The 57,353-nt window shown below is 61.4% G+C and carries 53 protein-coding genes and 1 pseudogene (2 of these 54 running past the window's edge); 25 read left to right on the top strand and 29 right to left on the bottom strand.

All coding sequences use genetic code 11. From position 1 onward, the window contains the following. Positions 1–735, bottom strand: partial view of a polysaccharide deacetylase gene (locus NIBR502773_RS20955; RefSeq protein WP_003234086.1) — the 5' portion only. It extends 144 nt beyond the left edge of the window; 735 of the gene's 879 nt are visible here — the first part of the coding sequence; it begins with the start codon at positions 733–735; its stop codon lies beyond the left edge, outside the window. 11 nt (positions 736–746) lie between these two features. Then, on the bottom strand, positions 747–2,078 hold the full coding sequence (locus NIBR502773_RS20950; RefSeq protein WP_141156847.1) for an amidase: 1,332 nt from the start codon (positions 2,076–2,078) through the stop codon (positions 747–749). 335 nt (positions 2,079–2,413) lie between these two features. Between NIBR502773_RS20950 and NIBR502773_RS20945 the strand changes: the two genes are divergently transcribed. From NIBR502773_RS20945 to NIBR502773_RS31355, 9 genes are all read left to right on the top strand, one after another. After that, entirely contained in the window at positions 2,414–3,403 is a 990-nt protein-coding gene (locus NIBR502773_RS20945) for a GntR family transcriptional regulator (protein ID WP_115487680.1), read from the top strand. 120 nt (positions 3,404–3,523) lie between these two features. Further along, a complete protein-coding gene (gene lon, locus NIBR502773_RS20940; RefSeq protein WP_027604652.1) occupies positions 3,524–5,944 on the top strand; it encodes an endopeptidase La in 2,421 nt (806 codons plus the stop codon). A 179-nt stretch (positions 5,945–6,123) separates the two neighbouring features. After that, a complete protein-coding gene (locus NIBR502773_RS20935) occupies positions 6,124–7,272 on the top strand; it encodes an integrase core domain-containing protein (RefSeq protein WP_141156846.1) in 1,149 nt (382 codons plus the stop codon). 143 nt (positions 7,273–7,415) lie between these two features. Further along, on the top strand, positions 7,416–7,805 hold the full coding sequence (locus tag NIBR502773_RS20930; protein WP_092487281.1) for a protease inhibitor I42 family protein: 390 nt from the start codon (positions 7,416–7,418) through the stop codon (positions 7,803–7,805). Between the two features lies 1 nt (position 7,806). After that, the gene (locus NIBR502773_RS20925; RefSeq protein WP_141156845.1) at positions 7,807–8,463 is read left to right on the top strand and encodes a lysoplasmalogenase; all 657 of its coding nucleotides are present in this window, start codon (positions 7,807–7,809) and stop codon (positions 8,461–8,463) included. Positions 8,464–8,498: 35 nt separating this feature from the next. Further along, positions 8,499–9,242, top strand: coding sequence for a carboxy-S-adenosyl-L-methionine synthase CmoA (gene cmoA / locus NIBR502773_RS20920; protein ID WP_065926593.1), 744 nt, complete (start codon positions 8,499–8,501; stop codon positions 9,240–9,242). Beyond that, on the top strand, positions 9,239–10,195 hold the full coding sequence (gene cmoB / locus NIBR502773_RS20915) for a tRNA 5-methoxyuridine(34)/uridine 5-oxyacetic acid(34) synthase CmoB (RefSeq protein ID WP_141156844.1): 957 nt from the start codon (positions 9,239–9,241) through the stop codon (positions 10,193–10,195). Before cmoA ends, cmoB begins: the two co-directional genes overlap by 4 nt. 165 nt (positions 10,196–10,360) lie before the next feature. After that, the gene (locus NIBR502773_RS20910) at positions 10,361–11,656 is read left to right on the top strand and encodes an AAA family ATPase (protein ID WP_141156843.1); all 1,296 of its coding nucleotides are present in this window, start codon (positions 10,361–10,363) and stop codon (positions 11,654–11,656) included. Then, positions 11,653–12,300, top strand: a complete 648-nt coding sequence (locus NIBR502773_RS31355; protein ID WP_141156842.1) for a retron system putative HNH endonuclease — start codon at positions 11,653–11,655, stop codon at positions 12,298–12,300. The genes NIBR502773_RS20910 and NIBR502773_RS31355 overlap by 4 nt, the downstream gene beginning before the upstream one ends. Positions 12,301–12,427: 127 nt before the next feature. Here the strand turns inward: NIBR502773_RS31355 and tadA are convergent, their stop codons facing one another. The 10 genes from tadA to lptF form a co-directional block, all read right to left on the bottom strand. Then, positions 12,428–12,916, bottom strand: a complete 489-nt coding sequence (tadA, locus tag NIBR502773_RS20900; protein ID WP_141156841.1) for a tRNA adenosine(34) deaminase TadA — start codon at positions 12,914–12,916, stop codon at positions 12,428–12,430. Continuing rightward, positions 12,916–14,298 carry a multicopper oxidase family protein gene (locus tag NIBR502773_RS20895; protein WP_141156840.1) on the bottom strand — a complete coding sequence of 461 codons (1,383 nt, stop codon included), beginning with the start codon at positions 14,296–14,298 and terminating at the stop codon, positions 12,916–12,918. Before NIBR502773_RS20895 ends, tadA begins: the two co-directional genes overlap by 1 nt. 184 nt (positions 14,299–14,482) lie before the next feature. Next, on the bottom strand, positions 14,483–15,226 hold the full coding sequence (gene pdxJ, locus NIBR502773_RS20890; protein WP_065906925.1) for a pyridoxine 5'-phosphate synthase: 744 nt from the start codon (positions 15,224–15,226) through the stop codon (positions 14,483–14,485). Positions 15,227–15,277: 51 nt separating this feature from the next. Beyond that, entirely contained in the window at positions 15,278–15,967 is a 690-nt protein-coding gene (gene recO, locus NIBR502773_RS20885) for a DNA repair protein RecO (protein ID WP_141156839.1), read from the bottom strand. 142 nt (positions 15,968–16,109) lie between these two features. Then, complete coding sequence (gene era, locus NIBR502773_RS20880) at positions 16,110–17,012, bottom strand: GTPase Era (protein ID WP_027604661.1); 903 nt, start codon at positions 17,010–17,012, stop codon at positions 16,110–16,112. After that, entirely contained in the window at positions 17,005–17,694 is a 690-nt protein-coding gene (rnc, locus tag NIBR502773_RS20875; RefSeq protein WP_027604662.1) for a ribonuclease III, read from the bottom strand. The genes era and rnc overlap by 8 nt, the downstream gene beginning before the upstream one ends. A 146-nt stretch (positions 17,695–17,840) precedes the next feature. Beyond that, positions 17,841–18,695 (bottom strand): signal peptidase I, encoded by an 855-nt coding sequence (gene lepB / locus NIBR502773_RS20870; RefSeq protein WP_027604663.1) that lies wholly within the window; start codon positions 18,693–18,695, stop codon positions 17,841–17,843. A 5-nt stretch (positions 18,696–18,700) separates the two neighbouring features. Further along, positions 18,701–20,500: a translation elongation factor 4 gene (lepA, locus tag NIBR502773_RS20865; protein ID WP_027604664.1), complete on the bottom strand. Its 1,800-nt coding sequence runs from the start codon at positions 20,498–20,500 to the stop codon at positions 18,701–18,703. Between the two features lie 152 nt (positions 20,501–20,652). After that, a complete protein-coding gene (lptG, locus tag NIBR502773_RS20860) occupies positions 20,653–21,732 on the bottom strand; it encodes an LPS export ABC transporter permease LptG (RefSeq protein ID WP_065938634.1) in 1,080 nt (359 codons plus the stop codon). Continuing rightward, on the bottom strand, positions 21,725–22,843 hold the full coding sequence (gene lptF, locus NIBR502773_RS20855) for an LPS export ABC transporter permease LptF (RefSeq protein ID WP_027604666.1): 1,119 nt from the start codon (positions 22,841–22,843) through the stop codon (positions 21,725–21,727). Before lptF ends, lptG begins: the two co-directional genes overlap by 8 nt. Positions 22,844–23,128: 285 nt before the next feature. Here lptF and NIBR502773_RS20850 point away from each other — a divergent pair, with 285 nt between their 5' ends. From NIBR502773_RS20850 to rlmF, 5 genes are all read left to right on the top strand, one after another. Next, positions 23,129–24,619, top strand: coding sequence for a leucyl aminopeptidase (locus tag NIBR502773_RS20850; protein ID WP_065924182.1), 1,491 nt, complete (start codon positions 23,129–23,131; stop codon positions 24,617–24,619). Positions 24,620–24,786: 167 nt separating this feature from the next. After that, positions 24,787–25,215, top strand: coding sequence for a DNA polymerase III subunit chi (locus NIBR502773_RS20845; protein WP_141156838.1), 429 nt, complete (start codon positions 24,787–24,789; stop codon positions 25,213–25,215). A gap of 7 nt (positions 25,216–25,222) precedes the next feature. Continuing rightward, complete coding sequence (locus NIBR502773_RS20840; protein WP_115487676.1) at positions 25,223–25,615, top strand: DNA polymerase III subunit chi; 393 nt, start codon at positions 25,223–25,225, stop codon at positions 25,613–25,615. Between the two features lie 149 nt (positions 25,616–25,764). After that, positions 25,765–28,611 carry a valine--tRNA ligase gene (locus tag NIBR502773_RS20835; RefSeq protein WP_108573909.1) on the top strand — a complete coding sequence of 949 codons (2,847 nt, stop codon included), beginning with the start codon at positions 25,765–25,767 and terminating at the stop codon, positions 28,609–28,611. Between the two features lie 239 nt (positions 28,612–28,850). Continuing rightward, entirely contained in the window at positions 28,851–29,867 is a 1,017-nt protein-coding gene (gene rlmF / locus NIBR502773_RS20830; protein WP_141156837.1) for a 23S rRNA (adenine(1618)-N(6))-methyltransferase RlmF, read from the top strand. A 68-nt stretch (positions 29,868–29,935) separates the two neighbouring features. Here rlmF and NIBR502773_RS20825 read toward each other — a convergent pair whose 3' ends face one another. After that, the gene (locus NIBR502773_RS20825; RefSeq protein ID WP_003188840.1) at positions 29,936–30,217 is read right to left on the bottom strand and encodes an HU family DNA-binding protein; all 282 of its coding nucleotides are present in this window, start codon (positions 30,215–30,217) and stop codon (positions 29,936–29,938) included. Positions 30,218–30,613: 396 nt separating this feature from the next. Between NIBR502773_RS20825 and yejK the strand changes: the two genes are divergently transcribed. Next, on the top strand, positions 30,614–31,618 hold the full coding sequence (gene yejK, locus NIBR502773_RS20820) for a nucleoid-associated protein YejK (RefSeq protein WP_012722392.1): 1,005 nt from the start codon (positions 30,614–30,616) through the stop codon (positions 31,616–31,618). Further along, positions 31,618–31,968: a glutaredoxin family protein gene (locus tag NIBR502773_RS20815; protein ID WP_141156836.1), complete on the top strand. Its 351-nt coding sequence runs from the start codon at positions 31,618–31,620 to the stop codon at positions 31,966–31,968. Before yejK ends, NIBR502773_RS20815 begins: the two co-directional genes overlap by 1 nt. Here the strand turns inward: NIBR502773_RS20815 and NIBR502773_RS20810 are convergent, their stop codons facing one another. The 5 genes and pseudogenes from NIBR502773_RS20810 to NIBR502773_RS20790 form a co-directional block, all read right to left on the bottom strand. Then, complete coding sequence (locus NIBR502773_RS20810; RefSeq protein WP_141156835.1) at positions 31,969–32,946, bottom strand: FecR family protein; 978 nt, start codon at positions 32,944–32,946, stop codon at positions 31,969–31,971. Continuing rightward, complete coding sequence (locus NIBR502773_RS20805) at positions 32,943–33,521, bottom strand: RNA polymerase sigma factor (RefSeq protein ID WP_027604674.1); 579 nt, start codon at positions 33,519–33,521, stop codon at positions 32,943–32,945. The genes NIBR502773_RS20810 and NIBR502773_RS20805 overlap by 4 nt, the downstream gene beginning before the upstream one ends. A gap of 9 nt (positions 33,522–33,530) precedes the next feature. Further along, positions 33,531–33,857, bottom strand: a complete 327-nt coding sequence (locus NIBR502773_RS20800) for a DUF3325 domain-containing protein (RefSeq protein ID WP_115487671.1) — start codon at positions 33,855–33,857, stop codon at positions 33,531–33,533. After that, positions 33,858–35,407: pseudogene (locus NIBR502773_RS20795) on the bottom strand (PepSY-associated TM helix domain-containing protein). A 20-nt stretch (positions 35,408–35,427) separates the two neighbouring features. Then, complete coding sequence (locus NIBR502773_RS20790; RefSeq protein WP_115487669.1) at positions 35,428–35,730, bottom strand: DUF3649 domain-containing protein; 303 nt, start codon at positions 35,728–35,730, stop codon at positions 35,428–35,430. Between the two features lie 170 nt (positions 35,731–35,900). Between NIBR502773_RS20790 and NIBR502773_RS20785 the strand changes: the two genes are divergently transcribed. From NIBR502773_RS20785 to fecA, 3 genes are all read left to right on the top strand, one after another. Beyond that, positions 35,901–36,389, top strand: a complete 489-nt coding sequence (locus tag NIBR502773_RS20785) for a sigma-70 family RNA polymerase sigma factor (protein ID WP_141156834.1) — start codon at positions 35,901–35,903, stop codon at positions 36,387–36,389. Next, positions 36,386–37,327 (top strand): FecR domain-containing protein, encoded by a 942-nt coding sequence (locus NIBR502773_RS20780; RefSeq protein WP_141156833.1) that lies wholly within the window; start codon positions 36,386–36,388, stop codon positions 37,325–37,327. Before NIBR502773_RS20785 ends, NIBR502773_RS20780 begins: the two co-directional genes overlap by 4 nt. Positions 37,328–37,417: 90 nt before the next feature. Continuing rightward, positions 37,418–39,757, top strand: a complete 2,340-nt coding sequence (gene fecA, locus NIBR502773_RS20775; RefSeq protein ID WP_141156832.1) for a TonB-dependent Fe(3+) dicitrate receptor FecA — start codon at positions 37,418–37,420, stop codon at positions 39,755–39,757. Here the strand turns inward: fecA and NIBR502773_RS20770 are convergent. Beyond that, complete coding sequence (locus tag NIBR502773_RS20770) at positions 39,754–40,626, bottom strand: LysR family transcriptional regulator (RefSeq protein ID WP_141156831.1); 873 nt, start codon at positions 40,624–40,626, stop codon at positions 39,754–39,756. The two genes, fecA and NIBR502773_RS20770, sit on opposite strands and share 4 nt — an antisense overlap. A gap of 105 nt (positions 40,627–40,731) precedes the next feature. Here NIBR502773_RS20770 and NIBR502773_RS20765 point away from each other — a divergent pair, with 105 nt between their 5' ends. After that, entirely contained in the window at positions 40,732–42,243 is a 1,512-nt protein-coding gene (locus NIBR502773_RS20765; protein WP_141156830.1) for an MFS transporter, read from the top strand. Positions 42,244–42,294: 51 nt separating this feature from the next. On the opposite strand, the gene NIBR502773_RS20760 is transcribed toward NIBR502773_RS20765, so the two are convergent. Beyond that, positions 42,295–42,705, bottom strand: coding sequence for an HPF/RaiA family ribosome-associated protein (locus NIBR502773_RS20760; RefSeq protein WP_027604683.1), 411 nt, complete (start codon positions 42,703–42,705; stop codon positions 42,295–42,297). A gap of 213 nt (positions 42,706–42,918) precedes the next feature. Then, the gene (locus NIBR502773_RS20755) at positions 42,919–43,866 is read right to left on the bottom strand and encodes a LysR substrate-binding domain-containing protein (protein ID WP_141156829.1); all 948 of its coding nucleotides are present in this window, start codon (positions 43,864–43,866) and stop codon (positions 42,919–42,921) included. A gap of 137 nt (positions 43,867–44,003) precedes the next feature. On the opposite strand from NIBR502773_RS20755, the gene NIBR502773_RS20750 reads away from it, so the two are divergent. Continuing rightward, positions 44,004–45,380 (top strand): L-serine ammonia-lyase, encoded by a 1,377-nt coding sequence (locus NIBR502773_RS20750; RefSeq protein ID WP_141156828.1) that lies wholly within the window; start codon positions 44,004–44,006, stop codon positions 45,378–45,380. A 337-nt stretch (positions 45,381–45,717) separates the two neighbouring features. Continuing rightward, a complete protein-coding gene (locus tag NIBR502773_RS20745; RefSeq protein ID WP_065938619.1) occupies positions 45,718–46,035 on the top strand; it encodes a DUF3509 domain-containing protein in 318 nt (105 codons plus the stop codon). Here the strand turns inward: NIBR502773_RS20745 and NIBR502773_RS20740 are convergent. Beyond that, a complete protein-coding gene (locus NIBR502773_RS20740; protein WP_027604688.1) occupies positions 46,032–46,520 on the bottom strand; it encodes a phosphate-starvation-inducible protein PsiE in 489 nt (162 codons plus the stop codon). The two genes, NIBR502773_RS20745 and NIBR502773_RS20740, sit on opposite strands and share 4 nt — an antisense overlap. 248 nt (positions 46,521–46,768) lie before the next feature. Between NIBR502773_RS20740 and NIBR502773_RS20735 the strand changes: the two genes are divergently transcribed. Further along, positions 46,769–47,029, top strand: coding sequence for a YebG family protein (locus NIBR502773_RS20735; protein WP_012722374.1), 261 nt, complete (start codon positions 46,769–46,771; stop codon positions 47,027–47,029). Between the two features lie 55 nt (positions 47,030–47,084). On the opposite strand, the gene NIBR502773_RS20730 is transcribed toward NIBR502773_RS20735, so the two are convergent. Then, positions 47,085–48,104 (bottom strand): Glu/Leu/Phe/Val dehydrogenase dimerization domain-containing protein, encoded by a 1,020-nt coding sequence (locus NIBR502773_RS20730; RefSeq protein WP_027604689.1) that lies wholly within the window; start codon positions 48,102–48,104, stop codon positions 47,085–47,087. Between the two features lie 185 nt (positions 48,105–48,289). Here NIBR502773_RS20730 and NIBR502773_RS20725 point away from each other — a divergent pair, with 185 nt between their 5' ends. After that, entirely contained in the window at positions 48,290–49,093 is an 804-nt protein-coding gene (locus tag NIBR502773_RS20725; protein ID WP_141156827.1) for a SirB1 family protein, read from the top strand. 189 nt (positions 49,094–49,282) lie between these two features. Here the strand turns inward: NIBR502773_RS20725 and NIBR502773_RS20720 are convergent, their stop codons facing one another. Genes NIBR502773_RS20720 through hmgA form a run of 4 tightly spaced genes read right to left on the bottom strand, consistent with a single transcriptional unit; the run spans position 49,283 to position 53,927 of the window. Beyond that, a complete protein-coding gene (locus tag NIBR502773_RS20720) occupies positions 49,283–50,653 on the bottom strand; it encodes an aromatic acid/H+ symport family MFS transporter (protein WP_141156826.1) in 1,371 nt (456 codons plus the stop codon). Positions 50,654–50,702: 49 nt separating this feature from the next. Beyond that, complete coding sequence (maiA, locus tag NIBR502773_RS20715; RefSeq protein WP_027604692.1) at positions 50,703–51,341, bottom strand: maleylacetoacetate isomerase; 639 nt, start codon at positions 51,339–51,341, stop codon at positions 50,703–50,705. Positions 51,342–51,353: 12 nt separating this feature from the next. Next, positions 51,354–52,640 carry a fumarylacetoacetase gene (fahA, locus tag NIBR502773_RS20710; RefSeq protein WP_141156825.1) on the bottom strand — a complete coding sequence of 429 codons (1,287 nt, stop codon included), beginning with the start codon at positions 52,638–52,640 and terminating at the stop codon, positions 51,354–51,356. A 3-nt stretch (positions 52,641–52,643) separates the two neighbouring features. After that, positions 52,644–53,927: a homogentisate 1,2-dioxygenase gene (gene hmgA, locus NIBR502773_RS20705; RefSeq protein ID WP_141156824.1), complete on the bottom strand. Its 1,284-nt coding sequence runs from the start codon at positions 53,925–53,927 to the stop codon at positions 52,644–52,646. A gap of 120 nt (positions 53,928–54,047) precedes the next feature. Here hmgA and NIBR502773_RS20700 point away from each other — a divergent pair, with 120 nt between their 5' ends. Next, complete coding sequence (locus tag NIBR502773_RS20700) at positions 54,048–54,827, top strand: IclR family transcriptional regulator (protein ID WP_141156823.1); 780 nt, start codon at positions 54,048–54,050, stop codon at positions 54,825–54,827. Position 54,828: 1 nt separating this feature from the next. Here the strand turns inward: NIBR502773_RS20700 and dacB are convergent, their stop codons facing one another. Both dacB and NIBR502773_RS20690 read right to left on the bottom strand, forming a co-directional pair. Continuing rightward, the gene (gene dacB, locus NIBR502773_RS20695) at positions 54,829–56,274 is read right to left on the bottom strand and encodes a D-alanyl-D-alanine carboxypeptidase/D-alanyl-D-alanine-endopeptidase (RefSeq protein WP_141156822.1); all 1,446 of its coding nucleotides are present in this window, start codon (positions 56,272–56,274) and stop codon (positions 54,829–54,831) included. Between the two features lie 296 nt (positions 56,275–56,570). Beyond that, positions 56,571–57,353, bottom strand: partial view of a TonB-dependent receptor gene (locus NIBR502773_RS20690; protein WP_141156821.1) — the 3' end only. Its footprint extends 1,635 nt past the window's final position; 783 of the gene's 2,418 nt are visible here — the last part of the coding sequence; its start codon lies off the right edge, out of view; its stop codon occupies positions 56,571–56,573.

The raw sequence follows: 57,353 nt of genomic DNA, 5'->3' as shown, positions 1-57,353 counted from the left end.
GGTCATGGTGAACACCGCGTGTTCGTGCTCGCGGTAGACCCAGTCGAACTGGTCGCGCCACATTTCTTCGAGGTGGCGCGGGTTGACGAAGCCGTGGCTGTTGGGGGCTTTCTTGATGAACATCATCGGCGGCAGGTCGTCGAGGTACCAGTTGGCCGGGATCTCCACCAGGTCGGTTTCTTCGCCGCGCACCAGGGGTTTCATCCAGGTGTCGGGGTGCTGGCTGTAGTCGATCTTGGTCCAGCTGTCGCCCTTGCGTACGTAGTAGGGGTGGAAGTCGTTGTGCATCAGGCTGTGGTCGTACTTGATGCCTTTTTTCAGCAACAGCTCGTTGGTGACCTTGCTGAATTCCCACCACGGCGCGACGTAGCCGGTGGGGCGTTTGCCGGTGACTTGGGTGATCAACTCGATGGATTTATCGAGGACGATTTCTTCCTGCTCGGCGGTCATCGCAATCGGGTTTTCGTGGCTGTAGCCATGCACGCCGATTTCGTGGCCGGCGTCGGCCACGGCCTTCATCTGCTCGGGGAAGGTTTCCATCGAGTGGCCGGGGATAAACCAGGTGGTGCGCAGGCCGTAGCGTTCGAACAGTTTGAGCAGGCGCGGCGCACCGATTTCACCGGCGAACAGGCCGCGGGAGATGTCGTCGGGCGAGTCTTCGCCGCCGTAGGAACCGAGCCAGCCGGCGACGGCGTCGACGTCGACGCCAAATGCACAGAGGATGTCTTTAGCCATGGTGTTTCTCCTTAAAGGTTGAGGACGGATTCGACGGACAAGGCCGCGCGCAACAGCCGCGCGTCTTCTCCGCTCGGGGCGCTGAGCAGCAGCCCGGTGGGCAGGCCCTGGGCATCGCGACCGCTGGGTAAGCTGATGCCCGGCATGTCGAGAAAACTGCCGGGCATGGTCAGGCGCAGAGTGGCGAGGTTGGTTTTGACGAACAGTTCGTCATCGGCCTCAAGCGGTGCCAACGCCGGGGCGACATGGGCAACGGTGGGGGTGATCAGGATCGCGCCGTCAAGCGCATCGAGCAGTTGCTGTTGCAGGCGGCGGCGTGCGTCGGTCAGGTGGATCAGTTGGCTGGCCGGCAATCCGCGCGCGGCTTCAAGGCGGCGGCGCACGCGGGGGTCGAGGTGTTCGGCGTCAGCACTGTCGAGCAGGGCCTGGTGCAGGGCGAAGGCTTCGAACGCGCCAAGCCAGCCTTGGTGCTTGATCAAGTCCAGGGTGGCCTGGAACGGGGTGCTTTCACGCTCTTCAATCAGCGCACCTTCGGCCTTCAGTCGCTCAACGGCACGCAGCAGGTTGTTGCGCACCGCAGGCTCCACGTCGGCCAGCACGCCTTGTTCCAACACAAAACGCTGCCCTTTCAGGCGGCGGGCACTGTGCTGCCGGGCACGGCCATGGAGCAGGTCGTCGATGGCCAAGGCATCGCGCACGCTGCGGGTCAACGGGCCAAGGCTGTCGAGGGAACGGGCCAGGGGAAACACACCGTCGCGGCTGTAGCGTCGGCTGCTGCTGCGGTACCCCACCAGGCCGTTGAGCGCTGCCGGAATGCGGATGGAGCCTGCGGTGTCGGTGCCCATGGCGATCGGCACGATACCGGCCGCGACCGCCACCGCCGACCCGGACGACGAGCCCCCGGGAATGCGTGCCTGGTCGGTGCCATGGGGATTGTGCGGCGTGCCGAAATGCGGATTCAGGCCCAACCCGGAATAGGCGAGTTCGCTGAGATTGGTCTTGCCGACGCTGACCATCCCGGCACGGCACAACAGGCCCACGCTGGGAGCATCGAGCAACGCGGCGGGCGCAGTGCGGCGGTAGGCGGCACCGGCGGTGGTGATGCTGCCGGCTACGTCGAACAGGTCTTTCCAGGCCAGGGGCACGCCATCGAACACGCTCAAGGGCTGGCCGGCACGCCACCGGGCGGCGGACGCTTCGGCTTCACGGCGGGCGCGTTCGGCGGTCAGGGCAATAAATACGCTGGTCGCGCGGCTCGCTTGATCGAGTGCCTGTTCAAGGGCTTGCACCGGGTCGCTGCGACCGCTGGCGAAATCCTCGGCCAGTGAAGTGGCGTCTGACATCACGGAAACCTCATAAAACGTACATATTAATAAAATGTACATTTTACAAAGGCAGCTTTCGTGCCAGTCTCTGCGTAGCGCTTGTGGCGCGATTACGCATTCTTACCCAGAGCTACGGGATAGATGGTGTTGATCGATGGAAAAAAATGTGCGCCCCACTTGCGAAGCGCTCCCAATGAAATAATGTATCTTTTATTAATAAGTACATTTTGGTGCAGAAAAGTAACATTCCTACATTCAAGGCCCCAAAAAAGTGCCACCGACGTGGCGCAGGGTGACAGGCGCAACTTATGAGAGAATCCCCGGCCATCGTCCTACATGCCTTTGAGAAATCGATGAAAGCAGTGTCCGCCTCGGCCTCCCGTTACGCGATGATTCACCAGGTGTTGCGCGACGCGATCGTCAATGGCACCGCCCGCCATGGCCTGGTATTGCTCGAAGCGCCCCTGGCCGAGCTGTTCGGCACCAGCCGCGTTCCGGTGCGCAAAGCGCTGGACCTGCTGCACGCTGAAGGCCTGATCTGCCGCTTCAACGGCCGGGGTTACCTGATCAACCCCGAAGGCCTGACCATGGAGCCGCTGCGCCTGCCCCTGAGCCATGCGCATCTGGGCCTCAATGGCGAGGCCGAACTGGTGGACACCCGGCCGCTGGGCGAGCGCATCGTCGAGGAAATCGGCGCGGCGCTGTCCACCTGCATCGCCTTTGGCCATTACCGCCTGGATGAGCAAGCCGCCGCCGACCACTACGGCGTCAGCCGCGCGGTGGTGCGTGAAGCGCTGATGCGCCTGCGCGACCGCGGCCTGGTGGAAAAAGAGCCCTATTCCCAATGGTTGGCGGGGCCCTTGACCGCGCGGGAAGTCACCGAAGATTACGAACTGCGCGCCTGCCTCGAACCCGAAGCCCTGCGCCAGAGTGCCCCGAACCTCGACCGCGACATGCTGGAAGCCATGCTGCAGCGCGTGCTGGATGCCCAGGACAGCCCCCAGTGCAGCCTGGAAGCCATCGAGCAGATCGAAGAGGACCTGCACCAGCGCTGCCTGGCCGGCCTGCAGAACCGCAAGATTGCCGCGCTGATTCGCCAGGGCCAGAGCCCGATGATCATCAGCCGGATTTTTTACCGATTGCTGGGGATCGGCGCCGATCCGGCGATGCTCGCCGAACATCGCTTGATTCTGGAGCTGCTGCTGCATGGCGCATTCGATGCGGCGGCGTTGAACCTGCGCGAGCATCTGCAACGAGCGCGGCAACGGATGTTGCAGCGCTTGAAAGTCCTGTCGGTGCTGCCAGAACAGCCACTCCCCGCTTACCTCCACAAAATCAGCTGACCCATATTGACCAATGTCGCCGCAGTAATTTCCTGCAATATGTTGCTATCTCACCCCCACCATTGAAACCACTGCTACCCCGCCCCATCTAAGCTGCATACTTCCTGATGCAGGTGCCCCATGAGCGACCAGCAAGAATTCCCTGATTACGACCTCAACGATTACGCCGACCCCGAAAACGCTGAAACCCCTTCGTCCAATACCGGCCTGGCCCTGCCTGGGCAAAACCTGCCGGACAAGGTCTACATCATCCCGATCCACAATCGGCCGTTCTTCCCGGCGCAAGTGCTGCCGGTGATCGTCAACGAAGAGCCATGGGCTGAGACCCTGGAGCTGGTGAGCAAATCCGACCATCACTCCCTGGCCTTGTTCTTCATGGACACGCCACCCGAAGACCCGCGCCATTTCGACACCTCGAGCCTGCCGCTGTACGGCACCCTGGTGAAGGTACACCACGCCAGCCGCGAGAACGGCAAGCTGCAATTCGTCGCCCAGGGCCTGACCCGCGTGCGCATCAAGACCTGGCTCAAGCACCACCGCCCACCGTACCTGGTGGAAGTGGAATACCCGCACCAGCCGAGCGAGCCGACCGACGAGGTCAAGGCCTACGGCATGGCGCTGATCAATGCGATCAAGGAACTGCTGCCGCTCAACCCGCTGTACAGCGAAGAGCTGAAGAACTACCTCAACCGCTTCAGCCCCAACGACCCGTCGCCCCTCACCGACTTCGCCGCCGCGCTGACCTCGGCCACCGGTAACGAGCTGCAGGAAGTGCTGGACTGCGTGCCGATGCTCAAGCGTATGGAAAAAGTCCTGCCGATGCTGCGCAAGGAGGTGGAAGTCGCACGCCTGCAAAAAGAACTCTCCGCCGAGGTGAACCGCAAGATCGGCGAACACCAGCGCGAGTTCTTCCTCAAGGAACAGCTCAAGGTCATCCAGCAGGAACTGGGGCTGACCAAGGACGATCGCAGCGCCGACGTCGAACAGTTCGAGCAACGCCTGGAAGGCAAGGTGCTGCCGGCCCAGGCGAAAAAACGTATAGATGAAGAACTGAACAAACTGTCGATCCTCGAAACCGGCTCGCCGGAATACGCCGTCACGCGCAATTACCTGGACTGGGCCACCTCGGTGCCCTGGGGCGTGTATGGCGAGGACAAACTCGACCTCAAGCACGCACGCAAGGTGCTGGACAAGCACCATGCCGGCCTGGATGACATCAAGAGCCGCATCCTCGAGTTCCTCGCGGTGGGCGCCTATAAAGGCGAGGTCGCTGGCTCCATCGTGCTGCTGGTGGGCCCGCCGGGCGTGGGCAAGACCAGCGTGGGCAAGTCCATCGCCGAGTCCCTCGGGCGGCCGTTCTATCGCTTCAGCGTCGGCGGCATGCGCGACGAGGCCGAGATCAAGGGCCATCGCCGCACCTACATCGGCGCCCTGCCGGGCAAGCTGGTGCAGGCGCTTAAAGATGTCGAAGTGATGAACCCGGTGATCATGCTCGACGAGATCGACAAGATGGGCCAGAGCTTCCAGGGCGACCCGGCTTCGGCACTCCTGGAAACCCTCGACCCGGAGCAGAACGTCGAATTCCTCGACCACTACCTGGACCTGCGCCTGGACCTGTCCAAGGTGCTGTTCGTGTGCACCGCCAACACCCTGGACTCGATCCCCGGCCCGCTGCTGGACCGTATGGAAGTGATTCGCCTGTCGGGCTATATCACCGAAGAAAAAGTCGCCATCGCCAAACGCCACCTGTGGCCAAAACAGCTGGAAAAAGCCGGCGTGTCGAAAAACAGCCTGAGCATCAGTGACGGCGCCCTGCGTGCACTGATCGACGGGTACGCCCGTGAAGCCGGGGTGCGCCAGTTGGAGAAACAACTGGGCAAACTGGTGCGCAAGGCGGTGGTCAAGCTGCTGGACGAGCCGAACTCGGTGATCAAGATCGGCAACAAAGACCTGGAAAGCTCCCTCGGCATGCCGGTGTTCCGCAACGAGCAGGTACTGTCGGGTACCGGCGTGATCACCGGTCTGGCCTGGACCAGCATGGGTGGCGCGACCCTGCCGATCGAGGCGACCCGTATCCACACCCTCAATCGCGGCTTCAAGCTCACCGGGCAGTTGGGTGAGGTGATGAAAGAGTCCGCCGAAATCGCCTACAGCTACATCAGCTCAAACCTGAAGTCGTTTGGCGGCGATCCGAAGTTCTTCGACGAGGCCTTCGTGCACTTGCACGTACCGGAAGGCGCCACGCCGAAGGACGGCCCGAGCGCCGGGGTGACCATGGCCAGCGCGCTGCTGTCCCTGGCGCGCAACCAAGCGCCGAAAAAAGGCGTGGCCATGACCGGTGAACTGACGTTGACGGGGCATGTGCTGCCGATTGGCGGGGTACGCGAGAAGGTGATTGCGGCGCGGCGCCAGAAGATCCACGAGCTGATTCTGCCGGAGCCGAACCGTGGCAGTTTTGAAGAGTTGCCGGAGTACCTGAAAGAAGGCATGACCGTGCACTTTGCCAAGCGCTTTGCGGATGTGGCGAAGGTGTTGTTCTGATAGAGCGCTAGCGCCTGAACTGGCCTCATCGGGGGCAAGCCCCCCTCCCACACTTGAATGTGTTCACACATCAACATGTGGGAGGGGGCTTGCCCCGGTACAAACCGGGGACATCGTTTACATTTCTAACCGGGGACATGGTTTACAGGCTAATACGCATGATCAGGAGGTAACTGATCATGCCCTGGAACCAAGAGTCCCCCATGAATCAAAGAATCAAGCTGGTAGCTGATTGGCTTTCTGGCAACTTCACTAAAAGCCAGTTGGCACGCCGCTTTGACGTTAGCCGACCTACCGTCGATAAGTGGATTGCCCGGCACGACGGCGATTTGAGGTCTTTATCCGAACTGTCCCGGCGACCTCACAACAGCCCAAATAAAACCGACGACGAGATTTTGGCCCGTGTAGTCGCGATGAAGGAGGCTCACGATAAATGGGGGCCGAAAAAGCTTCTCGAGCTATTACGGCTGGAAGATCCCTCCGTCACCTGGCCCTCTCCAAGTACGGCCGGTCAATGGCTTGACCGACTTGGGCTCGTCAAAAAGCGGCGCTTCAAACGCCGACACAGCATCTCCCACGCACAAATGCGAAAGGCCGACGAACCTAACAAGACGTGGTGTGCTGACTACAAAGGGCAGTTCAAGATGCTTAATGCTCAGATGTGCTTCCCTTTGACCGTCACAGACCATGCGTCGCGGCTGATTTTAGCGTGCAGGGCCCATCCCAAGATCATGACCCAGCCTGTAAAACAGGCCTTTGAGAGGCTTTTTCAGGAGTACGGCATGCCGGAAGTTATCCGTTCGGACAACGGGGTACCGTTCGCCTCTCCTGGCCTGGCAAGAATCTCCACACTGGCAGTTTGGTGGATTCGGCTGGGTATTTATCCCGAGCGAACCATGCCGGGAAGACCCGCCCAGAATGGTCGCCATGAACGAATGCACCGTAGCTTGAAACTTGAGTTGCCCTTGGGGAAAAACTTAGTCGAGCAGCAGCTTTTGCTGGAGCATTTCAGGCATGAGTTTAATTACGTACGCCCTCACGAAGCGCTCGGCATGAAAAGTCCGGGAGACTTGTATGTGCCGTCCACCCGAATTTATCCAGGATGCTTGCCCGATGTGGAATATCCGGCAGAAATGAAAGTTCGAAGCGTCAGGCAGGACGGATCGATCAAGTGGAACGGCAAGTTGGTATTTATCAGCGAGGCGCTGTCCGGGGAAAGGATAGGGCTCAAAGAAGCTGAAGATGATGCTTGGGATTTGTACCTGTGTGATTATCCCTTGGGGAGGCTTGGACGAGGTATGACCCGCGTCCAGGCCTCAAATGTGTAAACGATGTCCCCGGTTTCAGATGTAAACGATGTCTACGGTTCTACACCCCGATGGCGTGAGTGGCCGCAACCTGTATCCTGCTTGTAACACCCTGTCTTATCTTCGGTTATGCTCGGTCTTCGTCGCCAAACAACGGAGCCTCCATGACCGCTGCCCGCCTGCTTCTCCCCCTGAGCCTTTGCCTGCTCGCCGCCTGCGCCAGTGCGCCGAAGCAAAACGTCACCGTGGAAGAACAGGGCGCTTGCCCGCTGCAACTCAAGACCGGGCAAAACCTGATCCTCACCCTGCCAAGCAACCCCACCACCGGCTACCGCTGGGCCATCCAGGATTCCGCCGGTGGCGTACTGCGTGCGCTGAGCCCCGAGGTGTACAGCAGCTCGGAATCCGGTGTGATCGGCGGCGGTGGCCAGTCCACCTGGCGCTTCCAGGCATTCACGGCCGGCCAGGGTCGTTTGCGCCTGACATCCCAGCAACCCTGGGAACCGGAAGCCGAGCCCGCCGAGACCTTCGATTGCGCCATTACGGTGAACTGATATGCCATGGCTGATTCTTGCGTTGATGGGCGCAGGCACCTTTATCTACGGCCTGAGCACCCATGCCACGTTGCTGTGCCTGCTGGTCAAGCCGCTGCCGGTGCTGGCGCTGCTGGGCTGGCTGCATGATGCGCCGCCGACCGACTACCGACGCTGGATCAGCCTCGGGCTGATTTTCTCCCTGGTCGGCGATGTATTGCTGGCCTGGCCGGGCGACCTGTTTATCTTCGGCCTCGGCGCCTTCCTGTTTGCCCACCTGGCCTACCTCAAAGCCTATTGCAGCGACTGTCGCCGTCTGGCGCTGCTGCCGTTGGTATTGGCGCTGGGCGTGGGCGCGATCCTGCTGGGCATCCTGATCTCCCACGGCCTTGGCGAACTGCTGGTACCGGTGGTGATTTACGCACTGGTGATCAGCGCCATGCTCTGGCGCGCGCTGGCACGCGTGGGCAGCGATGTACCGAAACGCTCGGCGCTGCTGGCGGCGGCGGGCGCGGTGTCGTTTGTGTTTTCCGACACGCTGATCGGTATCAATCGGTTTGTGCTGTCGTTCGACGCCGCGCCGTATTTGTTGATCGTCACCTACTGGCTCGGACAGTGGGGCATCACCGCCTCGGCTTTCCATCAGACAACCCGCGCACACGAGGGCCAACTTGGCTAAAATGCCGGCCTTTCCCCTTCGTCGCCGGAACAACCGTGAGCAAAGAACCCGATCGCCTATTCGCCCAGCCCCTGCCCCAGGTGCCGGACTTCGCCTTTAACGAGGACGTGGTGCGGGTGTTCCCGGACATGATCAAGCGTTCGGTGCCCGGTTACCCGACGATTGTCGAAAACCTCGGTGTACTTGCGGCGCAGTTTGCCCAACCGCACAGCGTGCTCTACGACCTGGGCTCGTCCCTGGGCGCAGTGACCCAGGCCTTGCGCCGTCATGTGCGCACCGACGGTTGCCGCGTGATCGCGGTGGATAACTCGGCGGCCATGGTCGAGCGCTGCCGCGAATACCTCAATGGCCAGGACTCGATGTTCCAGGAGCTGCTGCCGGTCGAGGTGATCGACGGCGATATCCTCGCGTTGCAGTTCCAACCGGCCTCGGTGGTGGCGTTGAACTTCACCCTGCAATTCATCGCCCCGGATGAGCGCCTGGCGTTGCTCGGGCGTATCCGCCAGTCGTTATTGCCCGGCGGCGCACTGATCCTTTCGGAAAAGCTGCGCTTCAATGACCTGGAAGAGCATGCGCTGCTCACCGACCTGCATATCGCGTTCAAACGCGCCAACGGCTACAGCGAACTGGAAATCGCCCAGAAGCGCAGCGCCATCGAAAACGTCATGAAGCCCGACAGCCTCGAAGAACACCGCGAACGCCTGCTGGCGGCCGGGTTCTCGAAAGTCGTGCCGTGGTTCCAGTGTCTTAACTTTGCCTCGTTGATTGCCCTGCCATGATTGATCTGTCCCCCCTCGCCCGCCATCTGGTCGGTACCCCGCTGGCCGTATGGGCCCAAGGCCTGCAAGCGCAGCTCGATAGCAAGATGGAAAAGGGTCATGGCGACCTGGAGCGTTGGCAGAGTGCCCTGGACGCGCTGCCAAAGATCCAGCCCAGCGAAGTCGACTTGCTCAAAGGTTTGGTGCTGGACACCGATTGCGACGACACCACCCGCGCGCAGATGCACACCGCGCTGATGGGCTTGAGCCCGTGGCGCAAGGGCCCGCTCCACCTGTTCGGCGTGCATGTGGACACCGAATGGCGCTCGGACTGGAAATGGTCGCGTGTGGCCCCGCACCTGGACCTGAAGGGCAAGCGTATTCTCGATGTCGGTTGCGGCAACGGTTACTACATGTGGCGCATGCTCGGCGCCGGGGCCGACAGCGTGATTGGCGTCGACCCGAACTGGCTGTTCTTCTGCCAGTTCCAGGCCGTACAGCGTTACCTGTCCGAACCCAAGGCCTGGCACCTGCCGTTCCCGTTTGAAGACCTGCCGGCGAACCTGGAAGGCTTCGACACGGTGTTTTCCATGGGGGTGTTCTATCACCGCCGCTCGCCCATCGAACATCTGCTGGCGCTGAAGGACACCCTGGTCAAGGGTGGCGAACTGGTCCTGGAAACCCTGGTGGTGGAAGGCGACCAGCAACAGGTACTGGTGCCGGAAGACCGTTATGCGCAGATGCGTAACGTGTGGTTCCTGCCGTCGGTGCCGGCACTGATGCTGTGGCTGCGGCGTGCGGGGTTCAGTGATGTGAGGTGCGTGGATGTGAGCGTGACCACGGTGGAGGAACAGCGCGGAACGGAGTGGATGAAGTATCAATCCCTCAGCGACTTCCTCGATCCGCAGGATCACAGCAAGACGATTGAAGGGCTGCCGGCGCCGATGCGGGCGGTCATCATCGCCACGAAGTAAGTTTTCCGTCTTGTTATGACTACCTAGGCGATAGTTGTAAAAACGCTCAAAAATTCTTATGAAATTCTGATAGTTTCGTACAGGTCAGATGAGTCAACAGGGCGTAACAGAGATAGGAAAAACGCGAAATATCGCGATATCGTATACATACAGGGGACGTTCATCGTGAAAATAAAAGAGCTGACGCTGACAAATTATCGTCGTTTCAGTGATTTCAAAATAGACTTCCACCCCCAAATTACGGTGTTAGTAGCACGTAACGGGGCGGGTAAATCGAGCGTATTGGATGCTCTTGCAACAGCATTTGGCCTTTTTCTTTCGCGGCTTCCCGGCGTATCCGGCATAAGTCCTCGGGATGCCGACTTTCAGGTAAACCCCGACGGAAGCAAGCCCCCTTACATGCGAATCAAATGTGAAAGCACTGAGGGATTGTTGTGGGACCGGACCGAAAAACGAGACCAAAGTAAAAAAACAGCTCAGCAGATTCCACCGGCTGTCGGGCAAAAAAACCTAATGGATCATGCAGACCAATTTATTGATGCCACCAATGAGGGTCGAGACTTCGCGTTACCAGTATTTATCTATTACGGCACTGGCAGGGGTGTTTTCGGCGTACCGCAACGCAAGAAAGACTTCAAAAAGACATTCAACCGATTTGACGCTTTTGATGGCGCCCTGCAGAGCCACACCAACTTTAAACGCTTCATCGAATACTTCTACTATCTAGAAGACCGCGAAACTCAGGTACATAAATCTCAACGTTCATTTGAGTTCGAACAACCTGAACTAAGAGCGATTCGAATGGCAATTAAAAGGTTGATGCCAGGCTTCAGCAATCCTCGTAGCGTTTACCCCGCAGGCCTTATGGTGGACTGGTCAGTGGCCGGCGTAATAAAGCCACTGAGGATCGAGCAACTAAGCGATGGTTATCGCACCACGTTAGCAATGGTAATGGATATTGCAGCCCGCATGGCGGAAGCCAATCCTAATAGGCCCGACCCTCTAAATACCGAGGGTGTCATACTTATTGACGAAATAGATCTGCATCTACATCCTGGTTGGCAGCAGACCATTTTACCGGACCTGATTGAAACATTTCCAAATATTCAGTTTATTGCCACTACCCACAGCCCTCAGGTGGTAAGCACAGTCCCCGCCGAGTCCCTACGCGTCATTGACTGGATTGGCGATAAACCACAAGTTTTTCCCGTCGAGTTTTCCGAAGGCGCAGAGGCCCAACAGATGCTCAAAGATGTACTGGGCGTGCATCCAAGATCGCCCAGAGTGGAAATCGTAGGTGATTTGGAGGAGTATCAGCGTTTGGTTGCCAATGACCAATGGGATACGCCTGAGGGAAGGATACTGAAACAAAAGTTGGATGAGTGGGGAGCAGAATATGAACCTGAGCTTATACGACTGCAGATGGATATCCGACTAAAGGAAATGGACTTGAACAAATGAAAAAAACCCTAAAGGATAGCGTGACACCTCCACTACTAGAAGCTTATATAAATACGAAGCCCCAAAACGAATGGAATCAATTCACGAAAAACTCTGCGCGCCGTGACCAAATCCACAAAGCACTGAGATCAGATCAAGGCAGTGTATGCGCCTATTGCGAAATCGACTTAATACCAGCTAACAGTAAAGGGTCGGCGGACTTCAGGGTTGAACACTTCCACCCAAAATCCGACAAAACCACGACTCGCAATTGGGGACTAGAGTGGAACAACCTTTTAGCAGTTTGTCACGGAGGTTCCAGAAAAGATGTCGTAGATGCTAAAGCACGTCATACAAAGCCCTATACATGCGACGTCCCCAAAGCAAACAATATTTGGGATGACGTTATACTAAACCCCCTAAATCTCAAGTCTGGCCCATGTCTCTTCAAATTTGACCGTAGCACAGGGCTATTTCTGTTGATGTCAATAACTGCGCGCAATCCATTATTGATCCAGCCAGAGCACAGGCTACCATCGACAAGCTCAATCTCGATAGTCCTAGGCTTCAAAACATGCGCAGAGTCGCGCTCAACACAATTAATGAAAGCTTCACAAAATACGTTAACGCTGGTATCTCGGACGAACACACCAGGGCTACTCTAGCCAGGATATTCATGAGACGGGATAAAAGTAATAATTGGCAGCCATTCTTCTCGGCAATCCGCGGCTATCTTGGAGACGCTGCGGAAGACCAGCTCAAAGCAGACAGTTTCGAGGGTTGAAGTGTATTTTAATGCTGTCGGCGGGCCTTGAAGAATTCGCTCAGCACCGCGCCGCACTCCTCGGCCAGCACACCGCCTTCAAACAACACCCGATGATTCAAAAACCCCTGGGTAAAGAACTGCCCCTGGCTTTGCACAATCCCCGCCTTCGGCTCCAACGCGCCATACACCACCCGCGCGATGCGTGAATGCACGATCAGCCCGGCGCACATACTGCACGGTTCCAGGGTCACGTACAGCGTACTGCCCGGCAGGCGGTAGTTGCTGACAGCCTGCGCGGCGGCGCGGATGGCGACCATTTCGGCATGGGCACTGGGGTCATTGCCGCTGATCGGGCAGTTGAAGCCGCGACCGATGATGTCACCGTCCTGCACCAGCACCGCGCCCACCGGCACTTCGCCCAGCGCCGCGCCTTGGGCGGCAAGTGCCAGGGCTTCGCGCATGAAATCCTGGTCGCGGCTGCGGTCGATGATCGCCGTGGGGCGAAACTGGCGCATCACGCCACCTCGATGGCGGCCATCAGGCCGGTTTCCATATGGTCGATCACGTGGCAGTGGAACATCCACACCCCGGGGTTATCCGCCACCAAGGCCACGCGGGCGCGTTCGTTCTTGCCCAGCAGGTAAGTGTCGGTGAAATACGGGATCACCTTGTGGCGGTTCGAGGCGATCACCTTGAAGCTCATGCCGTGCAAGTGGATCGGGTGCTGGTACTGGGTCATGTTCTTCAATTCGAAAATGTAGCTCTTGCCTTTTTCCAGCTTGGCAATCGGGCGGTCGGCGCAGGTCTTGTCGGTGATGTCCCAGGCCTGGCCGTTGATCTGCCAGAGGCTCGGCGGCTTGCCATTATCGACATTCACCGACACTGAACCGACCCACTCGAAATTGAAGTTGAGTTTCTCCGCATTGGCCAGGTCCGGCTCGGCAATCGGGTTGGCGGGCAATGCCGGCGGCCATTCGGTCGGTGCATCGGTGTTGGCGACTGAGCGGAAAGTGCCCAGGCGCACCGGGCCGTTGCGGATCGACAGTTCTTCACCCGCCGGCGGCGCCTTGATCGCCAGGCAGATGCGCATGCCCGGACCCAGCCAGTATTCCTTGCCCAGCGGGCGTGGTTCGACGGGGTTGCCGTCCAGCGCGTAGATCTGCGCTTCGACGTCGGGGATGTTGATGCGATAGGTCAGGGTGTTGTCGAGGTTGAGCAGGCGCACACGGGTGATCTGCCCGGCAGGCAGGTCGATCACCGCCTGGGATACGCCATTGATGGTCGACAACCGCCCGGCCGTACCCCCGCGCGCGGCCTCACGGGGAATGCTGAAGGCGACAAAGGTGCCCTCTTCGTCCACATGCCAGCTCTTCAGGCTGAGGGTGCGTTCGTGTTTGAACCCGGTGGGTTCGCGTTCTTCAATGATCAGCGGGCCGACCAGGCCGCGGCCGAGTTCTTCGCTGCTGTTCACATGGGGGTGATACCAGTAGCTGCCGGCGTCGGGCACGCGGAATTTGTAGTCGAAGTATTCGCCGGGCAGCACCGGCAGTTGCGAGACGTAGGGCACGCCGTCCATTTCCAGCGGCAGGCGAATGCCGTGCCAGTGGATCGTGGTAGCGACCGGCAGGTGGTTGATAAAGCGCACCCGCAGCCACTCACCCTGGCGCACGCGCAACTCGGTGCCCGGTGCCGAAGGGCCGAAGGCCCAGGCCTGGGTCTTGTGCCCCGGCACCAGTTCTACGTCGAGCGGCGCGGCGATCAGTTCGTAATCATGCCCCGCTTCGGCTTCGGCGACTTTCCCCAGCCAGTAGCGGTAGGCGCCACCGGCACCGACGCCCACTACGGCCAGGCCTGCAAGACCACCCAGGATTTGTCGACGGGAAAAGGATCGGGACACAACAACCTCACGTATCTGCCGCAGGCACAGGGCCTGCAAAGGGCAGATACGATACACCTGCATTGGCTAAACAGTAAGGCTTCGCATTGCCGCAGTTGCTGATTTCATTGGGTCGCGGGGCGAGCACGCTTTTTGTGGTGAGCGGGCTTGCCACAGGAAGCACAGCAGAGCTTGCGCTGCGGTATCAGGCCTTGGCAGCAGCCAGAATCAGCGCCTTCATCTCGGCCACGGCACCTTTGAACCCGACAAACAGCGCGTGGGCCACCAGCGCGTGGCCGATGTTCAGCTCGTTGATGCCCTTGATCGCAGCCACCGCTTCGACGTTGTGATAGTGCAGGCCGTGGCCGGCATTGACGATCAGGCCTTCATTAAGGCCGCAGTTCACACCGTCAATGATGCGCTGCAGTTCATCCGCCACTTCGGTCGGTGTGGTGGCGTCGGCGTAACGGCCGGTGTGCAGTTCGATGGCCGGCGCGCCGACACGGCGGGACGCTTCGATCTGGCGCTCGTCGGCGTCGATGAACAGCGAGACTTCGCTGCCGATCTTCGACAGCCGCTCCACGGCGGCCTTGATCCGCGCTTCCTGGCCGGCGACGTCGAGGCCGCCTTCGGTGGTCAGTTCCTGGCGGGTTTCCGGGACCAGGCAGATGTGCGCCGGGCGAATACGCTCGGCGAAGGCCATCATTTCTTCGGTGACGCCCATCTCGAAGTTCATGCGGGTTTGCAGCACGTCCTTGAGCAGCAGCACATCGCGCTCCTGGATGTGGCGGCGGTCTTCGCGCAGGTGCACGGTGATGCCGTCGGCACCCGCTTCTTCGGCGTCCAGCGCAGCCTTGACCGGGTCAGGGTAACGGGTGCCCCGGGCCTGGCGCAGGGTAGCGACGTGGTCGATGTTGACGCCAAGAAGAATGCGATTGCTGGTGGTCACGGAAGCGCTCCTGAAAAGGGGAAGAAACGCTGCACAGCATACACGGGGATGTCAGGGCTTTCGAAACAACTCGCGACTGACCAGCGGCCGTCCGCCCAAGTGCACGGCCAGGGCCTGGCGCATCAAGCGCTTGGCGGCGGACAAGGCGCCGGGTGCGCTCCAGTCGGCCTCGCTCATGGCCAGCAGCTCGGTGCCCTGGAACAGGCCCGGTTGCAGCAGGTACACACGTTCCAGACCCGCATCCACCTGAAGGCGGTACATGCCGTCGGCGGCGATGGGGTCGCCGTGCAGGTCGTTGTGCAGTTCGAAGCCGTAGCCCAGGTCGTCAAGCAGGCGCCATTCGAAGGCGCGCAGCAGCGGCTCCAGGGGGCGACCTTCTGCCAGGGCCAGCAAGGTGGCGGCGTAGTGATCGAAGACCGCCGGATGCGGGTCTTCGGCGGGCAACAGGCGGATCAGCAGTTCATTAAGGTAGAGGCCGCTGAACAGTGCATCGCCATTGAGCCAGGCGGACGTGCCGACGCTTTCCAGGCGGCCGACGTTTTTCAGCTCGCCCTTGCCGCGAAACTCCACGTCCAACGCCACGAAGGGGCGCGCCAATGTCCCCGCCTTGCCCCGCGCGCTGCGCAACACCGCGCGCAGGCGGCCTTGGGGCGTGAGGAAATCCACCAGGGCGCTGGTCTCGCGGTAGGCGCGGCTGTGCAGCACATAGGCGAGTTGGCTGGTGGGTGGGGATTGGGACATGGGTTCTCTATCTTGAAAACAACACAAACCTAATGTGGGAGGGGGCTTGCCCCCGATGGCGGTGGTTCAGTCACTTATCTATTAACTGACCCACTGCTATCGGGGGCAAGCCCCCTCCCACATTTTTTGCCCTGCGGTGCCCTTACAGGTCGCCGTAGCCGAGGGAGCGCAACGCGCGCTCATCATCGGACCAGCCGCCTTTAACCTTCACCCACAGGTTGAGCATGATCTTGGAATCGAACAGCAATTCCATGTCCTTGCGCGCTTCGGTGCCGATGCGTTTGATGCGCTCGCCCTTGTCGCCGATGATGATTTTCTTCTGGCCGTCACGTTCGACGAGGATCAGTGCATGGATATGCAGGGTCTTGCCCTGCTGCTTGAACTCTTCGATTTCAACGGTGATCTGGTACGGCAGCTCGGCGCCCATCTGGCGCATGATTTTCTCACGCACCAGTTCGGCGGCGAGGAAACGGCTGCTGCGGTCGGTGATCTGGTCTTCCGGGAAGAAGTGCTCGTTCTCCGGCAGGTAACCGGCGATCACGCGCTCCAGGGCTTCGAGGTTGTGCCCGTGCTGGGCCGAGATCGGCATGATCTGGGCGTTCGGCAGTTGCTCCTGCAGCCAGCTCAGGTGCGGCATCAGCTCGGCTTTGTCTTCGATACGGTCGGTCTTGTTCAACGCGACGATCAAAGGGCCGGTGACGTACTGCACACGCTCGAGGACCATCTGGTCTTCGTCGGTCCACTTGGTGCGGTCGACCACGAAGATCACCACGTCCACGTCTTTCAACGCCGCCGAGGCCGTCTTGTTCATATAGCGGTTAAGGGCTTTCTCGCCGCCCTTGTGCATGCCCGGGGTGTCGACGTAGACCGCTTGCACGCTGCCTTCGGTCTTGATGCCCAGCATGTTGTGGCGGGTGGTCTGCGGCTTGCGCGAGGTGATCGCAAGCTTCTGGCCGAGGATATGGTTCAGCAGCGTGGACTTGCCCACGTTCGGGCGGCCGACGATGGCAACATAGCCACAGCGTGTTGCGGTTGAATCAGTCATGGCCATTCTCCACGCCCAGGGCAATCAGTGCTGCAGCGGCCGCTACCTGTTCGGCAATACGACGGCTCACACCCTGACCTCGGCTTTTTTCATTCAGTAAGGTGATTTCACATTCCACGAAGAACACGCGGCAATGGGGCTCACCCTGGATATCCACCACTTCGTAGCGTGGCAGGTCGCAACCGCGCGATTGCAGGAATTCCTGCAGGCGGGTCTTCGGATCCTTGTTGGTGTCGACCAGCGTGAGGCTTTCGATCTCGGAGGTCAGCCACGCGGTGACGCGCTCCTTGGCCGCTTCCATGCCGGCATCGAGGTAGATCGCGCCGATCAACGCCTCAAGCGCATCGGCCAGGATCGACTCACGGCGGAACCCGCCGCTCTTCAACTCGCCGGAACCCAGGCGCAGGTACTCACCCAGGCCAAAACCACGGGCCAGTACGGCCAGGGTCTCGCCCTTTACCAGGCGTGCGCGTAAACGCGACAGCTGACCTTCACGGGCTTGGGGGAAGCGCTCGAACAACGCTTCACCGGCGACGAAATTGAGGATGGCATCACCGAGGAATTCCAGGCGTTCGTTATTACGCCCTGCAAAGCTGCGGTGTGTGAGGGCAAGGACCATCAATTCCTGATCCTTGAAGGTGTAGCCGAGCTGGCGCTCGAGACGACTTAGAGAAACGGTCACGGTTTACCCATATCTGTGTGGTGGCACCGGCGGCCATCGACGATTGACGCAGTGTTCAAATTCAAATCCTGTTGGTATTGCACGGGGACGGAAAATGTCCAGGCCCCAGAAAAGCATTCGGCGCTGTGTGCACAGCGCCGCTTGTATTACTTGATCAGCCCGACCCGCGAGAAGTTCGGCAGGTGGCTGAGCTTGGGTTCCGGCCAGCTCATCCAGACCGCAAAGGCCTTGCCGACGATATTCTGGTCGGGAACCATGCCCAGCAGGTCCTTGGGAATGCTGGGGTCATCCCAGTAACGGCTGTCATTGGAGTTGTCGCGGTTGTCGCCCATCATGAAATAGTGCCCGGCCGGCACTTTCCACTCGCCATCAGGCATGGCGCGGTAGCGGCTCATTTCCTTGCGGATTTCGTGCTCTACCGCACCGAGTTTTTCCTGGTACAGCTCGGCACTGCCCAGGCTGTTCGGTTCGGAACCGATCAGCTTCTCGGCCACCGACTCGCCGTTGATGAACAGGCGCTTGTCGCTGGTGTAGCGAATCACGTCGCCCGGCAGGCCTACCACACGTTTGATGTAGTTGACGTTCGGGTCGCTCGGGTAGCGGAACACCATCACATCGCCGCGCTGTGGATCACCGACTTCGATGACCTTCTTGTCGATCACCGGCAGGCGAATCCCGTAGGAAAACTTGTTCACCAGGATGAAGTCGCCCACGTCCAGGGTAGGTTTCATCGACCCCGACGGGATCTGAAACGGCTCCACCAGGAACGAGCGCAGCACCAGCACGATGAACAACACCGGGAAGAACGACTTGCCGTATTCAACCAGCAAAGGCTCTTTGTTCAGCTTCTCGATCACCATGCCGTCGGGCTGGCTGACGCTGCCCTGATAGGACGCGATAGCCGCCCGTCGACGCGGGGCGAAGAACACCAGATCGAGCAACGCCAGGAGACCGCAAACGGCAACGGCGATGACCAGCAACAGCGGGAAATTTAGCGACATAGGACCTAACTATCCAACCTGAGCACCGCAAGGAAGGCTTCTTGTGGAATTTCCACGTTGCCCACTTGCTTCATGCGTTTTTTACCGGCCTTTTGCTTCTCAAGCAGCTTGCGCTTACGGCTGACGTCACCACCGTAGCATTTGGCCAGTACGTTCTTTCTGAGTGCCTTGACGGAGGTTCGCGCAATGATCTGCCCGCCAATGGCGGCCTGGATCGCGACGTCGAACATCTGGCGCGGAATCAGTTCTTTCATCTTCTCGGTCAACTGGCGACCTTTGTAGTGCGCGTTGTCCTTGTGCACGATCAGTGCCAGGGCATCGACCTTGTCGCCGTTGATCAGCACATCCAGTTTCACCAGATTAGCCGATTGGTAACGGTCGAAATGGTAATCCAGCGAAGCATAGCCGCGACTGGTGGATTTGAGACGGTCAAAGAAGTCCAGGACCACTTCGTTCATCGGCAAATCGTAGGTCACTTGCACCTGGGTACCGAGGAACAGCATGTCGTGCTGCACGCCACGCTTTTCGATACACAGGGTAATGACGTTGCCCAGGTGTTCCTGCGGCACAAGGATATTGGCCCGCACGATCGGTTCGCGCATGTCTTCGATGGAAGACAGGTCTGGGAGCTTGGACGGGTTGTCGACGTAAATCGTTTCACCGTTTTTGAGCAGCAGCTCGAAAATAACCGTCGGCGCGGTGGTAATCAGGTCCAGGTCGTACTCGCGCTCCAGGCGCTCCTGGATGATTTCCATGTGCAGCATGCCGAGGAAGCCGCAGCGGAAGCCGAAGCCCAGGGCGTCGGAGCTTTCCGGGGTGTACTGCAACGACGAGTCGTTGAGGGTCAGCTTTTGCAGGGCTTCGCGGAAGTCTTCGAAGTCGTCGGAGCTGACCGGGAACAGGCCGGCGTAGACCTGCGGCTGGATGCGCTTGAAGCCCGGCAGCACGTCGACGTCAGGGGTGGAGCTCAAGGTCAGGGTGTCACCCACCGGCGCACCGTGGATGTCCTTGATGCCGGCGATGATGAAGCCTACTTCACCGGCTTTCAGATCAGTGGTCGCGGTGTGCTTGGGGTTGAATACACCGACGCTGTCCACCAGGTGGATCTTGCCGGTGGACTTGACCAGGATCTTGTCGCCCTTCTTCACACGGCCGTGGCGCACGCGTACCAGGGACACAACCCCCAGGTAGTTGTCGAACCAGGAGTCGATGATCAACGCTTGCAGCGGATCTTCGTAGTTGCCGGTGGGGGCTGGAATGGTCTTGACCAGACGCTCGAGCACTTCGTCGACGCCCAGGCCGGTCTTGGCGCTGCACTCGACGGCGTCGGTGGCGTCAATGCCGATGATTTTTTCGATTTCTTCTTTTACGCGGTCCGGATCGGCCTGTGGCAGGTCGATCTTGTTCAGCACCGGCATGACTTCCAGGCCTTGCTCGATGGCGGTGTAGCAGTTGGCCACGGACTGGGCTTCAACGCCCTGGCCCGCGTCCACCACCAGCAGCGCACCTTCGCAGGCCGCCAGGGAGCGGCTGACTTCATAGGTGAAGTCCACGTGGCCCGGGGTGTCAATGAAGTTCAGCTGATACTTGATACCGTCTTTGGCGGTGTAGTACAGGGTAACGCTGTGGGCCTTGATGGTGATCCCGCGCTCGCGTTCGAGGTCCATGGAGTCCAGCACCTGGGCTTCCATTTCACGCTCGGCAAGGCCGCCGCACATCTGGATGAATCGATCGGCCAGCGTCGACTTACCATGGTCAATGTGGGCGATGATGGAGAAATTGCGGATATGACTCAAATCACTCACGGATCAACACTCAAAAAGGCTGCAGGCAGATTGCCCGCTGAAAAATAGCCGGGAATTGTACCTGATGCTCAGGCCGGGCGTCATCTTTGCTGACCAGAACAAAAATGCCCCACTCATCCGAGCGGGGCATTTTTTTATCCATCGGTGCGCTATCAGCCCGCTCGGCGCAGCAGCCAGAAGCCGGCCAGGGCGCAGATAGCCGTCGGCACCAGCACTGCAAACAGTGGCGAGAACCCGAACACCAGGCTCGACGGGCCGAGCAGGTCCTGGGCAATGCGGAAGGTGAAACCTACCAGCACGCCCGTGAATACCCGCTGGCCGAGGGTCACGGAGCGCAAGGGACCGAAGATGAACGAGATCGCCATCAGCACCAGTGCGGCGGTCACCACCGGCTGCAACACCTTGACCCAAAATGCCAGCCAGTAACGACCGTTATTCAAGCCTTGATCCTTGAGGTAGTGGATATAGCCCCACAACCCGGAGATCGGCAGGCTTTCGGGGATCATCACCACCGTATTGAGCAGTTCCGGCTTGAGGGCGATATCCCACTCTTCACTCGGCACATTGATCACTTCGGTGCTGGCCTTTGTGCCTTGGCCGACATTGCGGAAGTAAGTCGTGGTGACGTCGGTCAGTTGCCACTTTTCGCTGCTGTACTGCGCGCGTTTGGCGAAACTGGACGACAGCATGTGACGTTCCTTGTCGAACGTGTAGCGCGTCACACCGATCAACAGCCCGCCCGGTTGCACGGCGTTGATGTGGATGAACTCATCACCCTGGCGGTGCCACAGGCCATGCTTGGCGCTTTGTGCATCGCCCGAGCCCTGGGCCAGGGCGCGATTGGCCTGGGCGGTGGTTTCGGCCGGCGGCGCGACGTATTCACCGATCAGCACGCTGCACAGCATCAGCAGCAACATTGGCTTCATGACCGCCCAGACGATACGCCCGATGGACACACCGGCGGCGCGCATGATGGTCAGTTCGCTGTTGCTGGCCAGGCTGCCCAGGCCGATCAGGCAACCGATCAGCGCGGCCATCGGCATCATGTCGTAGAGACGACGCGGCGCGGTCAGTGCCACGTAGCTGAGCACGTCCCATACGGTATAGGTGTCGCTGACGTTGCCGACTTCATCGATGAAGGCGAACAATGAGGCCAGGCCCAGGATAATACCCAGTACCGCCAGGATGGCGATCAGGACGCTGCTACCAATGTAGCGATCGAGCTTAGCCACGAGCCAACTCCTTCTGGCCACGACGGCTCATCATTTTCAAACGAATAGGCTCCCAATACAGCAGCCCCAGGCCGATCACCAGGAACATGCCGTGCACCCACCACAGGCCCAGGACCGGCGACAGCTTGCCTTTCTCCAGGGAGCCACGGGCGGAAATCAGGATGGTGAGGTAAGCCATGTACAGCAGGATCGCCGGCAACAGCTTGAGGAAACGGCCCTGGCGCGGGTTGACGCGCGACAGCGGCACGGCCATCAGGGTCACGATAAACACCAGCAGCGGCAGGGAAATCCGCCATTGCAGCTCGGCGATGGAACGCAATTCCTTGCTGCCGAGCAGGTCCGCCGTGGGGATGGCGTCGCGGTCGGTGACTTCGTCGCTGATGTCCGGGCGGGCCAGCATCACGCCATAAGTGTCGTACTTGATCGCGCGATAGTCAGCCATGCCTGGACTGCCATCGTAGCGATAGCCATTTTCCAGGATCAGGTAGCGGCTGCCGTCAGGACGCACTTCCTGGCGGCCCGAATCGGCCACCAGCACGGAAATGCCCCGGTCTTTCTTGTCCTGGCCAAACCGTTTCTCGGAGATGAACACACCGCCCAGGTTGGCGCGGTCGTCGGTCAGGGTTTCCGTGTAGGTCACCCGTGAACCGTCATTGAGTGCCTGGAAACGGCCCGGCTCGAGGGTGTCGAACTCGGTCATCGCGTCCTGCTTGTTCAGCACCAGCTGGAACTGCATGGCGCCCTGGGGAGCCAGGCTCAGGCTCAACCAGGCCACGATCAGCGCAACGCCGGCCGCCGGAATCATGGTCATGCCCAGCAGGCGCTGCTGGCTCATGCCGGTGGCCGAGAGCACGGTCATTTCACTTTCAAGGTACAAGCGGCCATAGGCCAGCAAGATGCCGAGGAACAGGCCCAGCGGCAGGATCAGTTGCAAGAATCCCGGCAGGCGAAAGCCCATGATCAGGAACAGCGAGCCTGGGTCCAGGGCGCCGGAGGCAGCCTGGGCCAGGTATTTGACGAAACGACCACTCATGATGATGACCAGCAGGACCGCACTCACGGCACTCAGGGTCAACAGGACTTCGCGGGACAGATAACGGAAGACGATCAAACCAGACACTCCAGGGTTGTCAGGCTAAGGCGGCCAAACAAGCAAGCATACCGAGTCAGCCCGTTTGCACCGGGCCGGCTAAAAAGATGGCGCATTATCCTGTGATTGACCGCGCCTGTCACTGCGCAACCTCATGCGCACGCACAAAGCTGGTGGCAAGGGTTGTCAGGCTCCGCCGGCGAGGTTCAAACTGCGGCCTTTGTCGCTGGCGGTTTACACAGCCGCCAAGCTTTAAAGCCTGCGTACAGACGCCAGGCTCTCAGACCTTATATAAGGGACCCGAAAATGGAATTGGTTGTAAAAAGCGTTAGCCCCGAAACGTTGAAAACCGCCACCCTCGTGGTCGCCATCGGCGAAGGCCGCAAGCTCGGCGTAGCCGCCAGGCAGCTCGACGAACTCAGCGGCGGCGCGATCAGCGCGGTCCTCAAGCGCGGCGACCTGGCCGGCAAAGTCGGCCAAAGCCTGCTGCTGCAAAGCCTGCCCAACCTGAAAGCCGACCGCGTATTGCTGGTGGGCGTGGGCAAGGACGCTGAACTGGGCGACCGTCCGTTCCGCAAGATCATCAGCGGCATCCTCAACACCCTCAAGGGCCTGGGCGGCAGCGATGCGGCACTGGCGCTCGATGAAATCGTCGTCAAAGGCCGTGACAGCTACGGCAAGACTCGCCTGCTGGCCGAAACCCTAGTGGACGGCGGCTACATTTTCGATCAGTTCAAGAGCCAGAAAACCGAACCCCGCGCCTTGAAGAAAATCACCCTGCTGACCATCAAGGCCGCCCAGGCTGAAGTCGAGCGCGCCGTGACCCACGCCCAGGCCATCGCCAATGGCATGTCGTTCACCCGCGACCTGGGCAACCTGCCGCCGAACATCTGCCACCCGACCTACCTGGGCGAACAGGCCAAGGCATTGGGTAAAGAGTTCAAGGGCCTGAAAGTCGAAGTCCTGGACGAGAAGAAGATCAAGGAACTGGGCATGGGCTCGTTCTATGCCGTGGGCCAGGGCAGCGACCAGCCACCACGCCTGATCGTGATGCAATACAACGGCGGCAAGAAGTCCGAGAAGCCTTACGCCCTGGTCGGCAAAGGCATCACCTTCGACACCGGCGGCATCAGCCTCAAGCCGGGCCTGGGCATGGACGAGATGAAGTACGACATGGGCGGCGCCGCCAGCGTATTCGGCACCCTGCGCGCCGTGCTGGAACTGAAGCTGCCGATCAACCTGGTGTGCATCCTGGCCTGCGCCGAAAACATGCCGAGCGGCGGCGCGGCCCGTCCGGGCGACATCGTCACCACCCTCAGCGGCCAGACCGTGGAAATCCTCAACACCGACGCCGAAGGCCGCCTGGTGCTGTGCGATGCCCTGACCTACGCCGAGCGCTTCAAGCCACAGGCCGTGATCGATATCGCCACCCTGACCGGCGCCTGCATCGTGGCCCTGGGTTCCCACACCTCGGGCCTGCTGGGCAATAACGACGAGCTGATCGAGCAACTGCTCAGCGCCGGCAAGGCCGCCGACGACCGCGCCTGGCAACTTCCGCTGTTCGATGAGTACCAGGAGCAGCTGGACAGCCCGTTCGCCGACATCGCCAACATCGGCGGCCCGAAAGCCGGCACCATCACGGCTGCGTGCTTCCTGTCGCGCTTCGCCAAGAACTTCAACTGGGCACACCTGGACATCGCCGGCACTGCCTGGACCAGCGGCGGCAAGGACAAGGGCGCCACCGGCCGTCCGGTGCCATTGCTGACCCAATACCTGCTGGACCGCGCCAAAGCCTAAACACCTGCCCGGCTGCCTGCCGCGGTCAACTGTAGGAGCGAGCTTGCTCGCGAAGAGCGTCAACGATAACGCGTTCATCCTGGATGAACGCATTGTTCTCAGGTTCTTCGCGAGCAAGCTCGCTCCTACATTATGACGGCGGCAGGCGCGGCAGCCCAGGAACCGCAATGACCCAAGTCGACTTCTATATATTGCCCAGCGCCGATCCGCTCGCGCGCCTGGACTTCGCCTGCAAACTCACCGAGAAAGCCTGGCGCATGGGCCACCGCATCTACCTGCATTGCAGCGACGCCGCCCAACGCGACGAGCTCGACGCCCGCCTGTGGCGTTTCAAGGGCGAAAGCTTCGTGCCCCACGGCCCCGCAGAATCAGAACCCGAAGGCCAGGTTGTCCTGGGTTTGGGGGACAGTTGCGGCAATCACCAGGACCTGCTGGTCAACCTGGACCTGAAAGTACCGACTTTTGCCAAGGCCTTCGCCCGTGTGGCGGAAGTGGTGGTGGAAGATCCGGCTATTCGTCAGGCCGCGCGGGAGAGTTTCCGTTTCTACCGCGAACAGGGCTATCCTTTGCAAGATCACCGGCTACAACGACTTTGAGTACATGATGGACACTCCCAACCCGACAAAAAAAGATGACCACCTGCTGGACGACCTCGAGTCGATTCGTCAGTTGCTGGGTGATGATGACTTGCAACCGCCGCTATTGACCGAACAGGCCGATGGCGAGGTACAGATTCCGCTGTTGTTCGACATGGTCGGTGGCAAGCAGGTTGCCCCGGAACCGGTTGTCGAAGCCCCCGCTGTCGTGGACGCTGCCCCTGCTGCGGCTGAAAAGGGCCCCGACGCCCTGCTGCTGCACTTGGACAACGAACTGCGTGCCGCTGCGCAATTGATCATGCAAGACGTGATCGACGACTTTGCCCCCCATATCGAAACCGAGATCAAGCGCCGGATGGATGCGCGGATGGAGCGGCTGCTCAGCCAGTACCAGTCTTGAACCGTCCATAGATCCCCTGTGGGAGGTGGCAAACTCCTCCCACATTTGATTGCCTGCACCTTAAGCCCGCCTTCGCCTCGCCCTGCGCCCTATCCCCCGTTATACTTGCCGGCTTTCCTGAATATATGCCAACTAGGGTCCCGCCGCGCATGGATAAGACCTACCAGCCGCACGCTATTGAAACTTCCTGGTACAACACCTGGGAGTCCGAGAACTATTTCGCTCCGCAAGGCGCGGGCGAGTCCTACACCATCATGATCCCGCCACCGAACGTCACTGGCAGCCTGCACATGGGCCATGGCTTCAACAATGCGATCATGGATGCGTTGATCCGTTTCCGCCGCATGCAGGGCCGCAATACCCTGTGGCAACCAGGTACCGACCACGCCGGTATCGCCACCCAGATGCTGGTGGAGCGCCAACTCGAAGCCACCGGCCAGAACCGTCACGACCTGGGTCGCGAGAAATTCCTGGAAAAAATCTGGGAGTGGAAAGACCAGTCCGGCGGCAACATCAGCCGTCAGATCCGTCGCCTCGGTTCGTCCGTCGATTGGAGCCGCGAGCGCTTCACCATGGATGACGGCCTGTCGGAATCGGTGAAAGAAGCCTTCGTGCGCCTGCATGAAGACGGCCTGATCTACCGCGGCAAGCGCCTGGTCAACTGGGACACCAAGTTGCACACGGCAATTTCCGACCTTGAAGTGGAGAACCACGACGAGAAAGGTTTCCTGTGGAACCTCAAGTACCCACTGGCGGACGGTGCCAGGACCGCTGAGGGCAACGACTACCTGATCGTCGCCACCACCCGTCCGGAAACCATGCTTGGCGACGCCGCCGTCGCGGTCAACCCGAACGACGAGCGCTACCAGGCACTGATCGGCAAGTTCGTCGAGTTGCCGCTGGTAGGCCGCCGCATCCCGATCATCGCCGACGATTACTGCGACCCTGAATTCGGCACCGGCTGCGTGAAAATCACCCCGGCCCACGATTTCAACGACTACGAAGTCGGCAAGCGCCACAACTTGCCGCTGTTGAATATCTTCGACAAGAATGCCGCCGTGCTGCCGGCCTGCCAGGTGTTCAACCTGGACGGTACGCTGAACGAGAGCATCGACGGCAAGATCCCGGCCGAATACGCCGGCCTCGACCGTTTCGAAGCGCGCAAGCAGATCGTTGCCGCCTTCGACGCTGCCGGCCTGCTGGTCAGCGTCGATGACCACGGCCTGAAAGTGCCGAAGGGCGACCGTTCCGGCACCGTGATCGAGCCGTGGCTGACCGACCAGTGGTACGTGTCCACCAAGCCCCTGGCCGAGCCGGCGATTGCCGCCGTGGAAGACGGCCGTATCCAGTTCGTGCCCAAGCAGTACGAAAACATGTACTTCTCGTGGATGCGCGACATCCAGGATTGGTGCATCAGCCGCCAGCTGTGGTGGGGGCACCGCATTCCGGCCTGGTACGACGAGTCGGGCAAGGTCTACGTGGGCCGCGACGAAGCCGAAGTACGCGCCAAGCACAACCTCGGCCCGGACGTGGCGCTGCAACAGGACAACGACGTACTGGACACCTGGTTCAGCTCGGGCCTGTGGACCTTCTCCACCCTCGGCTGGCCGCAGCAGACCGAATTCCTGAAGAAATTCCACTCCACCGACGTGCTGGTCACCGGCTTCGACATCATTTTCTTCTGGGTTGCCCGGATGATCATGCTCACCATGCACTTGGTGAAGAACGAGGACGGCACGCCGCAGGTACCGTTCAAGACCGTGTACGTGCACGGCCTGGTGCGGGATGGCCAGGGCCAGAAGATGTCCAAGTCCAAGGGTAACGTCCTCGACCCGCTGGACATTATCGACGGCATCGACCTGGAAACCCTGGTGCAGAAACGCACCTCGGGGCTGATGCAGCCGAAACTGGCGAAGAAGATCGAGAAGCAGACCCGCGACGAATTCGCCGACGGCATTGCCAGCTACGGCACCGATGCGCTGCGCTTCACCTTCTGCTCGCTGGCGTCCACCGGTCGCGACATCAAGTTCGACATGGGCCGCGTCGAAGGCTACCGCAACTTCTGCAACAAGATCTGGAACGCCGCGCGCTACGTGCTGGACAAAGGCGAAGACTGCGGCCAGAACGGCGAGGCCATCGAGCTGTCCCTGGCGGATCGCTGGATCATCTCGCAGCTGCAGCGCACCGAAGCCGAAGTGACCCGTCAACTCGACCAGTTCCGTTTCGACCTGGCCGCACAGGCCTTGTACGAGTTTATCTGGAACCAGTATTGCGACTGGTACCTGGAACTGTCCAAGCCCGTATTGTGGGACGAAAACGCGCCGATCGAACGTCAGCGCGGCACCCGTCACACCCTGGTACGCGTGCTCGAAGTCGCCTTGCGTCTGGCGCATCCGTTCATGCCGTTCATCACCGAAGAAATCTGGCAACGCCTCGCGCCGCTGGCCGGCAAAGACGGCAAGACCATCATGCTGCAACCTTGGCCGGTGGCCAACGAAGCACGTATCGATGAGGCGGCCGAGAGCGATATCGAGTGGCTCAAGACCCTGATGCTCGGCACGCGCAACATCCGCGCCGAAATGAACATCGGCCCGGGCAAGCCCCTGGCGGTATTCGTGAAGAACGCCAGCGCCGAAGACCAGCGCCGTCTCACCGAGAACGATGCGCTGCTCAAGAAGCTGGCGAAGCTGGAATCGATCACCGTATTGGCGGATGGCGCCGAAGCGCCACTGTCAGCGACCGCGCTGGTCGGCGACATGGAAGTGCTGGTGCCGATGGCCGGCTTGATCGACAAGGGCGCGGAACTGGCCCGTCTCGACAAGGAAATCCTGCGCCTGCAAGGTGAAGTGGCGCGGGTGGGCGGCAAGCTGTCCAACGCGGCATTCGTCGACAAGGCACCGGCTGAAGTGATCGATAAGGAACGCGCCAAGCTGGCCGAGGCCGAACAGGCTTTGGGCAAGCTGGCGGAGCAACATGCGCGGATTTCCAGCCTCTAAGGGGCAATCCGTGTGAAAAAAAGAGACCTTCGGGTCTCTTTTTTTGCCTGGTGTTTCCCAATCCCTTGCTGGCAATACAGTCAATGTGGGAGGGGGCTTGCCCCCGATGGCGATCTGTCAGCCAGGCTAGTCTTGACTGATCCACCGCTATCGGGAGCAAGCCCCCTCCCACATTTGACCGAGTTATCCTCGGGAATGTGTGACAATGGCCGCCACTTTGAGCCAACACCAGAATCATCATGACCGCCCCCACTACGCCCAAACCTCCACGCAAGAAGCCTAAGACCGCAGCCACGGCCAAACCCGTCGCGCCGCGCAAAGAGGCTACCCTGCACCCACGCAACCGCCACACAGGCCGTTACGACTTCCCGGCGCTGATCAAGACCACGCCGGAATTGGCGCAATACGTGATCATCAACCCCTATGGCAAAGAGAGCATCGACTTCGCCAGCCCGGACGCGGTGCGGGTGTTCAACCGGGCGTTGCTCAAGGCCTTCTATGGCATCCAGCATTGGGACATCCCGGCGGATTACCTGTGCCCGCCGGTACCGGGACGTGCCGACTACGTGCACTTCCTCGCCGACCTGCTGGCCAGTGTCAACGAGGGCAAGATCCCGCGCGGTTCAATCGTCAAGGTGCTGGACATCGGCATGGGGGCCAACTGTGTCTACCCGCTGATTGGCTATATGGAGTACCGCTGGAACTTCCTTGGCTCGGAGGTCGACCCTATCGCCGTGGCCGCCGCCAAGGCCATCGTGCAGTCCAACGACCTGAGCAAGGTCATCCAGTTGCGCCAGCAGGAAAACCCCAAGCACATCCTGCTGGGCCTGCTGGAACCGGGTGAGCGTTTTGACCTGACCATGTGCAACCCACCGTTTCATGCATCCATGGACGAAGCCACCAAGGGCAGCGAGCGCAAGTGGCGCGCCTTGGGCCGGGCCGATCCTAAGCGCAAATTGCCGGTGCTCAACTTCGGTGGCCAATCGGCCGAGCTGTGGTGTGAAGGCGGTGAAGCACGCTTCGTGACGCAGTTGATCGCCGAGAGTGCGCACTTTGCCCACAAGGTGTTGTGGTTCAGCACCCTGGTGTCAAAAGCGTCAAACTTGCCCGCGATCGAGACCGCCCTGAAAAAAGCCGGCGTGCTGGAAAGCCAGGTGGTGGAAATGTCCCAGGGCCAGAAGCAGAGCCGTTTCGTGGCCTGGACCTTCCAGACCAAGAACGAACAGCAGATCTGGCGCCAGCGCTGGGTGAGATAGAGACAAATCCCAGGCAACAAAAAACCGTGCCCGGATCGCTCCGGAGCACGGTTTTTTTTTGCTGCGTCTTACTTGTTAACAGCGTCGGTCAGGCCTTTGGCCACAACCAGCTTGATAACTTTCTTGGCAGCGATTTCGATGGCAGCGCCAGTCGAAGGGTTACGGCCAGTACGGGCAGGACGCTCGGTCACTTTCAGTTTGCCAACGCCTGGCAGAGTGATTTCGCCGCCGTTTTCCAGCTGGTCAGCAACAACTTGGCTCAGTTGGTCCAGCAGTGCGCGCACGGTGGTTTTTGGTGCGTCTACTGCTTCAGCCAGGTCAGCGATCAGTTGGTCTTTAGTAATAGCCATTGTGGTGTTCCTTCCCTATCAAATTCATATGGATTGCAGAGTGCAGTGTCAGCCGTCGAGCCCGACCGTCATGGCCTGGCACCCCCGGCTATAACCACGGAGATCGGGGTTATAGATGCTTGAAACGGGGATTGGTTCGACCTGACAGATGCTGAATGCACGCTTATCGCCGAGACTTGGCGTAAGACGGGGCAAAACTAGCACAGAGACGGGGAAATATCCGCTTCTACCTACCCATTTGGTCAGCTTTATCGCTCTAAACCGTGAAAAAAAGGCATATGCCTCGTCGGAGAGCATCCAAAATGCCCTTCGACGCGTGTCTTGACCAATGGGTGCGGTACACTGGGCGACTTTTCGGGGAGGCCGACCGCTCCCCTTCAACCAGCCGAGAAGCCCATGCCGATCCGTCATTGCATCGTCCACCTGATCGACAAAAAACCCGACGGCACACCCGCAGTTCTCCACGCCCGCGACTCCGAGCTTGCCGAGTCGGCCGCCATCGAGAACATGCTTGCCGACCTCAACGAGAGCTACAACGCCAAACAAGGCAAGGCCTGGGGTTTCTTCCATGCCGAATCCGGCGCGCACCCGTTCAGCGGCTGGTTGAAGGAATATTTCGAGGGTGGCCAGGATTTCACCACGTTCAGCCGCACCGCCGTCGAACACCTGCAAAAACTGATGGAGGAGTCCAACCTCTCCACCGGCGGCCACGTGCTGTTTGCCCACTACCAGCAAGGCATGACCGACTACCTCGCCATCGCCCTGCTGCACCACAGTGAAGGCGTGGCGGTGACCGACGAGTTGGACGTGACCCCGTCGCGCCACCTGGACCTGGGCCAGTTGCACCTGGCAGCGCGTATCAACGTGTCCGAGTGGCAGAACAACAAACAGTCCAAGCAGTACATCTCGTTTATCAAAGGCAAGAACGGCAAGAAGGTCTCGGAATACTTCCGCGACTTCATCGGCTGCCAGGAAGGCGTCGACGGCCCGGGCGAGACGCGCACCCTGCTCAAGGCCTTCAGCGACTTCGTCGAAAGCGAAGACCTGCCGGACGAATCCGCCCGCGAAAAAACCAAGACCCTGGTGGATTACGCCAGCAGCCAGGCCAAGCTCGGCGAGCCCATGGGCCTTGAAGAGCTGTCGGGCTTGATCGATGAAGATCGGCCCAAGGCGTTCTACGACCATATCCGCAACAAGGACTACGGCCTGTCGCCGGAAATCCCGGCGGATAAACGCACCCTCAACCAGTTCCGCCGCTTCACCGGGCGCGCCGAGGGCCTGTCCATCAGTTTTGAAGCGCACCTGCTGGGCGACAAGATCGAGTACGACGAGGCCGCCGGCACCCTGATCATCAAGGGCCTGCCGACCCAACTGACCGACCAGCTCAAGCGCCGTAACTGATGCTTGGCGGGGTCCTCAAGAAAGTCCTGCTGGTGTTGCTGGTGGTGGTGGTTATCCAGAACTGGGGCAAGGTCGAGCGGCTGTTCAACCCGTCCCAGGTGGTGCCGGAGCAGACGCGAGCGTCGGCGCGGGTCGTGCTGTATGCCACCGAGTGGTGCGGCTACTGCAAGCAGATCCGCCGCTTCCTCGACCAGAAGGGCATTCCGTACCAGGCCGTCGATATAGAGAAGGACGCCCAGGCGCGCAAGGCGTATGAAGCGCTGGGCGGTGGCGGGATTCCGTTTGTGGACGTGAACGGCACGCTGATTCGCGACTACAACCCTGGCGCGATCATGGCCGCTCTGAAGTAATCAGCGCACCACGATTACCCGCCCCAACAGACTGTGCTGCTCGAACCCCAGCACCGCTTGCAAGGCGTTGAGTACCGCCTGGGGGTCGTTGCTCGGGAAGCTGCCGCTGACGCGCCTGGCGCCCATCGCTTCGTTGAGCAGCAGGATGCGGCCAGGGTAGTAACGCCCCAGGTCCTTGACCACCTCCGCCAGCGGTGCCTTGTAGTAGTTGAGCCAGCCATCCCGCCAGGCCAGGCGGGATTCGCTGTCGACCGCGTGCAAGGGATCGGCGCTGCCATCGGCGTAGGCCACTTGCTGGCCCGCCGTCAGAATTTGCTGCGGCCCCTGTTTCGACGCGGTCACGCCCACCCGTCCCGACAACACCGTCACCTCGGCCCCCGCCGGTTGCAGACGCACTTCGAACTGCGTCCCCAGCACCCGCGCTTCGCCGCCGCCCGCCTCGACCACAAAGGACTCGCCGGTGTGGGTGACGCTGAAAAACCCTGCACCGCGGCGCAATTGGATATGTCGCTCACCGTGGCTGAAGTCCACGGCAATGGCGCTGTCCGCATCCAGCGTGACCTTGGATTGATCGGCCAGGGTGACGGTTTTCACTTCTCCCGGTGCGCTCACGTAATCGGCGCCGAAGTCATCGATCCACCGCGAAGGCTGCCAACCGGCGCCCATGGACACCATCAACACCAGGCACGCCGCCATGGCTAATGCGCCGGACCAGCGCACCACCCGCGAGCGCGTCGGGGTGTTCATCGCATTGAGGTAGCCCCGCAGTGCCAGCGCGTCCTCATCCGCCAGTTGGCGTGCCGGCACTTCGCTCAACTCCCAAAGCACCTGGGCCTGGGCATAGGCTTCGACGTGCGCAGGATCTGCCCTTAGCCAGCGACTGAACGTGGCCTGGTCGCCACTGCTGGGCTGGTCGTGCAACAGGCTCAGCCAGGCCAGTGCGGCTTGTTCCTGGTCTGGCGTGGGGGTCGGATTCACGGTGCTTTCCCTGGCGTGCGCGATGGCGATGGTTCGCGAAGGCTGGCTTTGCAGGCTTCGAGGGCACGCATCATATGTTTTTCTACGGCGCTTTGGGACAGGCCCATGGCCTTGGCGATTTGCGCGTACTTGCGCCCATGAATGCGGTTGAGCAGGAAGATCTGCCGGGTGCGCTCCGGCAGGCTGCGCAGGGCGGCTTCGACATGCCGCAGGTCGTTGCCCGCCTCGAGCGCCGCCTGGGGCTCTGAGCCCTGGTTATCCTGCTGCTCCGGCAGCCAGCCTTCACTGCTGCGCACCCGCGCGCCTTCGCTGCGCAGGTGGTCGATGGCGATATTGCCGGCGCAGCGCAACAGGTAGGTGCTGAGTTCTTCGACCTGCACCAATGGCCGCCGCCAAAACCGCAGGAACAGGTCCTGCACCAGGTCGGCCGCCGTGGCGCGGCACCCGACACGGCGGCTCACCAACGCTTCCATCTGCGAACGCTGGGACAGGAACACCTGCAGGAAATGCGCACGCCCACCCGCCGCGTCAGCCTGCGGGCTGTCCTGGGAGTCGGGTGGGGTGCTGATCATCATGGCCGCGGCTCAGAACGTTGCGAAGGCGGCAACAGGGCTGGCCAGCAGGCCGACGCCTGCCAGGATCAAGGCCAGCCTTGGCCGATACGGCAACAACAGCACCAGCAACAGGGCGCTGAGCATCAACACCGCGCACCACTCCACCAGGCCCTGGCCCCAACCGGCGACAGCCACGGCGGGCCAGATCGAGACTGTCAGCAGCAGCCAACCGATGACGCGCAAAGCAAGACGCCGCCGAGGCGCTGGCTTGCTGTGCAGCAGTTCGCCGTGGTGACGGTCGGTGGACAGGCACAAGGCGGTGAACCCCGCGTAACACATCAGCAGCGCGAGGAGCATTCAGTTCGCCTCCGGCTTGAGCTGCGGCGGCCGCGCCCGTTCGGTCTGGGGCTGCGGGGCCTTGCGGTGCTGCATCTTCCAGGCTGCCCAGGCGAGGAATAGGCCGCTGGCCAGGCAGGTCAGGTCGAAGCCGGCCATGGCCCAGTCGCCACGGGCCAGGGATACGCCCAAATGTTGATGGGTGGTCAGCGCATTGAGCAACGGGATTGCGGCAAACAGCAGTGCTGCGAAGCTCAATTGCTCAACCCAACCCTGGCGGCCCCGGCGCAGGATCGCGTGCAACAGGCTCAGGCCCCAGGCGATAAAGAAGACCTGCACTTCCCAATCGGAGCGCTCGGCAAAGCCCACCGGGAATAAACGGTTGGCCCAGAAGAAGGCTGCAATGGCGATCAACAGCCCGGACATGCTGGCGATGTTCAGCACGTCCACCAACCGCAGTTCAAACGGCATCACGCCGCTTTTTGCATGTTTGAGTTGCCGCTTGCCGAGCCAGATCACCAGCCCCGTGCCGATCATCGCCGTGCCCGCCAGGCCGCAGATAAAGTACAACCAGCGCAGCACCGGACCGGCGAAATGGCCCATGTGCAGGCCATAGAAGCTGCCGCCGATCGCCGCCGGCAGCGATTGTTCAGCACTGACCCGCAACAACTCACCAGTGTTGCCGTTGAACGACACGGTACTGCCGAAGTCATGCACCACGCGGTCGGAACTGGCACGGGACAGGTTCACCGAAGCGTTTACATCACTCGGGTTGTTCACCGCCAACCGCCCGACATGCCCACCCGCCCACTGCGCCCTCGCCTGCTCGTACATCGGCAGCAATGACAGCAGTCGGCCAGGCTGACCCAACGCCGGCGCATTATTGGTGGCGGGGAACACGTCATTGAAGAAGGCCCGGGTGTCGTTGCCATAGGAAGCCACGATCGGCGCCGGCATCACCATGCTCATGAAAATCACCAGGCTGCTGTAGGTGATCATCAGGTGAAACGGCAGCACCAGCACACCCACCGCGTTATGCCCGTCGAGCCAGGAACGCTGGCCTTTGCGGGGCGGAAGGTGAAGAAGTCCTTGAAGATTTTCTTGTGGGTGATGATGCCCGTGATCAACGCCACGAACATCACCATCGCTGCAATGGTCGACAGCCAGCGGCCCCACGGGTAAGGCATTTGCAGCTGGAAGTGGAAACGGTAGAAGAAATCCCCGCCCATGCTTTCCCGGGCCTGTACGGCTTGACCGCTCACGGGGTCGAGGGTTTTCTGAATGAAATTGCCGCGTTTGCCGGGGTCGACTTTGTCTTGCCACATCACAGACAGGCCAGGGTCGCGGCTATCCGGCAAGGTGATGAACCAGCGTGCGGCCGTGGGTGCGACCTTCTGCAGGTAGTCCTGGGCGACACTCAGACTGCGCGCGTCATCCAGGGGATGGGCCTGTACTTCGGGTTGCATCCAGTGAGTGATCTCATCCTTGAAATAGGCCAGGGTGCCCGTCAGGAAAATCGCAAACAGCAGCCAGCCAAAGATCAGCCCGGCCCAGGTGTGCAACCAGGCCATGGCCTGGCGAAAGCCCTCTTTCATGTGCGTACCATCCACAAGCCCACGCCTGCCAGGGTGGCAAACGCCGCACTCGGCAGCATCACGCCGCACCACGCGCGCCATGCCGTACGACAGGCGAAGCACCAGAGCACTGCCAACAGGTAGAACACGAACGAACTCATCATCCCGGTGATCACCGCATCGGCGCGGGACGTTGGCATCCACAGTGCCAGGCAGATGCTCGCCAGGGACGCCATCAGGTAACCGCCGACCACAGCGGCGAGCACCCGCGATGTGACGGCGAGACGATAGGAGGCGGGCAGTGAGGTTTTGCTTTTCATGCAGGAGGCGCCAGGTTCATCAGCGCGCAATATTAATGATAAATATTCTCATAAGCAAAACAGAACGGATGAAACACCTGCCTTCACGCATTGCCGAACGGTTGGCGGCGCCCTACAATGCGAACAATTCTTGTTCTCTAAAGCATGACCATGCTTGTGGAGTGTTTGCGTTGCAGCCGCCCAACCCTGTCGAAGTGCTCTACAACGACCATCACCACTGGCTCACCAGCTGGTTGCGACGCAAGCTCGGCTGCCCGGAAAGTGCGGCAGACCTGGCGCAGGACACCTTCATCCGGGTCCTGACCGCACGGGAGGCGCCGACGCTGATCGAGCCCCGCGCGTTCCTCACCACGGTCGCCAAGCGCGTGTTGTTCAACTTCTACCGCCGCCAGGACCTGGAACGCGCCTACCTCGACGCCTTGGCGCAGATGCCTGAGCAGGTAGCGCCATCAGAAGAAGAGCGCGCGATCATCCTGCAAACCCTGCTGGAGCTGGACCAGTTGCTCGACGGCTTACCCACGCTGGTCAAACGCGCATTCCTGCTGGCCCAACTCGACGGCCTGACGTACGCGCAGATCGGCGCCGAACTGGGCATCTCCATCGCCACCGTCAAGCGCCACCTGAATAAAGCCGCCCTGCGCTGCTACTTTGCCCTATGAATTTTTCCACCCAGGTTGCCGAACAGGCCGTGCACTGGCTGATGGAAATGCAGCAAGGCGCGCTCAACCCACGCCAGCAGGCGGCCTGGCAACAATGGCTGAATGCCCATAGCGAACATCAGCGCGCCTGGGACCATATCCAGCGCGTCAACCAGCGCCTGCGCGGCATGCCCTCGCCCCTGGCCCACGCGGCGTTGGGCGCGCCGACCGCCACCAGCCGGCGCCAGGCGCTGAAGTTGTTGCTGATCCTCGGCGCCGGTTCGGCCGCCGCCTGGAGCCTGCGCCAGCAGCATATCCTGCCGCCGTTGACCGCCGACTACCGCAGCCCCGTCGGCCAACGGCGCAAGGTGCAATTGGCCGACGGCAGCCAGTTGCAGCTCAATACCGGCAGCGCCGTGGATGTGCACTTCGACGGCCGGCAACGGCTGATCCGCCTGCTCGAAGGCGAGATCCTGCTCACCGCCAATGCCGGCAGCATGCCGCTGCAGGTGTTGACCGGCCAGGGCCTGCTCAGCAGCCAGGCGGCGCGCCTGAATGTGCGCCAGTTCAACGACCACACCCAACTGGCGGTCTTCGACGGCCGCGTCGAGGTGATGCCCAACACCTACAGCGGCCTGCCCCTGACGGTCGACGCGGCACGCCAGGTCAATTTCACCCGTAAAGGCTGGGACACCCCGCGACCTACCGATGCCAACAGCGGCGCCTGGGCCGACGGCATGCTGGTGGCCGCGCATATGCGCCTGGAGGACTTTCTCGCCGAACTGGGCCGCTACCGCCGTGGCCAGCTCCATTGCGATGCGCGGGTCGCCAACCTGCTGCTGTCCGGCAGCTACCCGCTGGACGACAGCGAACGCATCCTCGACCTGCTGGAGGTCAGCCTGCCGGTCAAGGTGCGGCGTTTTACCCGCTATTGGGTGAGCGTCCAGGCCCGTGCATAAATTATTTTCAGCCACCGTGAGCCGTTTTCCGCACCTCGCGTGACAGAGAAGGAAAGCCACCTTGATCCTTCCTTCTCAGGACCGCTCTTCATGCCCCAGCAACCCACCCTTCTCGCCCGCACCTTGCGCCAACTGCTGCTGGGCGCCAGCCTCAGCCTGACCGTACTGCCTTGCGTGATGGCGGCCGATACCAAGCCGTATCACATCGCCCCAAGCTCGCTGGAAGCAGCCCTGAACCAGTTTGGCCGTGAAGCCGGCGTGTTGATTTCCTTCGGTTCCGAAGTCACGGCGGGCATGCAGAGCCGTGGTTTGTCCGGCAGCTACAGCGCCGCCGAAGGCCTGCAGAAGCTGCTGGAAGGTACCGGCCTGCAAGCCCGCGCCGAAGGCGACAACGCCTACAGCCTGCAACCGGCAACGGCGCCGGCGGCTGTCGAGTTGGCGACCTCCAGCGTGGTCGGCGACTGGCTCGGCGATGCGGCGCAAACCAATGTCTTCGAACACCCCGGCGCCCGTGACGTGATCCGCCGCGAAGAGTTCGAACGCCAGGGCGCCACCCAGGCCAAGGACGTGCTCAACCGCATCCCCGGCGTCAACGCTCCGGACAATAACGGCACCGGCAGCCACGATATGGCGCTGAACTTCGGCATTCGCGGTCTCAACCCGCGCCTGGCCTCGCGCTCAACGGTACTGATGGACGGCATCCCGGTGCCCTTCGCACCGTACGGCCAGCCGCAGCTGTCGTTCGCACCGATCAGCATGGGCAACATGGACGCCGTGGACGTGGTGCGTGGCGGCGGCGCGGTGCGCTACGGCCCGCAGAACGTCGGCGGCGTGGTCAACTTCGTGACCCGCGCGATCCCGGATGCACCCACCGTCAAAGGTGGCTTGCAGACCGAAACCAGCCCGTCTTCCAGCCATGACGGCTTCAAGACCACCGGCAACCTGCTGGCCGGCGGTACTGCCGAGAATGGCCTGGGCGGCGCGATTTTGTATTCCGGCACCCGTGGCGGCGACTGGCGCGAAAACAGCAACACGCGCATCGACGACCTGATCCTCAAAGGCAAATACCAGCTCGACGACGCCAACAGCTTCAACGCCATGGCGCAGTACTACGAAGGCCAGGCCGATATGCCTGGGGGCTTGAACGTCGCGGACTACAAGGCCGATCCGTATCAGTCCACCCGCCCCTACGACAAATTCTGGGGCCGCCGTACGATGTTCAACGTCGGCTATCGCTACGAGCAGGACCGCCGCGAATTCACCGTCAACAGCTTCTTCACCAAGACCCTGCGCAGCGGCTACCTGGACCAGGGCACGTTCCTGTCGCTGTCCCCGCGCGAGTATTGGGTGCGTGGCGTGGAAACCCGTTTCGCCCAGGGCTTTGACCTCGGCCCGACCAGCCATGAAGTGGGCGTCGGCTACCGCTACATCAACGAAGCCGGCCACGAACTGCGCTACCGCACGCCGATTTCCGCCAACAACCAGCAAATCCCCAGCACCGACAGCCGCAACGACCGCGACACCCGTGGCGGCACCGAAGCCAATGCGTTCTTCGTCGATGACCGGATTGATATCGGCAAATGGACCATCACCCCGGGCATTCGCTACGAGATGATCGAATCCCAGCAGAGCAACAACCTGACCAACGTCAAATACAAAGGCGACTACAACACCGCGCTGCCGGCGTTGAACGTGCTCTATCACCTGACTGATGACTGGAACCTGTACGCCAACACCGAAGGTTCATTCGGCAGCGTGCAGTACAGCCAGATGCCCAACCGTGTGACCAGCGGTGAAGTGAAACCGGAAAAAGCCCGCACCTGGGAACTGGGTACCCGCTATGACGACGGCACCTTGCGCGCAGAGATCGGTGCGTTCCTGATCAACTTCGACAACCAGTATGAAAGCAACCAGACCAACGACTCGGTGATCGCCCGCGGCGAAACGCGCCACCAGGGCATTGAAACCAGCATCAACTACGCCCTCGATGGTTTGAGCCCTGCGTTGGCCGGTTTCGATGTGTACGCTACCTACGCCTACGTCGACGCCACCATCCGCGAAGACGGCCCGAACAAAGGCAACCGCGTGCCCTTCTCGTCCAAGCATAAGGGCACCCTTGGCGTGGGTTACACCGAAGGGCGCTGGAAACTCAATGTGGACAGCAGCTATCAGAGCAGCCAGTTCGCCGACAACGCCAACACTCAGGCAGAAAGTGCTGACGGCGCCAACGGTCGAATCCCCGGCTACATGCTGTTCAGCAGCCGCGCAGCCTATGACTTCGGCCCGCAACTGTCGGATCTGAATGTGGCGGTCGGCGTGAAGAACATCTTCAACACGCAGTACTTCACCCGCTCGTTCGACGACAACAACAAGGGCAAATACGTGGGTGAGCCGCGTACGCTGTACGTGCAGACCTCCATCGCGTTCTAACTGCCCGCCAGGCAACTGGGAGTGGCGGCGACCAGAGCGTCGATTGCACAACGGGTCTTGGCCGGCATATGCACGGCTGTCGGCCAGATCACATGGATCGGCGCGGGTTGCTCGCGATAGCCGGGCAACACCGCGACCAGTTGCCCACGCAGCACATAGTGCGCAATCAACCAACTCGGCAACCAGGCCAGGCCGACGCCCGCGATGGCGGCATCGGCCACCGCCTGGAGGTCGTCCATCATCAACGGCGAGGCCACGGGATTGCGCTGCGGGGTCGTGCTGCGATAGGCGATGCCGCGATGGCGGGCGAGGTCTTCGATGCATTCAATCGGCCCGACGCGCTGCAAGTACGCCGGTGACGCCGCCAGCCCAACAGCCTGTTCGCCCAGGCGACGTGCACTGAGGCGGTCGGTGTCGGGCAGCGGGCCGATCCGCACGGCGACGTCGAAGCCTTCCTGTGCCAGGTCCACCAGCCGATCGGCGAAGCTGATCTCGATCTCCAGTTCCGGATAGCGCGCCATCAACCCCCACAATGCCGGGGCTGCGTAGTGATGCCCGAAGGCCAGTGGCAAGCTGGCCCGCAAACGACCGCGTGGCTGTTGCCGGCCGCTTTCCAGTACCGATTCGGCCGCCTCGAGTTCCGCCAACGCGCGCAGGCAATGTTCGTAGTAGGCCTGGCCGTCCTCGGTCAGCCGCTGGCGGCGGGTGGAACGCTGCAACAGGCATGTGCCCAGGCGTGCTTCCAATCGTGCCAGGCCCTTGCCGACCGCAGAGCGGGTGAGGTTCAGCCGTTCGGCGGCCTCGGTCAGGTTGCCGCTTTCGACGATGTGCAGAAACAGCTCAACGCCATCAAAACGCGGTGTCGTCATGGCTCGATTGTCGCCCCAAATTCCCTTATTAGCGGAAAACTTATCACGAATAACGAAACAGATTCCCCTGAAAATAACGCGACACTTCATCCACAGGAGAATCCCATGCCACCCGCCGCCACGCTAACCACCGCCAGCCCCCCGCGTACCGCCAGGAATGGGCTGGCCCTCACGGCCGTGTGCCTCGTCGCCCTGATGTTCGGCCTGGAGATTTCCAGCGTGCCGGTGATCCTGCCGACACTCGAGCGAGAGTTGGGCACGGGCTTTCAGGACGCCCAGTGGATCATGAACGCCTACACCCTGGCCTGCACCAGCGTGCTGATGGCGGCGGGCACATTGGCCGACCGCTTTGGCCGTCGCCGCATGCTGGTGCTGTGCCTCTGGGTGTTTGGCCTGGCCTCGCTGGCCTGCGGGCTGGCCGAGGATGCCTCGCTGCTGATCACGGCGCGGTTTATCCAGGGCATCGGTGCCGGGGCGATGATGATTTGCCAATTCGCCATCCTCTCGCACCTGTTCCGCGAACCGGCAGCGCGGGCACGGGCGTTTGCGATATGGGGCGTGATTGCCGGCGTGGGCCTGGGCTTCGGGCCGATGATCGGCGCATTGATCCTGGCGGTGGCGGATTGGCGTTGGGTGTTCCTCGTACATGTGCCGCTCACCCTGTTCACCCTGGTGCTGCTGCGCATCAGCGTGCAGGAGTCCCGCGACCCGGCCGCCCATCGCCTGGACATCGCCGGCATGCTCACCCTGACCCTGTCGGTGTTTGCCCTGGTGTACTTCATCACCCAAGGCAGCGAGCACGGTTTCGGCACACCGGCCATGCTCGGTTGGGCGGCGCTGTCGGGGCTCGGCCTGCTGCTGTTCATCACGGTCGAGCTCCGCAGTGCGCACCCGATGTTCGACTTCTCGGTGTTCCGCATCCAGCGGTTCAACGGCGCCTTGATGGGTTCGATCGGCATGAACTTCAGCTTCTGGCCGTTCATGATCTACCTACCGTTGTACTTTCAGGCGGGCCTGGGTTACGACACCTTGACCACCGGCGCCGCGCTGCTCGCCTATACCCTGCCGACCTTGCTGGTACCGCCGCTGGCCGAGCGCCTGGCCCTGCGCTATGGCGCCGAACGCATCATCCCCCTCGGCCTGGGCCTGATGGGCGCGGGCTTTCTGGCCATGGCCGCCGTCAATGGCGCCGAGCACCCACGTATCGGGCTGGTGCTGCTCAGTTGCGTGATCGCCGGCGCAGGCCTGGCGCTGACCAACTCGCCCACCACCAATACCACCACCGGCTCGGTGTCGGCCGACCGCGCGGGCATGGCCTCCGGCATCGACCTCAGTGCGCGGCTGATCACCCTGGCGCTCAACATTGCCCTGATGGGCCTGGTGCTGTTGCTGGGGATCAGCCATCAGTTGGCCGAGATGCTACCCGCCACCACGTCAATGGAGTGGCCGGCCATCAGCCAGAACATTGCCGCAGGAAAGTTGGAGTCGATGGGGCTGGCAGCCAACGATGCTAAGGCGGCACTGCGCCACGGCGCCGGTTGGGCGATGCTGTTTGCCGGGTTGGGGGCTGGGGGGCTGGCGCTGTTGAGCCTGTATTTTTTCCGACGCGGCGCCTGAACGAAAACGGGCCTGCAGATGCAGGCCCGTTTGCAGGGGGTGAAAAGAACGTCAGCCGTTGATGACCGCGTTTTCGTTTTCCAGGAATTCCTGTTCCAGCGCGTCTTCGTTCACTTTGTTGATGGGCTGGTTTTTCGCGGCAGCGCGGGGCTTGCCTTGCAGTCGACCAAACAGATGTTCCAATGCGTGATCCAGCTTGGTGGCCGCGCTGTCAATCGCTTGTTCCAGGGTATCGCCCTTGGCGGACACCGACAGCGGTTGATGGCCTTTTGGCCGCGCTTCCAGGCGGCAACTTAAATCGTGGGGACCGGGCTTGTCGCCGTTCTCATCCCGCAGGTAGACCTCCACTCGGGTCAGGTCTTCTTCATAACGTTCGAGCGTGCTCTCAATGGTAGTACGTACCCACTCCTCCAGTCGGATGCTGCTTTCAATATGGTTATCGCTATTGACTTGGATTTGCATAGTTCTTCCCTTATTTCAGCTAGCTCGCGAGAGGTCACAAACTGCAACACCGGGGTGGTGAAACCATGACCTCTTGATTACACAATTGAGCAGTCAGAGAAACATTTCAACCCCTTTGCAAAGATAAATCCCACATTACAAATTAACCCTGACGATAAGCAGAAACACTGTTAGGGTGGGGAGTTAGTTACATCTTCTTACGCCCCGCGCCCCTCATAATTGCCCCTCCCCCAGCGGGTGCAAGGCGCGAAAAATTCCTGCTTCCTCCACCAGCCAGTCATGCACCGCGCGCACGCCGGGATGGTTCAGGGCACCCGGCGCATACAGCAGCACATAACGTTTGTGGTTGGGCACCGCGAGGCCGAACGGCACGATCAAGGTGCCGCGTTCCAGCTCATCATTGAGCAAGGTGCGTCGTGCAATCGCCACGCCCATGCCGGCGATGGCGGCCTCGATGGTCAGGTGGTTGCGGTTGAAGGTGTGGCCACGGCGTACATCGGCGACGTGATAGCCGATGGCATTCAGGTAGAACTCCCACTCCGCATACTCGTAACTCCCACGCCAGGCGGTAATGTCATGCAGCAGCGGGAAATGCATGAGATCGGCCGGACCGTGCAAGGGCGGTCGCCCCCGCAACAGGCTGGGGGCGCAGACCGGGAAAATCTGCTCATCCAGCAGGGCTGTGGATAACAGTCCAGGGTAGCTGCCGTCATTGAGGTCGATGGCCAGGTCAAAGTCGCCTTCGTGCAGGGCGATGCTGCTGTCCTCGGCGACCATGCGCAGTTGGATATCCGGGAAGCGCTGCTGCAAGCGCGGTAGGCGTGGGGTCAGCCACTTGCCGAGAAATGATGGAATCGAGCGCAGGCGAAGCGTGCCGCTGATCATCCCCGCATCCAGCCGCTGCAACTCGGCGTCGATGCTGCCGTAGGCCTCCCCCACCGTTGCCGCCAGGCGCTGGCCCTCGGCACTCAGCTCCACCCCTCGTGCCCGTCGATGAAACAGCCGAAACCCCAGGCGCTCCTCCAACTGGCGGATTTGCTGGCTCACCGCCCCCGGCGTGATGTGCAGTTCTTCGGCGCAGCGGGTGAACGACAGATGCCGGGCAGCGCAGGAAAACACGTGCAACCAGACGTAAGTCTGGCCATGGAGAGGGCGAGCCATCGGGTTTAGTCCTGCTAAAGGGTGTCTTAGGATAATTCGTTGGTCAGTGCCGATCCAGAAGCTCAGTATCGCGCCAATTGCGCTCGTCCTACAAAACATGGCAGCGATTCCTACTCCATTGCTTGTAAGGGTTTAGCATGGCTATCAGCGTTTTCGATCTATTCAAAGTGGGCATCGGCCCGTCCAGCTCCCATACCGTCGGCCCCATGCGCGCGGCGGCGACCTTCGCCCAGGCCCTGAGCGACCAGCACTTGCTGAGTGAAACGCGCCGGATCGAAGTACGCCTGTATGGCTCGCTGTCCGCCACCGGTGTCGGCCACGCCACCGACCGCGCCTGCGTCATGGGCTTGATGGGCGAATGGCCGGATCAGGTCGATCCCGCCTCGATCAACACGCGAATCCAACAGCTGCGCGAGTCCGGACGGTTGTTGCTGGCCGGTCAACAGGAAATTGCCTTCAACTGGCACAGCGACCTCCTGCTGCTGGACGAAAGCTTGCCCTACCACCCCAACGCCATGTCCCTGCACGCCTACGGCGACAACGGACTGCTCAGCGAGCAGACCTATTACTCGGTGGGTGGCGGTTTCATCATCGAAGCCGCTGAAGCGGCTTCGGGCATCGCGCCGGCCAGCGGTGTGCAATTGCCTTATGACTTCTCCAGCGCCGTCGAGCTGCTGGCCCTGTGCAACCAGCACGGCCTGCGGGTTTCCGAATTGATGATGGCCAACGAACGCGCCTGGCGCAGCGATGAACAGATCCGCAGCGGCCTGCTGCATATCTGGTCGGTGATGCGCGAATGCGTGGAACAAGGCCTGCGCCACGAAGGCCTCCTGCCCGGAGGCCTGGACGTGCCACGGCGTGCAGCGAAATTGCACCGCAGCCTGTTGGAAATCGGCAAACCCAATGTGATCACCTCGACCTTGTCGGCCATGGAATGGGTCAACCTGTTCGCCCTCGCCGTCAACGAAGAAAATGCCGCGGGCGGGCGCATGGTCACGGCGCCGACCAATGGCGCAGCGGGGATCATCCCGGCGGTGCTGCACTACTACATGAAGTTCAATGCCGACGCGTCTGACGACGATGTGATCAATTTCTTCCTGGCCGCCGCAGCCGTCGGCATTCTGTGTAAGAAAAACGCCTCGATCTCCGGTGCCGAAGTCGGTTGCCAGGGCGAAGTCGGTTCAGCCTGCGCCATGGCCGCCGCCGGCTTGGCCGACATCCTCGGCGCCACCCCCGAGCAACTGGAAAACGCCGCCGAAATCGGCCTGGAACACAACCTCGGCCTGACCTGCGACCCGGTCGGCGGCCTGGTGCAAGTGCCGTGCATAGAGCGCAATGCCATCGCCGCGGTCAAGGCCATCAACGCCACGCAAATGGCCCTGCGCGGTGACGGCAAGCACTTCATTTCCCTCGACCGGGTGATCCGCACCATGCGCGATACCGGCGCCGACATGCACGACAAATACAAAGAAACTTCACGGGGCGGCCTGGCGGTCAACTGGGTGGAGTGCTGATTGCGCTGTCTGCGATCGTTTTTTCCGTGTTGCCCTGAAACGGATCACCAACCTCAATAACAACATAGAACCCATGTGGGAGGGGGCTTGCTCCCGATAGCGGTGCATCAGCCAAGTATTCATTGACTGATGCACCGCTATCGGGAGCAAGCCCCCTCCCACACAAGGAGCTCATTGTTTGACAGATCGCTGTACGGCACGCCCTTTGCTGTACAGCTCATGAGGTAAACGGAATTTGTACCACCTCAGCGACGGAGTGGCCGGTTGTCAGGCAACGCGAACTAATCACGACACCGGTCGTCAATGACTGCATGTTCTTATCAGGCGGTAACGCACCATGGACAATCCTTTTCAGATCATCACCGACACCTTCACCCCAAAATACCGCGTCAACCTGAGCATCCAACGGCTCGACGGCAGCATCATGCTCACTCTCTCGGACGAGACGGGCGTAGTGGCCAAGCGCATGATCAGCGCCGAACAACGCAACGACCCGCAACGGCTCAAACGCCTGGTGCAAAGCATTCAATTCGGCATTGCCATCGAGCAGGGCCACAGCGCCATGGAGATCCTGGCGGTGATGACGGACGGCGACAGCCACAAATTGTTGCAGCGGCCGCCGACCCGTGCCCTGCCCTTCAGCGTCGGGCTTTAAAGCTCACCCTTCTCGGTCTCCAGGCTCGCCTCGCCCTTGCGACGCGGGCCTTCGACCTTCACCGACGGGAACGCCGACGACGCGTAGCGCACCACCAGAATCGCAAACGCCAGCAGCAGAATCCCGCCGCACAGGTAGATGATGCCGAGGTCGGGAGGATTGTGGTGGGACACGTTGGAGATTAACAGGCGCGTGAGCGCGGTGATCGCCACGTAGATCAGGAAACGCACCGGCATGTGGTTGGTCTTGAAGTAAATCCCAACCATCGCGCCCAATTCCAGGTAGATGAACAGCAGCAGGATGTCATCGATCTTGATGTGCCCGTTCTCCAGCATCCCCAGGAATTCCATCACCGCTGCCCAGGCGGTCACCGCACCGATGGCGAACAACGCCAGGTAGTGGAACGACTCGACAAACAGGTTACCCAGGGACTCGGCCAGCCCATGGACTTGATGGCGCAGCTTTTCGGCCCAATTAAATTTCACGATGGTGCTTCCTTAGGTCGGTTCGACCGGATAATGCGGGTTGGACGTGACGGTTGTTCTGCATGCAGAAAAAAGGCCAGAGGCGGGTATAAGATGATGGCGGGGTGACATGAGGCACGCCTGACCTGTATTTACGGGCTACATTAAAAAACTGCTACCCAAACCCCACGGTTTGGCCTACCCTTTTAGCTGTATATAAATACAGTAGTCGCAAAAGACAACTATCGTGAAGGCATGTGAGGTGGTGAATGGCCGTCGAAGTGGTATACCGCAGCAGCCGAGATCTGGAGCGTTTGTTCATGGATAAAGCCGAAGCTGACCGTCATGACAAGATGCTTGAACTCGCTGAGTTGCTCGCAGAAGTGTTGCAAAAAGCCGTGCCGTCCCTGAGCGAGCAGCAGGTGGAAGAAGCCGGGATCTACATGGCGAAGAATCGCGATGTGTTTGCCAAGGCGTTCAAGAGCCAACCGGATGCGTTGTCCGAGTTGCTGAACGCACCGGCGGAATAAAGCCCGAATTGAACAGGCCCTGAGTCCATGATTCAGGGCCTTTTTAATGCCTGGCCTATTTGTAGAGCAGGCGCTCGGCCAGTTCGTCCGCGACCCGTGCGGGTGAGCGTTTTTCAGCCTGGGCGTGGGCGAATATTTCCGTCAGGCGCGTGCCGATGTTGGACAGGTGCGCGGTGATGGTTGGCAGTTCGGCACCGCTGTGCTTGAGGGCGACGTAGATCAGGCCGCCGGAGTTGATCACGTAGTCCGGGGCGTAGAGGATGCCGCGACCTTCGAGTTGGTCGGCCACTTGCAGGTTGGTCAGTTGCGCACTGGCGGAACCGGCGACGGCAGCGCAGCGGAGCTGGCCGACGCTCTGGCGGTTGAACACGGCGCCCAGACCGCAGGGTGCGAGGATGTCGCACGGAGTGCTGAGCAAGGCGTCGTTAGCGATCGGGTGCGCGCCGAGCTGTTCCATGGCCAGCTGCACCTTGCCGTGGTCGATGTCGCTGACCAGCAGTTCGGCGCCGGCGGCGTGCAGTTGTTCGGCCAGGGCGAAGCCCACGTTGCCCAGGCCCTGGATGGCTACGCGCAAGCCTTCGAGGTTGTCGCTGCCCAGGCGGGCCATGGCGGTGGTGCGGATACCCGCGAACACGCCCATGGCGGCATGGGGCGAGGGGTCGCCGGCAGCGGTGGTGCTGGTAACGAAGCGAGTGTGTTGGGCGATGCAGTCCATGTCGGCGACCGAGGTGCCGCTGTCGGTGGCGGTGATGTAGCGACCGTCGAGTTGCTCGATGCAACGACCGAAGGCTTCAAACAGTGCCGCGCGGTTTTCCACATGGGCGGGGCGCAGGATCACCGCCGTACCGCCCCCCACCGGCAACCCGGCCAGGGCGGCCTTGTAGCTCATGCCCTGGGCCAGGCGCGCGGCGTCCGCCACGGCGCTTTCATCGTCGGGGTAGGCAAGGTAGCGACAACCACCCAAGGCAGGGCCCAGGCGGCTGTTATGGATGGCTATGACCGCCTTCAACCCCGTCACCGGGTCGATGCTCAGGTGCAGCGATTCAAGGCGGGTGCTGTGCATGAGAGCAAACATCGTCGAGCTCCCGAATCACTTCTTGTGTCGCCAAGTATAGGCTTGCGGCAGAAAACTGCCGAAGTGCGCTGGAATAAGCCGTCCGGTTTTGTAGGTCTTGTGACATAAGCGGATAGGATATTTCTTAAGCCACTGGACGAAATTTCCCAGCAAGGCTAAAACGGGGGCATTCGCCGGAGAATGCAATGAATCCCCGTCACGCTTTTTTCGCCTGCCTGGAACGTTCGCCCCCCGCGCTGTTTGAAGCCGCGCTGTGGATTGCCGCCGAGCATGACCCGGCGGTGCAACCGGCGTTGATCATGCAGGACCTGAAATTGCTCGAGCAACAGGTCAGCCTGGGCATGCCCCTGCTGCCGGCGGATGAACTGGGCCAACCCTTGCTGCGACGCATGAATGACCTCGGCTTCGCCCAGGATGACTTCACCCCGCTGCGCCCCGCCGCTGCCCTGCTGGACAAGGTGTTGCAACGCAAACGCGGACAGCCCCTGGCCATGGGGTTGATTGCCATGGAGCTGGCGCGACGCCTGGGCATTCCCATGGTCGGCGTCAACTTCCCCGGCCACTTCCTGTTGCGGGTGCCCGGTGCCGATCACTTGCTGGACCCTTGCGGCGGGCGACGCCTGTACCCCAACGACTGCCGCGAGCTGCTGCAACGCCAGTATGGTCCCAACCTCAAGTTGCAAGCCGATCACCTGCACACCGCCGAACCCCGTTCGATCCTGCAACGGTTGTCCCGCAACCTGCGCCAGTTGCACCTGGCCAATGACAACCCCCTGGCCGCGCTGATCGACGCCGAACGCGTGCTGGAACTGGGCAATGCCAGCGCTGCCGATTACCTCGCACGGGCCAGCCTGTATCAACGCCTGGACTGCCCCAACGCCGAACGCTTCGACCTGGAACACGCGCTGATGCTCAGCGAAGACCCGATCCAACGCCTGCGCCTGACTGAGCGCCTGGGGCATCTGCCGCCCAACTCCGTGGTGCATTGAACCCACTGCTCTCAAGCGCCTATTTCCCTGTGGCAAGCGGGCTTATGTGGTGAGCGGCCTTCTGTGGTGAGCGGGCTTGCCCCGCGCCGGAGTGCGAAGCGCTCCCACGATTTTTGGGGCCGCTACGCAGCCCAGCGCCGGGCAAGCCCGCTCACCACAGTGATCCTGCTCGATGTAGATGCAACATCTTCAGTGATTGGCCGGTACCTTGAGGATATCGCCGTGCAAAGGGCCCTTCGGCGCGTCAGTCGCGGGCGAGCGCACTTGAATGATCAACAACGCCGCGATCACCGCCGGAATCGCGCAGAAGAAGAAAATCTGCTGCACCGGAATATGCATCGCCAGCAGCATGCTGCCCAGCAACGGGCCCAGGATCGAGCCGAAGCGCCCCACACCCAATGCCCAACCCGTACCGGTGGCGCGTACATGCGCCGGATAAAAATTGCTGGCGAAAGCATTAAGGGTCAGTTGCCCGCCGATGATGCAAAACCCGGCGGCAAACACACAGGCCACCAGATAGCGCGGATTGTCGTGGTTCAGCCCCAGCAGCACGGTACACACTGCAGCCGCGGCCAGCACGCCGGACAACAGCCGCACCTTGTGCTTCAATCGATCGGCAAACCAGGCCATGCCGATGGCACCCAAGGTGCCGGCGAACAGGAACATTGAGGTCACCAGGTTGGCTTCACTCAACGCCAGGCCACTTTCCAGCAGCAGCGACGGCAACCAGCTGATCATGAAATACAGCAGGATCAGGCTGACAAAAAAGGTCGCCCAGATCAGCGCGGTCGGGCGTGCATAGCCATAGCGAAACAGCTCCACCACCGTCAATGGGTTGCCCTGCTCGCGGCGGTTTTCGTCCTCGCTCGCCAGCGGCACACGCCACCCAGGCAACATGCGCGCGGTGACCCTATGCAAGCGTGCATACGGCGGCGCATCGCGCAGCAGGCGCGGCAGGGATTCCGGCAGCAGCCACACCAGGAAAGGGAACAGCAGCAGCGGCGTCACGCCGCCGGCAAGAAACACCGCCTGCCAGCCAAAGCCGTCGATAAATCCTGCGGCCACAAACCCACCGGCTGCGCCGCCGAACGAGAAGCCGCACGCCGCCAACGTCACCATCAAGGTGCGCAAACGTGGCGGGGAATAGTCCGACATCAACGCCATGGCACTGGGCATCGCGCCGCCCATGCCGATACCGCAGATAAAGCGCGCCGCCATCAGCGTGGTCAGCGAGCTGGCGAAGACCATCAACACCGTGAGGCTGGCGTAGATCAGCACGCAGCCCAGCAGGATGCGGCGAACGCCAAAGCGGTCGGCCAGGGGAGTCACCAGCAGCGAGCCCAGCGTGAGCCCCAGCAGGTTGGCACTGAATACCGGGCCGAACGCGGCCTTTTCCAGCCCCCAATCCGACGCCAGCGCCGGCACCACATAACCCAGCACCTGGGCATCGTAGCCATCGGTTACCAGCAACAAGGCCAGCAACAGGAGAATCAACCACTGGTAGCGCGACACCGGACGGGCATCGAGTGCCGCGCGAAAGCTGGCAATCTGATTGTGCATCGCAAGGTACCTGTTTTTATTATTGTGCTCACGCTCTGCGCGGGCACGATCACTCAGGAGTGTCGGGTTGATTGGCAGGGTGGGCCTGGATAAATGCCGGATGCTGCGCTGCCAACGCCGCCACCCTGCCGATGCGTGGATACGCCCCCAGCGGCACCTTGAAGCGCTCCGCCGCATACAGCTGGGGAATCAGGAAGGCATCGGCCATGCCCGGCTGCTCGCCGAAGCAATAGCCCTTATCGCCAATCAACTGTTCCACCGCCCCCAGCCCCTGGCTGATCCAATGCCCGATCCACTCCAGCACCTGCGCCTCGTCATGTCCCCACTGACGCAACAGGTTCTGGGTGCTGGAGTTGTGCAGCGGGTGAATATCGCAGCCGATGATCGACGCCACTGCGCGCTCATGGGCACGGGTGGCCATGTCCTTGGAAAGCAGCGGCACCTGTGGATAACGTTCGTCCAGGTATTCAATGATCGCCGCGGACTGAATCAGCAGCTCGCCGTCATCGGTGCGCAAGGCCGGCACACGACCTTGGGGGTTGATGGCCAGGTACTCCGGCTGGCGATTGGCGCCACCCGCCGGCACCAGCAGGTTGACGGGCACCGCAGTGAAATCCAGGCCCTTGAGCGCAAGGGCGATGCGCACCCGGTATGACGCAGTAGAGCGGTAGTAGGTATAGAGCTCCATCACCCTGCCCTCCTAGCGCGCCGCAACCACGGTGCCACGGCATTCGCCGAAGCCGATGGAGGCGAAGCCTTCACGGTTGCAACGGGCGCGCAGGATCACCTCGTCACCGTCCTCAAGGAACCTGCGCACTTCGCCGGAAGGCAGTTCGATGACCTTCTTGCCGCCCTCGGTCATCTCCAGCAGGCTGCCGAACTGCCCGGCCTCAGGGCCCGACAACGTCCCCGAACCAAACAGGTCGCCGGCCTGCAGTTGGCAACCGTTGACGCTGTGGTGCACCACCAACTGCGCGACGGTCCAGTACATATGCAGGCTGTTGCTCAGGGCCAGGCGATGGGCCGGCAGGTTCTGTTCGCGCATGGCGGCGGTGGTCAACAGCACCTCAAGCTCGATATCCAAGGCGCCAGCGGCCTGGTCACGCTTATCCAACAGGTACGGCAGCGGCTGCGGATCGCCTTCGGGCCGCGCCGGCTGGGCTTTGCGAAACGGTTCCAGAGCTTCGGCCGTGACCACCCACGGTGAAATGCTGGTGATGAAGCTCTTCGACAGGAACGGGCCCAGCGGCTGATATTCCCAGGCCTGGATGTCCCGCGCCGACCAGTCATTGAGCAGGCAGAAACCGGCGATATGCTCGGCTGCATCGCCGATTGCAATCGAGTCGCCGATGGCGTTGCCCTGGCCAATCCAGATGCCCAACTCCAGCTCATAGTCCAGGCGTGCGCAGGGGCCGAAGGTTGGTTCGGTCTGGCCAGCCGGCAAGGTCTGGCCTTTGGGGCGAAGGACGTCGGCACCCGAGGGGCGAATGGTCGAGGCGCGGCCGTGATAACCGATCGGCACGTACTTGTAGTTCGGCAACAGCGGGTTATCCGGGCGGAATAGTTTGCCGACGTTTTGCGCATGCTCGATGCCGACGTAGAAGTCGGTGTAGTCGTTGACCTTCGCCGGCAGGTGCATCTGGCAATCGGCGGCGCGGTGCAGCACCTGCGCTTCACGGGCCTGCAGCTTGCTGCCCTCGGCAAGCAGTTCCAGCAGGCGCTCGCGCAAGGCCACGCGCGGGCCACGGCCCAGCTCGAAAAAGGCGTTCAGCTGGCCGCCCGCAGTCGCGTCAACGGCGCGGCGGGCTTCGCCTTCAAACTCATCCAGCGCGGCGTGCAGGTCGAGGATCGCGTCGCCAATCGCCACGCCACTGCGCGGGGCAGAGCCGTTAATGCTGAACACGCCCAGCGGCAGGTTTTGCAGGGGGAAATCGCGGTGACCATTGGCGGAGGCTACCCAACTGCGGGTAGGGGTTGGCTGCGTCATGGGTTATCTCCAGTTCGGGTTGAAGGTGACGGGCAACGAGGCCCAGCACGCGTCGTAGGAAGGTTGCAGTTGCGGGCACTCCAGGGCGAACTGGGTGGGACGCAGCACTTGGCTGGTCTCGAACATGAAGGCCATGGTGTTATCGATCTTGTGCGGCGCCAGGTCCACGTTGATGGCCTTGGTGCAGGTCTCGCCGTCCGGGCCGTGGGCGCTCATGCAGCTGTGCAGCGACGCGCCGCCGGGCAGGAAGCCTTCGGCCTTGGCATCGTAGGCGCCCTGGATCAGGCCCATGTATTCGTTCATCAGGTTGCGGTGGAACCACGGCGGACGGAAGGTGTTCTCGGCCACCATCCAGCGCGGCGGGAAGATCACGAAGTCGAGGTTGGCCAGGCCGTGCACGCTGGTGGGCGAGGTCAATACGGTGAAGATCGACGGATCGGGATGATCGAAACTCACGGTGCCAAGGGTGTTGAAGCGGCGCAGGTCGTATTTGTACGGCACGTTGTTGCCGTGCCAGGCCACCACGTTCAGTGGTGAATGGTCCAGCTCGCACGCCCACAGTTCACCGAGGAATTTCTGCACCAGCGTGGTCGGTTGCCTGAGGTCTTCGTAGTGGGCCACCGGGGTGAGGAAGTCACGCGGATTGGCCAGGCCGTTGCTGCCGATAGGCCCCAGGTCCGGCAGGCGCAGGGGCGCGCCATGGTTTTCGGCGACGTAACCGCGCGCCTGTGCATCCAGCAGCTCGACGCGAAATTTGAGGCCACGGGGCAACACGACAATGTCCAGCGGCTCGACGTCCAGCACCCCCAGTTCGGTGGCGATACGCAGGCGGCCCTGCTCGGGCACGATCAACAGTTCGCCGTCGGCATTGAAGAACACGCGGTCCATCGAGCGGTTGGCGCGGTAGGTGTAGATGCTGATGCCTGAGGGTTTTTCCGATCCTGAGTTGGCCACCATGCCGACCAGGCCGTCGATAAAGTCCGTCGGCTCAGCCGGAATATCCAACGGGTTCCAGCGCAGGCGATTGGGCGTCACCGCGCCCAACGGGCCGCCGGCCAACTGCCGCTCCAGCTTGATAAACGCGGGGTGATTGGCCGATGGCTGAATGCGGTACAGCCAGGTGCGGCGGGCTTCGCTGCGCACCATGGTGAAGGCGGTGCCGGAAAACAGCTCGGTATACAGCCCGTAGGGGGCTTTTTGCGGGGAGTTCTGGCCGACAGGCAAGGCGCCGGGCAGGGCTTCGCTGGCGAATTCATTGCCGAAGCCCGACAGGTATTCGAGGTTCATGGATCATCCTCAAGGCGGAAGTTGTTTTTATCGTAATCCAGTTACGCATAACGTAATTTGATCACTATCGACCGTCAAGCTATAAAGACGCCCATTCATCTCTCGGATTCTCGCCCCTCCATGGAAAAGCCCCGCGACACCGGTAAACAGAAAGTCCGCTCGGCCGAAGTGGGCACCGATATCCTCAAGGCCCTGGCCGAACTGTCGCCCTCCACGTCGTTGTCGCGACTGGCCGACCATGTGCAGATGCCGGCGAGCAAGGTGCACCGTTATTTACAGGCGCTGATCGCCTCGGGTTTTGCCGAACAGAACGCCGCCACCAACCATTACGGCCTGGGACGCGAGGCGTTGCGCGTGGGCCTGGCCGCGCTGGGCAGCATGGACGTGCTGAAAGTCGGCGCAATGCCCCTGGCGGAGCTGCGCGACGAGTTGAATGAAACCTGCTTCCTGGCGGTATGGGGCAACCAGGGCGCGACGGTGGTGCAGATCGAACCGGCCGTGCGCGCCGTGACGGTGGTGACGCAATTGGGGTCGGTGCTGCCGCTGCTCAGCTCATCCACCGGGCTGGTGTTCAGTGCCTTCCTGCCGTCGCGGGAAACCGTCGAATTGCGTGAGCGTGAAATCCAGGCCGGCACCGCCCATGCCCTCGCCGACGACCAGGCTTACGCCACCACCTGCGAACAAATCCGCAACCGTGGCCTGCACTTTGTGCATGGCCTGCTGATGCCGGGGGTGGATGCGCTGTCGGCACCGGTATTCAACGCGGTCGGGCAAGTGGCGGCGGTGATGACCGTGGTCGGCCCCACCTCGCTGTTCCACGCCGACGAAGATGGCCCGGCGGCGCAGCGCCTGCTGGCGGCGACCCGGGCCGTGAGCTGGCGAATGGGCTACCAGCCCTGAACTAGTCGTGCCACTGGGCCAGGGCCAGCGCCACGCGGTTCTCGAGGGTGCGGAGAGGGGCTGCGTCGCTGAGGTAGTTGTTGCTGATCATCGAAAATACCAGGCGTCGTCCCTCGGCGTCGGTGATATAGCCGCTCAACGATGACACGCCGGCCATGGAGCCGGTCTTGGCGTGCAGGTTGTTTTCCGCAGCCGTCCCGCGCAGGCGATAGCGCAGGCTGCCGCCGGTCATACGGTCGGCATTGCCGGCAATCGGCAAGGCGTTGTACCAGGCGTCGAACCAGGGTTGCTTGGCGGTGACCAGCAGCAGGTCCGTCAGGTTCTGCGCCGACACCAGGTTGCGTCGCGACAAGCCTGAGCCATCTACCTGGTTGAGTGTCGCCGGGTCCAGGCCCTGGCGCTGCATGAACGCCGCCACCGCCGCCACGCCCGCTGCCGCAGTGCCCGCATTGGCGGTTTTGCGGCCCATGGCCTTGAGCAGGGCTTCGGACATGTTGTTGTTCGAGAGCTTGAGCAGCGGTGTGATCAAGTCCTGCAACGGCGCCGATTGATGCTCTGCCAACACCGTCGCCGTCGCTGGGCTGGCCCCTCCGATCACGCGCCGCCCGAGCACCTGGATACCCTGCTGCGCCAGCGCCTGCTCAAACAGATTGGCCACCAGTTGCGTCGGTTCCCACACACTCACCCACTGCCGACTTTGCTTGCCCGGGGCGAGCGTTCCGCTGAGTTGCAGCAGGTTGGTACCGTGCTGGCGGGTAATCGCGTAGCTGTTGCCGGGGCCGCTGATGGCGCGGTTACTCAGTTGCACGTAGTCGGTGGACGGGCTCACCACCACGTTCACTGGCTGGCCGAGGGCGACGGGAGCGTTTGCCGTGACGAGTAAGGTGCCTGCGTCAAAATCCGCATTCGGCGACACCGTCAACGCCGAAATCTGCGCACCGTAGTAGGTACTTTCATCGTCTTGAGCCCAGTCCACGCCCAGGCGCTCGGCATCGAACCAGGTGTCGTCGAACACCAGGTCGCCTTGCACCTGGCGCACGCCCCGGCTCGCCAGCTGGGCCGCCAATGCCTGGTAGTCGGCGAACTGCGTGGTCGGGTCGCCGAGGCCACGCAGGTACAGGTTGCCGGCCAGGCGCTCGCCTTGCTGGGTGCCGTTGCTCAACAGTTGGGTGGAGAAGCGGTATTGCGGCCCCAGCACATCCATCGCCGCAGCGGTGGTGAGCAACTTGAGGTTGGACGCCGGAATCAGACGGGTGCGCGGGTTGTGTTGATAGAGGGTGCTGCCACTGCGGGCGTCGCGCACCATGACGGAAACCGTGGCGCCGTTGAGGACTGGATCGGCCAACAGCTGATCCAGGGTTGAAGGCGTGGATGGCTGCGGAACACTCGCGCAGCCGCCCAGTAAAACGCTCAGGCACAGCAGGTGTAGCCATCTTCCAAAGTGCATCAGTACTGTGTTCCGCAAAGCCATTAATGGCCGCAACGCTAACAGCTCCGTACCTTTGTGGCGAGCGGGCTTGCCCCGCGTTGGGTGGCGAAGCCGCCCTTACTGATGCCGTCGTGTTTTTTCAGGAGCACCGCAGAGTCTGTTTTGGGGCTGCTTCGCAGCCCAACGCGGGGCAAGCCCGCTCACCACAGGAAACCCACTCACCAGAGGAAGCCCACTCACCAGAGGAAGCCCGCTTACCAGAGGAAGCCTGTCCACCACAAGGAGCACACTTGCCATAAGGAGCCCGCCAGGTTTTAGAACTCCAGGGTGCTGGACACCGATACCTGCCGCGCATCGCCCATGGACACAAACAGGCGACTGGCCGCCGAGGTGTAGTAAACGCGGTCGAACAGGTTCTTCACGTTGACCTGGAACTTGACCTTCTGCCCATCGATCCTGGTGTCGTACGTGGCGAAGGCGTCCGCCACGGTGTAGCCCGGCAGGTTGAAGTCGTTGGCGGCGTCGCCTGCGCGCTCGCCGACATAGCGCGCACCGGTGCCCACGCGCAACTGATCGCCGCCGAAAATGTTGCCGAAGTCGTAGGCCACCGACAGCGAGCCGGTGTGCTTGGCCACGTTTTGCAGGCGGTTGCCTTCCAGTGTCGGGTCGTTGTCCTTGATGTCTTCGGCGTCGGTGAAGGCGTAGCTGCCGATCAGGCTCCACTTGTCGGTCAACTGGCCGCTGGCGTCCAGTTCCAGGCCACGGGAACGCACCTGCCCTGCGATGCTGTAGATGGTGTTGGCGCCGGAGCCCACCGACACCAGCACATTGCGTTTGTCGATAGTGAACAACGCTGCGCTGGCGGTGATGCGCCCGGGGATGTCGAGCTTGGCGCCCAGCTCCCACGACTTGGATTCCTCCGGCGTGAGGTCGCCGGTCAACGTGCTGCCATCGGCCAAGGCGGCGATGGTGGAGTTGGGCTTGAACGACTCGGTGTAGCTGCCGTAGAACGACAACTCATCGGTGTAGCGGTACACCAGGCCGGCACGTGGCACCCAGGCCTGGCCATTGCCGTTGGTGTTGGCCTTGAACGGCAC

Origin of the sequence: Pseudomonas sp. NIBRBAC000502773 (genome assembly GCF_006517195.1) — a bacterium.
GTDB classification, from domain to species: Bacteria; Pseudomonadota; Gammaproteobacteria; order Pseudomonadales; family Pseudomonadaceae; genus Aquipseudomonas; species Aquipseudomonas marginalis.
The sequence above is the reverse complement of the archived record's forward strand: the minus strand, read 5'-3'. Positions and strand labels throughout refer to the sequence as shown.

Bases quoted from the DNA above. Each gene is read 5' to 3' on its own strand.
- NIBR502773_RS20770 (WP_141156831.1), bottom strand. From the start codon at position 40,626: ATGACGACACCGCGTTTTGATGGCGTTGAGCTGTTTCTGCACATCGTC.
- NIBR502773_RS20755 (WP_141156829.1), bottom strand. From the start codon at position 43,866: ATGGCTCGCCCTCTCCATGGCCAGACTTACGTCTGGTTGCACGTGTTT.
- NIBR502773_RS20790 (WP_115487669.1), bottom strand. From the start codon at position 35,730: ATGAAAAGCAAAACCTCACTGCCCGCCTCCTATCGTCTCGCCGTCACA.
- NIBR502773_RS20800 (WP_115487671.1), bottom strand. From the start codon at position 33,857: ATGCTCCTCGCGCTGCTGATGTGTTACGCGGGGTTCACCGCCTTGTGC.
- NIBR502773_RS20850 (WP_065924182.1), top strand. From the start codon at position 23,129: ATGGAATTGGTTGTAAAAAGCGTTAGCCCCGAAACGTTGAAAACCGCC.
- NIBR502773_RS20845 (WP_141156838.1), top strand. From the start codon at position 24,787: ATGACCCAAGTCGACTTCTATATATTGCCCAGCGCCGATCCGCTCGCG.
- NIBR502773_RS20745 (WP_065938619.1), top strand. From the start codon at position 45,718: ATGGACAATCCTTTTCAGATCATCACCGACACCTTCACCCCAAAATAC.
- NIBR502773_RS20780 (WP_141156833.1), top strand. From the start codon at position 36,386: ATGAATTTTTCCACCCAGGTTGCCGAACAGGCCGTGCACTGGCTGATG.
- NIBR502773_RS20760 (WP_027604683.1), bottom strand. From the start codon at position 42,705: ATGCAAATCCAAGTCAATAGCGATAACCATATTGAAAGCAGCATCCGA.
- NIBR502773_RS31355 (WP_141156842.1), top strand. From the start codon at position 11,653: ATGAAAAAAACCCTAAAGGATAGCGTGACACCTCCACTACTAGAAGCT.
- rlmF (WP_141156837.1), top strand. From the start codon at position 28,851: ATGACCGCCCCCACTACGCCCAAACCTCCACGCAAGAAGCCTAAGACC.
- NIBR502773_RS20750 (WP_141156828.1), top strand. From the start codon at position 44,004: ATGGCTATCAGCGTTTTCGATCTATTCAAAGTGGGCATCGGCCCGTCC.
- NIBR502773_RS20735 (WP_012722374.1), top strand. From the start codon at position 46,769: ATGGCCGTCGAAGTGGTATACCGCAGCAGCCGAGATCTGGAGCGTTTG.
- NIBR502773_RS20935 (WP_141156846.1), top strand. From the start codon at position 6,124: ATGCCCTGGAACCAAGAGTCCCCCATGAATCAAAGAATCAAGCTGGTA.
- NIBR502773_RS20805 (WP_027604674.1), bottom strand. From the start codon at position 33,521: ATGATGATCAGCACCCCACCCGACTCCCAGGACAGCCCGCAGGCTGAC.
- NIBR502773_RS20835 (WP_108573909.1), top strand. From the start codon at position 25,765: ATGGATAAGACCTACCAGCCGCACGCTATTGAAACTTCCTGGTACAAC.
- lon (WP_027604652.1), top strand. From the start codon at position 3,524: ATGAGCGACCAGCAAGAATTCCCTGATTACGACCTCAACGATTACGCC.
- tadA (WP_141156841.1), bottom strand. From the start codon at position 12,916: ATGCGCCAGTTTCGCCCCACGGCGATCATCGACCGCAGCCGCGACCAG.
- fecA (WP_141156832.1), top strand. From the start codon at position 37,418: ATGCCCCAGCAACCCACCCTTCTCGCCCGCACCTTGCGCCAACTGCTG.
- NIBR502773_RS20700 (WP_141156823.1), top strand. From the start codon at position 54,048: ATGGAAAAGCCCCGCGACACCGGTAAACAGAAAGTCCGCTCGGCCGAA.
- recO (WP_141156839.1), bottom strand. From the start codon at position 15,967: ATGTCCCAATCCCCACCCACCAGCCAACTCGCCTATGTGCTGCACAGC.
- NIBR502773_RS20945 (WP_115487680.1), top strand. From the start codon at position 2,414: ATGAAAGCAGTGTCCGCCTCGGCCTCCCGTTACGCGATGATTCACCAG.
- cmoB (WP_141156844.1), top strand. From the start codon at position 9,239: ATGATTGATCTGTCCCCCCTCGCCCGCCATCTGGTCGGTACCCCGCTG.
- yejK (WP_012722392.1), top strand. From the start codon at position 30,614: ATGCCGATCCGTCATTGCATCGTCCACCTGATCGACAAAAAACCCGAC.
- NIBR502773_RS20730 (WP_027604689.1), bottom strand. From the start codon at position 48,104: ATGTTTGCTCTCATGCACAGCACCCGCCTTGAATCGCTGCACCTGAGC.
- hmgA (WP_141156824.1), bottom strand. From the start codon at position 53,927: ATGAACCTCGAATACCTGTCGGGCTTCGGCAATGAATTCGCCAGCGAA.
- NIBR502773_RS20950 (WP_141156847.1), bottom strand. From the start codon at position 2,078: ATGTCAGACGCCACTTCACTGGCCGAGGATTTCGCCAGCGGTCGCAGC.
- NIBR502773_RS20840 (WP_115487676.1), top strand. From the start codon at position 25,223: ATGGACACTCCCAACCCGACAAAAAAAGATGACCACCTGCTGGACGAC.
- era (WP_027604661.1), bottom strand. From the start codon at position 17,012: ATGACTGATTCAACCGCAACACGCTGTGGCTATGTTGCCATCGTCGGC.
- NIBR502773_RS20925 (WP_141156845.1), top strand. From the start codon at position 7,807: ATGCCATGGCTGATTCTTGCGTTGATGGGCGCAGGCACCTTTATCTAC.
- maiA (WP_027604692.1), bottom strand. From the start codon at position 51,341: ATGGAGCTCTATACCTACTACCGCTCTACTGCGTCATACCGGGTGCGC.
- NIBR502773_RS20825 (WP_003188840.1), bottom strand. From the start codon at position 30,217: ATGGCTATTACTAAAGACCAACTGATCGCTGACCTGGCTGAAGCAGTA.
- NIBR502773_RS20720 (WP_141156826.1), bottom strand. From the start codon at position 50,653: ATGCACAATCAGATTGCCAGCTTTCGCGCGGCACTCGATGCCCGTCCG.
- NIBR502773_RS20815 (WP_141156836.1), top strand. From the start codon at position 31,618: ATGCTTGGCGGGGTCCTCAAGAAAGTCCTGCTGGTGTTGCTGGTGGTG.
- NIBR502773_RS20930 (WP_092487281.1), top strand. From the start codon at position 7,416: ATGACCGCTGCCCGCCTGCTTCTCCCCCTGAGCCTTTGCCTGCTCGCC.
- fahA (WP_141156825.1), bottom strand. From the start codon at position 52,640: ATGACGCAGCCAACCCCTACCCGCAGTTGGGTAGCCTCCGCCAATGGT.
- NIBR502773_RS20725 (WP_141156827.1), top strand. From the start codon at position 48,290: ATGAATCCCCGTCACGCTTTTTTCGCCTGCCTGGAACGTTCGCCCCCC.
- dacB (WP_141156822.1), bottom strand. From the start codon at position 56,274: ATGCACTTTGGAAGATGGCTACACCTGCTGTGCCTGAGCGTTTTACTG.
- lepB (WP_027604663.1), bottom strand. From the start codon at position 18,695: ATGTCGCTAAATTTCCCGCTGTTGCTGGTCATCGCCGTTGCCGTTTGC.
- NIBR502773_RS20765 (WP_141156830.1), top strand. From the start codon at position 40,732: ATGCCACCCGCCGCCACGCTAACCACCGCCAGCCCCCCGCGTACCGCC.